The organism is Nocardia sp. NPDC004860 (assembly GCF_040609015.1).
Taxonomy (GTDB): domain Bacteria; phylum Actinomycetota; class Actinomycetes; order Mycobacteriales; family Mycobacteriaceae; genus Nocardia.
In genome coordinates, this window is record NZ_JBEXJI010000016.1 from 115344 (window position 1) to 172113 (window position 56770).

Genomic DNA, 56770 nt, shown 5'->3' on the forward strand with positions numbered 1-56770 from the left:
GTAGTCGATGTCCATCTGCGCGACCACATTGGCGCCGCCGAAACCCCGCGTCCAGAACAGGTCGATCCGGGATTCCTCCAGGTAGCGCAGGTGCGCCGCATTGTGCACATGCCCGTCGGCGTCCATGTCGGACCACCGCAGGGGGCACAGGAAAAGGTGTCGGGCCACCCCGCATTCATATCAAGCGTGCCGAGGTGATTCAGCTCATGCCAATTCGGGGCGGCAACCTCCGGGCCAGTGCCGGATGGCCGAATCTGCCAGAGTCGTGTCATTGACGCCATTGGGGCGGAGACCGCAGGCTGAAGGCATGCGGGTGGTGCTGATCGTGGTCTTCGACGGGTTCCAGCTGACCGATCTCGCCGGGCCCGCCGACGTGTTCACCGGGGCGGCCGCGCTCGGCGCGACTCCGGGCTACCGGGTCGAACTGGCCGCCGCGCAGGCCGGTCCGGTGCGTTCCTCGTGCGGCATCGAGGTGACCGCGGCGCACGGGCTCGGCACCTGGGACGGACCGCTCGACACGCTGCTCGTGGTGGGCGGGCTGACCGTATGGGCCGCGGCCGGGGACGCCGAGCTGGTGACCGGCATCCGGCGGCTGGCCGCCGGCTCGGATCGGGTGGGCTCGGTGTGCTCGGGCACCTTCCTGCTGGCCCGGGCCGGACTGCTGGACGGTCGCCGCGCCACCACGCACTGGGCGGGCGGCGAGCTGCTGGCCGAGCAGTTCCCGGCCATCACCACCGAACCCGACCGCATCTATGTGCGCGATGGGCCGATGTGGACCTCGGCCGGGGTGACCGCGGGCATCGACCTGGCGCTGGCCATCGTGGCCGCCGACCACGGGCCGGACCTGGCGCGCGAGGTGGCGCGCTGGATGGTGGTGTACCTGCACCGGCCGGGCGGGCAGAGCCAGTTCAGCGCGCCGCTCGCGGCCAACCCGCCCAAGCGGAATTCGCTGCGGGCGCTCCAGGTCTGGATGGAGGAGAATCCGGAGGCGGATCTCTCGCTGCCCGCGCTGGCCGGGCGGGTCGGCATGAGCATCCGGCATTTCTCCCGAGTCTTCGCGGGCGAGACCGGGACCACCCCCGCCCGCTATGTCGAGCAGGTCCGCGTGGCCGCGGCCCGGCGCCTGCTGGAGACCACCGACCAGCCCATGGACCGGATCGCCGCCGCCGTCGGGCTCGGGAGCCCCGAGACCCTGTACCGAATCTTCCACCGCCAGCTGGGCATACCGCCGGGCGAGTACCGCGCCCGGTTCACCACATTCTGAAAGGGGGAGTGTCCCATGACATTCCAGATCGCCATTGTGCTCTACCCGGGTATGACCGTGCTGGACGCGATCGGGCCGTACGAGGTGCTGCGGATGATTCCGGACAGCGAATTGCGGTTCGTCTCCAACGAAGTCGGACCCATCGTCTCCGACAGCGGAGTGCTGGCGCTGGGCGCGACCCACACCTTCGCCGAGACGCCCGCACCGGATCTGGTGCTGGTCGGCGGATCCGAGGCCGCGACCACCGAGGCCATGGCCAATCGCGAGCTCATCGAGTGGCTGCGGGCCGTGCACCCGAACACACAGTGGACCACCTCGGTCTGTTCCGGTGCGCTGATCCTGGCCGCCGCGGACATCCTGCGTGGTCATCCCGCCACCACGCACTGGGCCGCCCAGCCCGCGCTGGCCGCGTTCGGGGCCGAGTCGCGCCCGCACGACCGGATCGTGCACAGCGGCAAGATCGTCACCGCCGCCGGGGTTTCCGCCGGAATCGACCTCGGGCTGTGGCTGGTCGGCCGGATCGCGGGGGAGCAGGTCGCGCAGATGACTCAGCTCTGCATCGAATACGACCCGCACCCGCCGTTCGACACCGGTCACCCGGACAAGGCGCCCGCCGAGATCATGCGCAAGGCGCGCCTGGAGATGACCAAACGCGCCGCCACGCCCCGCCTTCCGGTCGATCTGGCCACCACCTTCTGGCGACTGACCCTCAACCGCATGCGGGAACGCGCCGCCGCCAAGCGCTGACTTCCCCTACCGCCGGAAGGGTGACCGAAATGCTCGGCGACCACTGCGCGACGACCGGACTCGAAATTCCCCGGCGACGAGCGATGACTTTTCGTCGGCGCGGCAGTCTATATACGTGAACTGACGTTCGAATTATCCGTCGAGTCAAAAGAGTTGATCTTTCATGACCGTATTCGCCATCTATGGGGCCACCGGTCACACCGGTCGCCTGGTCGCCGCTGATCTCACCGCACGGGGAAAAGAGGTGGTGGTGTCCGGGCGGGATCCGGATGCTCTGGCTGCCCTTGGTTATTCGCGGGTGATGCCCGCCGCGCTGGATGATCCGGCGGCACTGCGGGCGCTGGCCGAGGCCGCCGACGTGATCATCCACTGCGCGGGGCCCTTCGCCACCACCGGACTGCCGGTCGCCACCGCCGCCGTCGAGGGCGGTTGCCACTATGTCGATCACGCGGTGGAGGTACACCACGTCGAGCGGCTGTTCGACAGCTTCACCGAACCCGCGCAGCGCGCCGGTATCACCATGCTGCCGAGCGTGAGTTTCTATGGGGGACTGGGTGATCTACTGGCCGGTGCGGTCGCACGCGGGATCCCCGACATCGACCGGATCACGGTGGCCTACCACGTCACCAACTGGATGATGACCCACGGCGCGGTGGAGACCGCGCGGCTGCTGTTCGCCGACACCGATCGCATCGGCTACGAGGACGGCGAGCAGCGGTACGGATTCGTGGAACCGCGACAGGCGATCTTCGCGTTCCCGCCGCCGGTCGGGCCGCGGCCCATGATCGCGCCGGTGCCGTTCCCGGAAGCGGTCACGGTGCCCCGGCACACCCGCACCAGAGCGGTGGAGGCGCAGCTGACCTCGCGCACCTTCGAGGAGGAGCAGGCCTTCGCCAGTGAGCAGGTGGACGCGGCCGCTCGCGCGGCGAGCGAATTCATGATCGCCGCACAGGTTCTCGCGCCCGGCGGCTCCGCGGCCGGGACGCTGACCGGCCGGGACCTGTGGTCGGCGGCCGCGCTGGCTTCGGTGGAAGCCGCGGTGCGGCTCACCGACGGCGGCGCCAAGAGCGGAGTCGCCAGTCCCGGTGAGGCTTTCGACGCCGTGGACTTCCTGACCGGCCTCGCCGCGCGCGGGGCCTTCGAACTGCGGTTGCCGGCGACGGCGTGAGGAGCAGAGCAATGGAACCGATTCTCGTCACCGGCGCGGCCGGCGGAAGCCAGGGCGGTACCGGGAGGCTGGTCGCCGAAACCCTGATGCGCGCGGGCCTGCCGGTGCGTGCCTTCGTGCACAGCGATGACGGCCGGGCGGCCGAGCTGAAGGATCTCGGCGCGGAGGTCGTCGTCGGCGATCTGCGCGAGATCACCGCCGTGACACCCGCCCTGCAGGGTGTGCGCCGGGCTTATTTCACCTATCCGGTGACCGCCGGAATGCTCGACGCCACCGCGGTTCTCGCGGCCGTCGGCCGTCAGGCTGGGCTGCAGCGCGTGGTCGCGACGTCACAGCTCGGCTCCGATCCGCAGGCGGGCACCCCGCACATGCGGCGGCACTGGGTGGCGGAACAGGTGCTCGACACCGCCGGCATCGGCGCGGTGCACCTGCGCGCGGCGGTGTTCTACGAGAACCTGCGGGTGGCCATCGGCGACCGGGGGGAGTTGGCGCTGCCGCTCGGCTCGCCCGACACCGTGCTGCCGCTCATCGCGGGCGCGGATGTGGCCGGGGTCGGTGCGGGCGTGCTGCGCACCGAGGGCCCGGTGGATCCGGTGCTGTGGCTGGCGGGCGAGATCATGACCGTCGGCGAGGCCGCCGAATTGTTCGGCGTCCCCTACCGGAACGTCGATCCGGCGGAGTGGTCGGAGTGGGCCATGACCGTCTACCGCGACGCGGTGGCCGTCGAGCACCTGACCCACCTGTGGACCATGTTCGCCGCCATCGGATCCGGTCACGAGCTCTTCCGCGTGACCGAATCCATCGAGCGGTTCACCGGCCACCCGCCGATCACCCTGCGCGAGTTCGTCACTTCGGCGTGAGGAAGTCCTCCAGGAAGTTGCCCAGGCGCTCGGCGCGCGTGGCGATGCTGCGGTTGGACTGCACATAGTCGTCGATGCCCTGCTCCTGGGCGTCCTTCAGGTACCCGGGCAGCGGCTGCTGGATCTCGGTGTCGATGGCCTGCGCCAGCAGCTGTGCCATGGTGTCCCGCAGCGGATTTCCGCTCGCCGCCTGATTGTCGAGCTCCAGGCGGCCGTTCTCGGTGGAGTAGTCGTAGAGCTCGAACTCCTGCTCGGACGACGTGTCGATCTGGATGCGGCCGTCCAGCCATTTCGAGTAGGAGGCGAACTTGGCGTCGGCCGTGCGCACCATGGCCACGTGGCCGGGCGCGTTGTGGTCGAACAGGATCGCCGCCTCCTCGATGGTGGACTCGTCGGTGGTGTGCGCGATCCACGGGCGTCCGGCGGCGGAGGCATTGCGGCACAGAGCGGCCAGGTCCAGGCGGCCGCGCAGATGCTCGTAGCGATCCCCGGCCCGCCAGTCAGCGCCGCCGGTGGCGATGGTCAGCAGCAGGGGCGCGAGGTCCACGCTGGAGGTGAGTTGCGTACGGGCGCTGGTGGAATCGGTGGGGCTGAGGTATCCGCGCGGGTCGTGTACGTACAGCGGCACCCGGACCGCCTCGTCGTAGGCGCCGCCGCCCTTGCCGTGCAACCCGTGCGATCCGGCGTAATCGCCGTGATCGGAGGTGAACACGATGACCGTATTGGCGGCGACGTCCGGTCGCGAGTACAGCGTGTCGAGCACCCGGCCGATCTGCCCGTCGACCTGCTGCTGCAGCCATAGGTACAGGTTGCGCATATCGATCCAGGCCTGGGTGGCCTCGGGCGTGCCGTAGGGCGCGAGCCCGAACGCCACCACCGACGCCTGCACGAGTGCCATCTGCAGCCGCGGTTTGGCCGAAAGCTGTTCCAGCGATTCGAAATTCCCGGGCAGCTGGTCCATCCAGCGCGGCAGGTCGAGGTTGGCCTGGTCCCGGCGGGTCCAGCGCGGCCAGTACTGGATGTCGTGCGGATTCACCAGCGACACCGTGGTGCACCACGGCGACCCGCCGGAATCGTGCTCGAACCAGTCCACGAAGTCGTCGACGATCTTCGGATCGGCCTGCAACCCTTGCCCCGGCGCGCCGTTCGGCGACGGGTAGGTGCCGCCGCCGAACCCGTAGGCGTCCAGCGCGCCCGGCGTGCGGTCCGGGTAGTGGCCCAGATGCCACTTGCCCCACCAGGTCGTCTCGTAGCCTTGCTCGCGCAGCATGGAGCCCCAGGTCGGGAAGCGCGGGGACAGCGTGGATTCCGAGACCACCATGCAGCCGGTCTGGTGGCTGTAGAGCCCGGTCACCAGCGCGCCGCGGGAGGCGGTGCAGTCGTTGGCGGCGGTGTAGTGCTGCTCGAACGAGACACTGCCGTGCCGGATGCGAGCCAGATTGGGCAGCAGCTGATCCAGGGTCTGCTGATCGGGGAACCAGGCGGGTGCCCGCATCTCGTCGACGATGACGACGAGGATGTTCGGTTTGCCCGGGTCCATATCGGCCCGGGCCCGGGCTGCCGGACCGGTCGCCGTGGCGGCCACCGCCGCGGTCACCGATGCCGCTGCTCCCGTCAGGAATCCGCGTCTGCCGAACAAGGGGCCTCCTACTGCCGAAGTGGCGATTCCCGGGCAGCGTAGGACAGTTCCGCGAGCCGATCGTCACGCCTGCGCGGGACCCGCCATCCCCCGTCCGGGGGACAGGACGCGCAGGTACTGCTCGACCTCGTGCTGAATCGCGGTCCGGCCGGGGCCCAGATATCGCCGCGGGTCGGAGAGGTCCGGGTGTGTCGCGAGGGTCGACCGGACCGATTCGGCCAGTGCGATATTCAGGCGGGTCGCGATGTTGATCTTCGCCATGCCGTGCCGGACGGCCGCGCCCAGGCCGGCGTCGGAGACGCCCGACGATCCGTGCAGTACCAGGGGGACCGGGAGTTTCGCGGCCAGGGCGGCGATCAGCTCGGTGTCCAGCACGGCATCGCGGGTGCGCATGGCGTGGGCGGAGCCGACCGCCACCGCCAGGGCGTCCACCCCGGTCGACGAGACGAAGGCGACGGCCTCGTCGGGATCGGTGCGCACACCGGGGGTGTGGGCACCGTCCTTGCCGCCGATCGCGCCCAGCTCGGCCTCCACGTGCACGCCGCGGTCGTGGCACCAGTGGGTGATGGCAGCGGTCGCCTCGACATTGGCGGCGTAGTCGAGGGCGGAGCCGTCGTACATGACCGAGGTGATGCCGAGTTCCACCGCCTGCGTGATCAATTCGCGGGAGGTGGCGTGGTCCAGGTGGACCGTGAGGGCGGCGGTGCTGTCGGCGGCCAGGTGCAGGCAGGCGTGCGCGAGCGGCTTCAGCCCCCGGTGGTAGTGGACGGTGTTCTCCGAAATCTGAAGCACTGCAGGACGATTCGTGGACTCGGCCGCGGCGGCGATGGCCTGCGCGTGCTCCAGGGTGATGACATTGAACGCGCCCAGTCCGCCGGGACGGGCGGCGGCGAGCAGTTCGGGGAGCGGGACCAGCGTCACGGGTGGGACTCCGGGATAGCGGTGACCTGGACGGCGGGGGCGAGGCGGTCGCGGAGCGTCAGGTCGATCTCGCCCGCCACCGGCATCACCACGGCCGCGGCGGAGGTCGCGACGGCATCGGTGAGCAGGGCGGGCCAGTCCGGCTCGCCCGGGGCCGCCAGCGCGCGGATCACCGCGGCCGCGGCGGCATCGCCCGCGCCGGTCGGATTGCCCGCCAACGGTTCCGGCAGTGTCGCGGACCAGGCCCCGGACACCGTCACGGCGACCACGCCGGCCGGGCCGCGGGTGGCGACCACGGCGCGGACACCGGCCGCCAGCAGTGGACCGGCGGCGGCCGCCACGGCCCGCGGGGTCTCGGCGACCACGCCGGTGAGACGTTCCAGCTCATCCTGATTGGGGGTGAGCACGACGCCGGGGACGGTGGCCGCGAGCTTCAGTGCCGGACCGTCGACATCGCACACGGCCGGCACGCCCGCCGCGACGGCCGTGCGCACCAGCTCGGCGGGCACCGCGTCGTCGACCCCGCCGGGCAGCGATCCGGAGATCACCAGCCCGCGCAGCTCGGGCAGCAGGAACGCGACGCGATCCAGCAGCCGGTCCACGGCGTGCGGCTCGTGCACGTACGCGCCCGGCTCCCACAGGCCGGTGGCGGTGCCGTCGCGGGATTCGCTGACCACCAGGGTGCGCCGGACCCACGGCAGGGCGGGCACGAAGTCGGCGGGGAATTCGGCGGCGGCCACCGCGGCGAAGGTGTGGTCGGCGAATCCCGTTGCCCGCACGCAGCTGCCGAGCTGGTACAGGATGCGGGTGACATTGACGCCCTTGCCGCCCAGGCGCTGCTCGACCGACAGCACCCGCTGGGCGCGCCCGCGTTCCAGGCGTTCGAGCCGGTAGGTCAGGTCGTAGGCGGGATTCATGGTGACGGTGAGGATCACGCCAGCCACCGTCCCCGCCGCAGCACTCGCCGCAGGTTCAGGTCGTCGTCGAGCACCACGGCGTCGGCGTACAGGCCCGGCCGCAGGTCGCCGACCTGATCCAGCCCGGTGGCATCGGCGGGGGTGGAGGTGACGGCCGCGACGGCGTCGTACAGCGGGACGCCGCACTCGCGCACCGCCCAGCGCAGGCAGTGCAGCAGGGTCGCGGTGCCGCCCGCCAGCGAGCCGCCCGGGACCCGGGCCACACCGTCGGTCACGGTGACGGGCCGCGGTCCCAGCCGGTACTGTCCGTCCGGCATGCCCGCGGCCTGCATGGCGTCGGTGACCAGCACCACGCGGTCGGGGGCGGCAGCGAAAACCAGTGCGCCGAAACCGGAATCGACGTGCACGCCGTCCCCGATGACCTCCACGAAGGCCTGCCGCTGGGCCGCCGCGACCAGGCCCGCCGCCACCGGCCCGGCCGCCCGATGATGCAGCGGCGGCATGCCATTGGCGAGATGGGTGACCAGGGTGGCGGACCCCTCCGGGCTCAGCGCCGCCCGGAAGCGGGCAAAGGTCGAATCGCTGTGGCCGACGGCGACCACCACGCCGCTGTCGGCCAATTGTTTGGCGGCGGTGTCGAATCCGGCACGTTCCGGGGCCAGGGTCATGACCCGCAGGCTGCCCTCGGCGGCCCGCAGCAGACGGTCGATCAGCGCGGGATCCGGATCGATGAGACAGCCGAGATCGTGTGCCCCGCAGCGGGTCCGGGACAGGAACGGACCCTCGACGTGGATGCCGGCGATGGCTCCGTCGGCGGCCAGCGTCCGCAGCACGGCGGCCTGGGCCACCATGGTGTCGGGCGCCGCGGTCACCAGGCTGGCGAGCACGCTGGTCGAGCCGTGCCGGTGATGGAAGGCCGCGGCCGCGCGCGCCTCCGCCGGGTCCTCGGTGTCGAAACGATGGCCGAAACCGCCGTGGGTGTGGATGTCCACCAGGCCGGGGACGATCGTGCCCGCGTATTCGGGCGGTAGTTCGCGGTGGGTCGTGGCCCATTCGGTGGCCGGTCGCACCGTGGCCACCCGCTCGCCCCGGATCGAGACGACACCGTCCTCCAGCACCCCCGCCCGGGTCACCACCCGGCCGCGCAATTCGAGTCCGCGCCGGGCGCTCATCGCAGTTCGCCCGTCCGCGCCAGGTGGGCAGCGCCGATCAGGCCGGCCCGAATACCGAACTCGCCCAGTGTGACCCGGGGGACGGGCGCCACCCGCAGCAGGGCGGTGAGCCGGGCGTGCAGGCCGTCGGTGAGGACCGCGCCCGCGCGGGCCAGGCCGCCACCGAGCACGATCAGCTCGGGGCAGCTCGCGTGCACGACACCCAGCAGGCCCGCGGCCAGCGCGTCGATGGCATCGTCGATTACCGCCCGGGCCGCCGGATCGGTATCGACAGCGGCGAAAACGGTTTCCGCGCCGGTGATTTCGCGGCCCGTGCGCGCGGCGTAGGCGCGGGCGATGGCCGGTCCCGACGCGACGGTCTCGACGCAGCCGGTATTGCCGCACGGGCAGGGCAGCCCGTCGCGGTAGCGCACGGGGATGTGGCCGTATTCCCCGGTCTGTGCGAGGCCGAGCTGCCCGGCGGGGGCGCGCACCAGGCGGCCGCCCACCGACAGCGTGCCGCTGATGCCGGTGCCGAGGATCAGCACGCAGACATCGTCGAGGCCGCGGCCCGCGCCGAAGCGCCATTCGGCCCAGCCCGCCACGGTCACGTCGTGGTCGATGAACACCGGCAGGCCCCAGCTGTCGGCGAAACGATGGCCCACCTTCACATTCCGCCAGCCGAGATTGCTACTGAACACCGCGATGCCGCGATCGGAGTCGACCAGCCCGGGCAGGACCACCGCCGCCCGCGCCACCCGCTGCCGGTCGCCCGGCGGCAGGGCCGCCAGCAGCTCGCGGCCGAGCCGTTCGATGCCGTCGAAGGCGGCCTCGCCGTGCGGTGTCCCGACGGTTGCCGCGCATCGGACGGCGCCGCCCGCATCGGTGATCTCGGCCTTGGTGGTGCCGCCCCCGACGTCCACGGCGAGCACCAGATCCGTTGCTGCGTCAGCCATCACGGCACACCCATCAGCTCAGGATGACCGATCGCGTCAGGTTGCGCGGGTGATCGGCGTCCAAACCCAGGTCGGCGGCCCGCAGCAGGCACAGCCGGTGCACTCGCACCAGCTCGGCCATGGGGTCGATGTCGTGCTGCTCGACATGCGCTCCGGTGGCGCGGACGTCGTCCGTGAGCCCGGGCGGCTGCGGGCCCAGCGCCCACACCGCGCGGCCGGGTCCGGCGATGCTGATGGGGCCGTGCCGGTATTCGGTGGACAGATAGGACTCGGTCCAGGAGCGGCAGGATTCGCGCAGCTTCAGCGCGGCCTCGTCGGCGAGCGCGGCGGCGAAATCCATTCCCACGAAAGTGATCTGCTCGGCATGGCGGATAACGTTCAGCGCATCGGGGTCGTGGTCGGCCAGCACGGCCCGGGCCTGCTCGATCACTGGGCGCAGATCCTCGCCGAGGTGCCAGCGCAGCAGCGCCAGCGTCGTTGTGGCGAACCGGGTTTGGACCACCGACCGCTCGTCCACCTCGTCGATGAGGATGGGGTCGGCCAACTCCAGCACCGGCGTGGCGGGGCTGGAGCTGATGACCGTGCGCGGAATTTCCTCGGGCAGTACGGAGATGGCGTCCAGCACCTCCGTGGTGGTGCCGGACCGGCAGATCACCAGATAGCGGTCGTAGCCGCGGCCGATCCCCGCGAGATCGCGCAGCCGCGGATCGCCCGCCGCCCAGGCGTCGGTGAGCCCCTGCCCGGCGGATTCGCGCAGTGCCGCGAAGGCGCGGGCCATGAACAGCGAGGTGCCGCAGCCGAGTACGGCCACCCGTTCGCCCGAAACGGGCAGCAGGTGGCGGTGCGCGGCGGCGGTGGCCGCGGCGCGGGCCCAGTCGTCGGGCTGGGTGGCCACTTCGCGGGCGAGATGGGATCCGGCGGCCAGATGGCTTGCGGGGATGGAGATTCGATTTGCCTCGGGCAGCACGTACCCAGGATCAGCCCAGTGATCGTTCCTGTCAATTTTCCCGGTCAAACGATCACATTCGAGCAGACTTCGCGTTAGATTCGGACATACCGAATCGTTCGCTTCATTCATCATCCGCGATTCGAGTCGCAGGGTGTGCAGATTGAGGAGCCCTTGTCGTGAAACGTCCACTGCGCGGCGCACTTTCCTCGGTGGCGCTGCTGACCGGCCTGGTGCTGACGGTGTCCTCCTGCGGTTTCGGCGGGAGCAAATCCGACGACTCGGACCCCAATACGCTCACCTTCCTCGCGCCGACCTACAGCGACGGGACCAAGGCCGAGTGGGACGCCATCATCGCGGATTTCCAGCAGGCCAATCCGGACGTCAAGGTCAAACTCTCGATGGAGTCCTGGGATTCGATCAATGACGTGGTGCGCACCAAACTGCAGTCCAAGGGCACCACGCCCGACATCCTGAACATCGACGCCTACTCGACCTTTGCCACCGACGGCCAGCTGTACCCGGCCACCGATATCGCCGACCCGGCGGTGATCGCCGACATCCAGCCCGGCTTCGCGAAGAACGCGTCCATCGACGGAACCCAGTGGGCGCTACCGCTTTTCGCCTCCACCCGCACGCTGTTCTACAACACCGAGCTGTTCGCCAAGGCGGGCATCGGCGTACCGCCCCGGACGTGGACGGAGCTCACCGACGACGCCAAGAAGATCCAGGCGCTCGGCGGCGTCTCCGGGTACGGGCTGCCGCTGGGCAGCGAGGAAGCCCAGGGCGAGACCTCGATCTGGACCTTCGGCGCGGGCGGCACCTGGTCCGACGGTGACAAGGTCACCGTCGACACCCCGCAGAACCTCGAGGGCGTGCGGGCCATGAAGGCCATCGCGGACGCCGGTGCGACCGAACCGAATCCGGGCGCCACCAACCGGCTCGACGTCATCAACGCGTTCATCCAGGGCAAGATCGGCATGATCGAGGGGCTGCCGCCGACCATCAGCCAGATCGCCGCCAAGAATCCGAGCCTGAAGTACGCCACCGCGCCCTCGCCGACCAAGACCGGCGACCCGTCCACCCTCGGTGTGGCCGACCACCTGATGGCCTTCAAGAAGGACGGCACCAAGGCCGCGGCCATCAAGAAGTTCCTCAGCTACTTCTACTCCGCGGCCGTCTACGCCAAGTTCGTCAGCGGCGAGCACTTCATCCCCATCACCACCAGCGGTGCGGCCGCGCTCACCGACGATCCCGTCACCAAGGCGTTCGCCGCCACCCTCCCGGTCGCCAAGTTCTATCCGAGCAACAACCCGAAATGGGGTGCCGCACAGGGCGCCATCCGGCAGCAGATGGGCACGATCGCGCAGGGCAGCGACCCGGCCTCGGTGCTGCAGAAGATTCAGCAGGCGGCGAGTTGAGGGGCGTCGCCTCCCATCGATCCACGGCCACGCTGCGCGCGTTGCCGTGGATCGGCCCTGTGCTGGTCCTGATCGCGGCGGTGGTGGCGTACCCGGCCGGGTACATGATCTGGACTTCGACCCGCGACCTGAGCGCCTACGGGACCGACCGCGGCCCGGCCGGATTCGCCAACTTCCGCAGGCTGTTCGCCATCGACGAGCTGCCCGCGATCCTGGCGCACACCGTGGTGTGGGTGGTAGCGGTCGTGGTGATCACACTGGTGCTCTCGGCCGGGCTGGCACAGTTCCTGAACAAGGACTTCCCGGGGCGGACGGCGGTGCGGCTGGCCATCCTGGTGCCGTGGGCGGCGTCGGTGGTCATGACGACCACCATCTTCGACTACCTGCTGGATCCGGATGTGGGGATCGCCAACCGGTTCCTGGTCGATATCGGGGTGCTGGACCGGGGTTTCGGATTCACCAAGGAGCCGGGGCCGGCGTTCCTGGTGGCCATCGGGGTGGCGGTGTTCGTGTCCGTGCCGTTCACTAGCTACACGATTCTGGCTGGGCTGCAATCGATTCCGGCCGATATCGATGAGGCGGGGCGGGTCGATGGGGCGAGCTCCTGGCAGCGATACCTGTATCTGACACTGCCGCAACTGCGTCCGGCCATGGCGGTGGCGACGGTCATCAACATCATCAACTCGTTCAACTCGCTGCCGATCCTGCAGGTGCTGACCGGCAGCATCGCGGGCTTCTCGGCGGACACCACGACCACGTTGACCTTCAAACTGATTCGGCAGAATCAGCAGGTCGCGACGGCGGCCGCGATGAGCGTGCTGAATTTCGTGCTGATCCTGGCGATCATCGCGATCTATGTGAAGCTGATCCGGCCCGCCGGCGAGGAGGCGCGATGACCCGGCGGCGGTGGGGTCTCACGGCTGTCGGCGCGGTGCTGGCGGCGGTGTTCCTGCTGCCGTATCTGGTGATGGTGCTCGGGTCGCTGAAGCCGCGTTCGGAGATCCTGCGGATCCCGCCGACCTACCTGCCGCGGCAGTGGCGGCCGGACAACTACGCCACCATGTGGCACACGCCGGAGACGCCGCTGCCGTTCAATCTGGTGAGCACCCTGGTGATCTCGGTGTTCGGGACGCTGCTGGTGCTGGTGGTGGCCATTCCGGCCGCGTATTACACCGCGCGGCGGCGGTTTCCGGGCAAGACGCTGTTCCTGGGTCTGGTCCTGGTCACCCAGATGCTGCAGCCGACCGTGCTGGTGACCGGCCTGCTCCGCGAGTTCTTCACCCTCGGCATCAACGACACCTGGCTGGCCATGATCCTGGTGAACGGGGCGTTCAATCTGTCGTTCGCGGTGTGGATCCTGCACAGCTTCTTCGCCGGGGTACCGGTCGAGGTGGAGGAGGCCGCCCAGCTGGACGGGCTGAACCGCTGGCAGATCCTGACCCGGGTGAGTCTGCCGCTGGTGTGGCCCGGCATCGTCACCGCCACCGTGTTCGCCTTCGTCTCGTGCTGGAACGAATTCGCAGCCAGCCTGGTCATTCTCACCACGCCGGAGAATCAGCCGCTATCGGTGGCGCTCACCAAGTTCGTCGGGCAGTACGACGTGGCTTGGCAATACGTGTTCGCCATCTCTACCGTCGGCATCGTGCCCGTCGTGATTCTGTTCGCGCTCATCGAGAAGCGCCTGGTCGCCGGCCTCACCGCCGGCAGCGTCAAATGACCGCTCCCGCAGACCGTTCCCGGCGCTGGAATCGCCTGCTGGAACTGCTCGCCGACGCCGGCCGCCTCTCGGTCGAAGAGGCCGCCGCCCGCCTCGGCGCTTCCCCCGCCACCATCCGGCGCGACTTCACCGCCCTCGCAGACCAGGGCCTGGCCACCCGCACCCACGGCGGCATCGTCGCCACCGCCGTCGCCTACGACCTCCCAGCCCGCTACCGCGGCAGCGCCGACGAGCCCAAACAGCGCGTCGCCGAACACGCTGCGGCCCTGATCGATCCGGCCGAAGTGGTCGCCCTCAACGGCGGCACCACCACCACGGCCGTGGCCCGCGCCCTGGCCGGCCGCCCCGACCTCCCCACCTCCACCGACCACGAACTCACCATCGTCACCAACGCCCTCAATATCGCCGCCGAACTGGTCCTGCGCCCCCACCTGCGCACCATCTGCCTCGGCGGCCTGGCCCGCCGCGAGTCCTACGAACTCCACGGCCCCCTGGCCGCCCTGGCGCTGGCCGAATTACGCCTGGACACCGTGATTCTCGGCGTCGGCGCGATCTCCGCCGAGGGCGGCGCCCAATGCCGCCACCTCGACGAGGCCGGCATCAATGCCGAAATGGTCCGCCGCGCCCACCGCGTCATCGCGGTCGCCACCGCCGACAAACTGAACCGCACCGCCCTCGCCCGCATCTGCCCCATCGACGCCATCCACGTCCTGGTCATCGACCGCGACGCCGACCCCGCCGCCCTCACCCCCATCCGCGACGCGGGCGTCGAGGTCCACCTGGTCTGAGCGCGGCCGAATCAGTTCGGGCGCAGCACGATCAGGCCCGGGACCGTGGTGAGGTACTGGGTCAGGGGGGTGTCGACGACCTGGTTGTTGGCGGTCAGGGAGGACGCGTTGCGGAACATCGGGCCGTTCGGGGTGCTGATGAAGACGCCCACGTGGGAGACGTCGAGGCCGGCGTCGGGGGTGTAGGCGCCGAGATAGTCGCCGGTGTGGAGGGCGGTGATGACGGCGTTGTCGAAGGAGCGGCTGGGGATGTAGGTGATGTCGCGGTCCACCACGGGGATGCCCGGAAGATAGTTGCCGCCATCGGCTTTCGCGTTGAGGTGTTTGGTGACGGTGATCGCGGCGGGGGTGAGGATGGGGGTGATGTCGGTGGCGGCGATGCCGTTGACGGTGGCCCAGTCGGTGAAGAAGTGCTTGCGGCGGGTGAATTCGACCTGGCCGTCGGCGTAGCGGGTGGCCACCAGGTTCTGGATGAAGTCGGCGCGGGTGGTGGAGCGGCTCAGGGCCTCCACGTAGTCGAGGTAGGTGAAGCAGTCGACGCGGCGGAAGTCGATGACCAGCTGCTCGGGCTGGGTGGCGGAGCCGATGAGCATGTTCGCGCCGTAGGGGTGCCGAGGAAGTGGCTGGAGAGCTGGGCGATGGCGTCGGTCCGGGTGCCCGTGGTCGAGTTGCGCACGGCGAGCAGCTCGTCCAGCTGCTGCGAGGTGGCCTCGTCGAGCGCCGGGTCGGCAGGGATGGCCATGGCCTGGGAAGGCAGCAGGGCCAGCGCGGAGACCAGCGTGGCCAGCATCAGCAGGATTCGGGTGACTGTGCGCAATACCCCTCCATCGGAACGAGACGTGCAGATCGAACCTAACAGCCGCCGTCGAGCGCTGAGCCACAGTCTGACCCACGAACGGCGAGGTCAGCCGAGCAGCCCGCCGAACATGCCGCCCGACTGCCCGGCCTCCTGACCACCGCCGGTGCCGCCGATGAAACCGCCCGGCGGCAGCTCGGAGGGCTGCACGATGACGAAGCCGCGGCCCGAGAACGACAGGGTCAGGCCCTCGCCGGTGCTGCGGCCGATCAGGCGGCTGAAACCGAACGAGTCATTGCGCTTGATGCCGGTCTGCAGGCTCGACGACCAGGCCACCGCGGCCTGCGGATCGGCGTAGGTCGGCTGGTCGACATTCAGCACCACGGGGGAGCCGTGGGTGGTGATGGCGATCCGGCCACGACCGGTGAAGACGCAGTTGAAGAAGCCCGCATTGCTGGCGTACCCTGCCGCGCCCTGGACCCTTTGGATGTTGTAGGACAGCGTGGAGTCGAAGGCCAGCACGTTCGCGCCATTGATGGTCAGGCCGTCGGTGCCGTCCAGGTCCACGATGTGCACATCGGAGGCGGCATTGGCCAGGAACAGATCCCCGCGCCCCGACACCTGCATGAGCGGCACGCCCTCACCGGTGAGCCGCTGCTGGATCGCCCGCCCGATCCCACCCGACCCGAGCGCCTTGAAGTGCAGCTCGCCCTGATAGGCGACCATCGATCCGGCCCGTGCCAGGGTCTCCCCGTCGACGGCCACCCGGATCATCTTGCCGCCCTGCTTCTGAATGCCGTAACCGCTGACCTCGGCATGATTCGGATGGAACAGCTCGCTCTGCACGGACGGAACTCCTTGTGGCGCGGAATGATTCGGGACGGGGGCCGCGGGCGGATAGGGCGGCGGCGCGAAAGACTGCGGGGCCATGGGCATCTGCTGCGGCGCGGCCGGCGGCTGGAATTGCTGGGCCGGCAGGGTGGGCGGCGGCAACGGCATCGGCTGCGCTGCGGGATTGGGTTGTGTCGGCAGGTATTGCGCGGGTTGCGGCTGCTGGGGTGGCGCGGCCGATTGCGGCGGGAGGGCCTGCGCCGGAAGCGCAGGGGCGGGCGGGGCCTGCACCGGCGGCTCGGGGTCGTCGTCGATGGTCACGCCGAAGGCTTCGGCCAGTCCGGCCAGGCCGTTGTCGTAGCCCTGGCCGACCGCGCGCACCTTCCAGGCGTCGCCGCGGCGGTAGATCTCCACGCAGACGACGGCTGCCTCGCTGGTCAGGCCGTTCATCGGGAAAGTCAGTGTGCCCGCGGGGGATCCGATGGCGGCGGTGAGCGTCCCGGCGGCGGCGAAGGTGGCGGGCCCGCTGCCGTCGAGGCTGGCGGTGATGGCGACTCGATCCACGTCGGCGGGCAGGGCGGAGGTCTGGACGTCCACCATGTCCCCGGCCCCGCGGCCGTGCCGGTAGACCACGCCGGGACCGACCGGTTGGTTGAAGAAGATGAAGTCCCCGTCCGACCGCACCCGCCCATTCGCGCCCAGGAGCAGCGCGGACACATCGACTGCGGCGGAGCAGGTCACGGTGACCGTCATCCGGTCGGCGGGCGCTGGTCGATTCTCCCCGCGCGCGAGCGCCGTCACCACTGCACCTCACTGCAGGCGCGGACCGGTGCGGGCAATAGGCGATTCACAGCATCCAGTTTCTCGAATGCCCGAACCAATGGCCATCCGGGTATTCCCCCAGATGCCGCAGCTCTCACTCGCCTGAGCCCCGGAACGCGGGCAGCGCCGGGATCAGCGTTGCCGCGAAATCACGAATACGCTGTGGCGGAAAGGCTTCGGGATCGGCCAGCACCAGCCGCCCCGCCTCCCAGAACAACGCATACATGGTGCGAGCGGTGAGCTGGACATCCACCGCTGCCTCGCGCTCCGCCGGGACCGCCTCGCGCACGAAGGTTTCCAGCGCCGCGATGAATGCCTGCCGCCCGCGATCCAGCCGTCGCCGGAAGGTCGGGGTGCTGGAATCGACCAGCTGGAACACCGCCCGCCATCGATCCGGAGCGGCCTGCACCGCGGACAGGAAATGCTCGACGCTGTCGGTCATGGCCCGCACCGGATCCCCGATGGAGGCCAGCGGCACGGCGGAAGCCAGCTGCGCCAATGCCGCGGCCTCCTCGCGGTCCAACGAGGCGCGCAGCAGGGCGTCGGAATCCTCGAACAGCCCGTAGATCACCGGCCGGCTGACACCCGCCTCCCGCGCCACCGTGTCGATGGACACCTTGTGAATGCCCTGCTCGACGATCACGCGCAGGACCGCGTCCAGCAGCTGTTCCCGTCGCTGTTCGGGAGCCATGCGCGGCGCGTACGCCCGGTTTCGACGCTCGGCCATGCTCGCTGTCCGCCTCTCTGATCAGGGCCTGTCTTGACAACCGGCACCGCTGCGCAAATACTACACTCACTGTAGCTACACAGACTGTAGCTTTTCTGGGAGGTCGCAATGGCGCGTCGTTACTGCATCATCGGAGCCGGGTACACCGGGCTGGCCGTGGCGAAGGCCTTCACCGATCTCGGCCTGGACTACGACCATGTCGAGGCCACCGATGCCATCGGCGGCAACTGGTCGCACGGGGTGTACGACTCGACGTACCTGATCAGCTCGAAGGACGTCACCGAGTACCCGGACTACCCGATGCCGGACCATTACCCGGACTTCCCGAGTGCCGCGCAGATGCGCGACTATCTGCGCGCCTTCGCCGCGGAGTTCGGGCTGGACCACCGAATCGAATTCGGCGCACTGGTGACCGACGTCGCGCCGCTGGACGAGTCCGGCACGGCCGGGTGGCGAGTCGAATTCGGGGGCGGCGGGGTACGCGAATACACCGGCGTGGTGGTCGCCAACGGCCACTACTGGGACATCAACATTCCCTCGTACCAGGGTGAATTCACCGGCAAGCAGATCCATTCCAAGCACTACAGGCGCCCCGCTGACCTGGACGGCCCGCGCGTGCTGGTGGTCGGGGCCGGGAACTCCAGCTGCGACCTGGCCGTGGAAGCCGCCGTCACGTTCGGGAATTCCGAGATCTCGCTGCGCCGCAGCTACTGGTTCATCCCCAAGTACGTCTTCGGCATCCCGAGCGGCAGATTCGACATCGGTTCGGTGCCGATTCCGAAACCGGCGCAGGAGGCCGTGTTCCGCTCGATCGTCGCGCTGGGGATGGGCAGCTTCGGCAGCTTCGGGCTGGAGAAGCCCGCCCACCGGATCTTCGACCAGGATCTGGTGGTCAACCAGCAACTGCCGTATTTCCTCAAGCACGGCCGCATCGCGGTCCGGCCGGAGATCGCCCGATTCGACGGCCGCGCGGTGCATTTCACCGATGGCACCAGCGGTGAATACGACACCATCGTCTGGGCGACGGGATTCCGGACGACCTTCCCATTCCTGCGCGAGGGCCTGCTCGAGTGGGACCGCGGCCAGCCCCGGCTGGTCGCGCACAGCTTCGCACCCGGCCTGGCCAACCTGTACTTCGCCGGTCTGGTCGCACCCCGATCGGGCGCGGGCATGCTGCTCATGAACGCCTCCCGCCTGCTCGCCGAATGCGCGCTGCTGCAACAGCGCCTGCGCACTCCGCTCGGCGACCTCTACGCCCGCATCGCCGAGCCGTCCGGCGAGATCCTCGCGGGCGGACCGGAATTGCGATGGGAGGTGCTGCGGGGCCGGTTCCTGGTGCGCGCCATGACCCAACTGTCAACCTTGCTCACCCTGCTGCCCGGAGCGACCGCCGCCGACGTGTCACCACCGCCGAGCCCGGTGCGCGACCTGCCGCGCGCCGTCCTGCGCCCGATCCTCGCCGCCGCCCGGCGCATCGCCTGACCTCCGATTCCCTTCCGCGACACCAGGAGTCATTCATGCCACCCAAGACCCGCGCCCCCCGCATCGTCGCCGTGGGCAGTCCGCTCACGCTGCCCTGCGGCGTGACACTGCCCAACCGGCTGGCCAAGGCCGCCATGAGCGAGCAGCTCGGCGATATCGACGGCGGGCCCGGCCAGACCCTGACCCGCCTCTACAGCGCGTGGGGCCGCGGCGGCGCCGGACTGCTGATCACCGGCAATGTCATGATCGATCGCCGCGCCTATGTCGAACCCCGCAATGTGACCCTCGAGGACGACCGGCGCTTGGAGTCCGTGAGCAATTGGGCACGGGCGGGTTCCCGTGCGGGCGCGGTGATGCTCATGCAGATCAATCACCCGGGCCGGGTGGCGGTCGGTCCGCTGCACCGCCGCCCGGTCGGCCCGTCGGCGCTGCGTCCCCAGGTGATCGGGTACAACCTGCGCAAACCGCGCGCCCTGTCGGTCGCGGACATCGCGGATCTGCGCCGCCGTTTCGCCCGTACCGCGGAACTGGCTGTGGCGGCGGGCTTCTCGGGTGTGCAGGTGCACGCCGCGCACGGCTATCTGCTGTCGCAGTTCCTGTCTCCGCTGGCCAATCAACGCGCCGACGGGTACGGCGGCAACCCGGAGAATCGCCGCCGCTTCCTGCTCGAGGTGATCGCCGATGTACGAGAGGCCATCGGTCCGACGGCGATTCTCTCGGTGAAGCTGAACTCGGCCGATTTCCAGCGTAGGGGGCTGGAAGAAGACGAATCGCTGGACGTGGCGCTCGCGCTCGAGCAGGCGGGAATCGATCTGCTGGAGATCTCCGGCGGCAATTACGAGGCCCCGGCCATGACCGGTGTGGTGCAGGACAGCACCCGCGAGCGTGAGGCGTACTTCCTGCGCTACGCCGAGCAACTGCGCGCCCGCTCGAGGATGCCGCTCATGCTGACCGGCGGCATCCGCACCCAGGACTTCATGAACGAGGTGCTGGCCCGGGGCGCGGTCGACGTGATCGGGCTGGGCCGCCCGTTCGCCGTGCGCCCGGATATCGCCGCCGACCTGCTGGAGGGCACCGCGGAACCGGTGGTGCTCCCGACTGCGCCCCGTATCCCGCTACCCCTCGCGCCCGTCAACTCCTACCTCCAACTCGCCTGGCACGCGGCGAATTTCCGCCGCATCGCCGCCGGTGAGAAGCAGGTGAGCGGTCCGGGCGCGCTGCGCACCCTGGTCGCTGCCGGGATGACCGTGACCGCCCGCGCACTGACCCAGTTCTGATCGAGGAGCCAACGATGAGCCTGCCCACTCCAACACCCACCTCCCGGGCCGTCGTCACCGGAGCGTCCTCCGGTATCGGCGTCGCCCTGGCCGAAGAGCTCGCCCGCCTGGGGCATTCGCTGCTCCTGGTGGCCCGTCGCGAAGACCGGCTGCGCGAGCTGGCCGACCGGCTCGGCGCCCGCCACGGCATCGAGGCCGAGATCCGTGCCGTCGACCTGTCCGAGCGCGGCGAGCGTTCGAAACTGTGCGATGAACTGGCCTGCCGCGACATCGCCGTGCTCTGCAACAACGCCGGCTTCGCCACCTACGGCGACCTGGCGAGCGCGAGCCCGGCCCGCGAGCATCAGCAGGTCGAGCTGAATTCCGTTGCCGTGCACGACCTCACGCTGGCGGTGCTGCCCGCCATGGTGGAACGCGGCGCCGGCGCGATCCTGATCACCGGATCCACCGCGGGCAACCAGCCCGGCCCGGGCAATGCCACCTACGCCGCCACCAAGGCGTTCGCCAATACCCTCGCCGAATCACTCCACTCCGAGCTGGCAGGCACCGGTGTGACCTGCACCCTGCTCGCGCCCGGCCCGGTACGCACCGAGTACACCGAGGTCGCCGAGGTCCCGAACCTGGACAAGCTGGTCCCGGGCCCGCTCTGGGTGAGTGCGGAACAGGCGGCGCGCGAAGCGATTTCGGGCCTGGCCGCGGGACGCCGCCGCGTAGTGCCGGGTGCTTTCGCCAAGGTCCAGACGGTCGGCGGCCAGTACGCCCCGCGTGCGCTGATCGGTCCGATCCTGCGCACCGTCTATCGAAAGGCGAAGTGACATGGTCTGGGAACCCGCCATCCGGACCCTGGGCCGATCCCTCGGCGGCGACCTGCGCCGCGTGCTGGCCATGGGCGATCCGCGCCGCAGCCTGTACCGGGACGCCCACTACTTCAGCGCGACGGTCGAAGTCGATCCCGACCGCATGCGGCAATGGCTGCCCGCCGGGGTCCGGCTCGCCGAGCCGGCCCGCGCCGATCTGTTCACCGCCTGCTTCCCGGACAACAATTTCGAGTCGCCCGGGTACCACGAAGCCGGTGTGTTCGTCCACGTGAAGACAATGCAGGGCACCGGAATCCACTGCCCGTGGATGATTCTCGACGACGACGTGGCCTTGATCATCGGCCGCGAACTGCTCGGCTATCCGAAGAAGCTGGGCGAGGTCGACTGGTCGGTCACCGACACCGAGATCCGTGCGGAGGCCACCCGTCGCGGGCACAAACTGCTCAGCATGAACGGGCGACTCGGCGAGGTCATCACCGATCCGCCGCCCATCCTGGCCCGCCCGCACCGCAATGTCGTGGGGCTCGCCGGGCTGTTCCCGTCCTGGCTGGTGGCCTTCACCCCGCGCGAGAGCGTCGTCGAGGTCCGCCGCATCGAGGACTTCCGGCTGGAAGTGCACGGATCCGAACGCGATCCCCTCGACCAGATGGGTATCGGCCGGGTCATCGAAGCCCGCCTGCACCGGGTCGACCTGCTGGGCGTGTGGGTACCTCCGATTCCGCTGCGTCCCCTCACCCCGCTGTTCGGCCTCACTCGCATGCGGCCCCGGATCCTGTGACCGCCGTACCATCGACCGTGCCCCCCAGGAGGCTCGCATGAGCATCGCCGAACGTCTCGTCACCGAGCCGCTCGCCATTCCGCGCCCGGCCACCACCGCGCCGTTCGCCCGGATCGACACCTTCGACAAGGCCCTGTCCGCACGCGGCGGTTTCGGTCCCCGGCTGCGCGTCGCTCGCACGGCCGCACCGGACTTCCGCTGCGGCGTGAGACATTCCGTGGGGATGGCGTTTTCGCTGATCGCCCAGATCTTCCCCTCCAGCGAACTGACCGGTGCACTACTCAATCCCGGCACCTCGCCCACGTTCACCCACCGCGCCATCCGGCACGGCTGACTCCAGGCGGTACCCATGACCACCGCGTCCTCCCCGGCCACACCCGGCTTCTTCGCCGGGTTGCTCGATCCGGCCAATCGGGCCGACCCGTATCCGCTCTACGACAGCATGCGCGAGCACGGACCGGTGCGGCTCGGGGCCGGGCCGGTGATCGTGCTGACCTCCTACCGGGATTGCGCGACAGTGCTGCGGCATTCGGCGGCGGTGGTGGACCGTCGGCATGCGACCCTGACGCTGGGGCCCACACCCACCCACGATCTCGCGGGCGACCGGGCGGGGGAGCTGGCGGGAACCCACTCGTTCCTCTTCCGGGACGCCCCCGATCACACGCGATTGCGGCGGCTGGTCGCCAAGGCGTTCACCCCCGCGGTCGTGCACGCGATGGCGCCGCGTATCACCGCCATCGCCGATGCCGCGCTGGACCGGGCCGCCGAGCGCGGGCGCCTCGACATGGTGGCAGATCTGGCGTACCCGCTGCCGATCACGGTGATCTGCGAACTGCTGGGTGTGCCGCTCACCGATGAGCCGCGTCTGCGGGCGTGGTCGACCGTGCTCGCCCGCACCCTCGATCCCGTGTCCGGCACAGCGACGGCCGGCCGGCCCGATCCAGGCGAGCTGGTACTCGCGAACAACGAATTGCACGACTACTTCGAACAATTGGCGCGCGAACGGCGTCGGCGGCCCGGTGCGGACCTGCTCTCGGCGCTCATCGCGGCTGAGGAATCCGGCGACGCGCTGTCCCACGAGGAGCTCATCGCGACCTGCGGCCTACTGCTGATCGCCGGTCACGAGACCACCGTCAACCTCATCTCCAATGCCACCCTGGCGCTGCTGCACCACCGTCACCATCTGGCCATCCTGCGCACCGCCGCACCCTTCGCCGGGCCGGTGATCGAGGAGACCCTGCGCTACGACCCGCCGGTGCAACTGGTTCCGCGCATCGCCCGCGACCCGATTACCTTGCCGGGCATCGAGATCGCGGCGGGCGACATGATCATCATGCTGCTCGCCGCCGCCAACCGCGATCCGGAGGTCTTCGCGGAGCCCGGTCGTTTCGATCCGGCCCGCGAGAACCGGCACCTGGCCTTCGGTCTCGGCCAGCACTTCTGCCTGGGCGCACCGCTGGCCCGGCTGGAGGCCGATATCGCCGTGACCCGATTCGCGCGGCGGGTGCGCGAACCCCGGCTCGACTGCGACAGTCCGCCGTATCGGGAACATGTCACGCTGCGCGGACCGGCCGCGATCCCGTTGTCCTACACCGAGATTCTGCCCGCTAGCGGCGATTCATGAGCGCGCCGAGGGCATCGGTGCCGGTGGTGCGGGAACCGCCCGCGAAGGCCAGTCCGGCCAGCGAGCGTTCGGCCGCCTCGGCGTGGCCCGCACCGCAGGCGTCGGTCACCACGATGGGCAGGTAGCCGAGGTCGGTGGCGTGCCGCACCGTGGGTTCGATGCCGACCTCCAGGGCGATGCCCGCCACCGCGAACGCGCCGATTCCCAAGTCCCGCAGGGCGATATCGAGCGGCGTCGCGGCGAAGGCGGACATGGTGATCTTGTCGAAGACGACCTCGTCGGGACCCGGGGACAGCTCGGGCACCAACTGGTACTGCGGCGAGCCCTGCGCGAAAGCGGCCCGCACTTCGGCCGGATCGTCCACGTGCTGCCACTCCATGGCGGTGCGCAGCTGTGAAATCCCCGCCGCCGCCGGAGGGATCGACATGTGGCGGGTGTAGAAGACGCGGAAACCGTTCGCCCGCGCCGCATCCCGCAACCGCACGCAGGATTTCACGATGCTCTCGCCGTCGGGCAGCTGCCCCACGATGCCGACCTGCATGTCGTAGATCAGCAGCGCCATGCGTTCCGGGTGGCAGACGTCCTCGACGGTCTGCGGAATGGTCAGGCCGTAGGCTTGTCGCATGACGGCCTCACCGGGTGCGGTCGTAGGGTTCCGCGACATCCACCGAGGCGTCCATCAGCGCCTCGATCGGCAGCGGCGCCGTGACCGGCACATACGTCCACTCCAGGAACCCCTTCTTGGTGAGCGGGAAGTCGTTCACGTAGCGCTGCGCCTCCTCGACACTGTCGACCTCGAACACGATGACCACCCCCGGCTCGTCGGCGCGGGCATAGTTCTCCCGCACGATGCCCGCTTTCCACAGCCGCCACACATTGGCGACCTCCTCGGGCAGATACGGGGTGATGGTCTCCAGCGTGACGCCGGGCTTGAATCGATCGAATGTAATGACCTTCATGGGAATTCATGAAAGTCCCATGATTACAGTCTTACAAGAACGCACTTTTCGGTAAGTACCGGAGGCGAGATGCCGGCGAAGCGCTACCACTGCCCGGTCGAGGTGACCGTCGATCTGATCGGGGGCAAATGGAAGGCGGTCATTCTGGCGCACCTCAAGGAGGGGGTGCGGCGGTATGGGGAGTTGCGGCGGCTCATGCCGGACACCAGCGAGAAGATGCTGGTTCAGCAGTTGCGGGAGCTGGAGTCCGATGGGCTGGTGCGGCGCACGGTATTTCCCGCCGTCCCGCCGCAGGTGGAGTACGACCTCACCGACGAGGGGTGGAGTCTGGTCCCGGTGTTGACCGCGCTCTACGAGTGGGGTGAGAAGCGGAGCGCGCGAACGGGTCTCGTCATCGAGACGCCGTGACGCGCCCCGCGTCCGGGTTCGTCAGGCGGCGCGGTCGGTGCGCTCCGTGTGGTCCGGTCCGATGCCGTCCGCCTCGCACTGCGCCCGGTGCATGGCGCACCGGTACTTCGGCCCCGGCTTGATGAAGGCGGGGTCCAGCCGCTGGGCGAAGGTGAGGTTGTCACGCCGCCAGCAATCGATGCACACCGGCTCCTTCATGGCGTCCTCCTCGGTCATCGCTCGCGAAAGGTATGCGCGAGAGGGATTCCCATCCCCGGCCTGATTCGGATATACCCTCGGCAACTCTTCCATAACGGATGCGGTCAAATAGCCGACCGGTCGGTTTCCTATCTGTGGTCGGGGGAGCGCCGGAGGCAGGCGATCAGGCCGCCCAGGATGACCATGTAGACGATGACATAGCAGTTCAGGAGGATCTGCGAGATCGGCCAGGACGGCGGGAACAGGAACCAGCCGACCACCACCCAGCGATCGGTCCAGTGGTAGGCCCAGGCGCCGGTGGACAGGTAGAGGAAACCGGCCGCCGACCACCAACGCGGTTCCGACGCGGCACGGTTGATCAGGTAGACGAACAGCGGCAGGAACCAGACCCAGTGGTGGTTCCAGGAGAACGGGGAGACCGCGCACGAGGTCAGGCCCGCGGTGGTGACGGTGAGCAGTCTCTCGCCGCGGCTGTAGAGCGCCGCCGCGAGCAGCAGGCCGCCGACCGCGACCGGGACGGCGATCAGCAGCCACAGCCACTGCGGCACCTGATGGCCCGTGAGATGGGCGATCGCGCCCCGCAGCGACTGATTGGCCGGCTGGGTATCGGGGGCGATGCGATCCGACTGGAAGAACGTCCTGGTCCAGTACTGCTTCGAATCGGACGGGAGGACGGCGCCGGCGACCAGGATCGTCATGACGAAGCTGGTCGCGGCCACCACGGCCGCCCGCCACTGCCGCAGCACCAGGAATTGCGCCACGAAATACAGCGGCACCAGTTTGATGCCCGCGGCCAGCCCGGTGCCCACGCCGCGCAACCGGCTGCCCTCCGGGCGCGAGAAGTCCCAGAGGATCAGCGCCATCAGGACGAGATTGATCTGGCCGTAGTACAGCGTGGTGCGCACCGGCTCCAGGAACATGGCCGTCGCCGCCAGCAGGGCGCTGATCCCGGCGAGCCGCCAGGTGAGTCGGTGGCCGAGTACGCGCCAGCACAACAGGACACAGCCGTAGAGCACGCAAATGTTCAGTGCCAGCCAGGAATTCGTGACGTAGCCCCACGGCACCATCAGGATCGGCAGGAACATCAGCGTGGAGAACGGCGTGTAGGTGTAGGACAGGCCGCGATGCGTCGTCTCGGTGTAGAGCGGATGGTCGTGGTAGATCTTCCACGCGCCGTCCCGGTACACGTGGACGTCGAAGCCGCCGGCCAGAAAACCCACCTGGTCCAGCCACGGATCCACGGTCGTGAAGATCAGCACCAGCGACAGCACCGCACCGAAGGCCAGCACGATCAGCGTCGTCCTGCGCCACGCCGGTGGTGGCCCACCGGAATCCGCAATGACAGCACCGTCGTTCGTCCTTGCACCGATCAACACCAAACCCACCTCGGATGTGCGATACACACTGCCGGGCTCGAGAAATGCTGAACACGAACGCTTCAGCCCACCCGCCTTGACGCTCCCGGCCAGCGGCCGGCCGATCCGCGCTCTGCGTAGCGCGAATTCGGATTCTCAGCACCCTACCGTCCACAGCGGACGGTGCGGTCACATGCCCGACCGCGTGGTCTGGAGTGATAGGCGGCGCGCATTGGCGATGATGGCGTCGGCCAGCGCCTGCTCCGGATCCGCCAGCCGGGTGCGGCGGTGCATGAGAACGAAATCCAGCTCCCCCAATTCGGGGAGCCGGGGGTCGGTGAGCGGGACCAGCCCGTCGGGCAGCACACCCGCCGCGTGCGCGATCACCCCGAGCCCGGCCAGGGCCGCCGCCCGCAGTCCGAGCAGGCTGTCGCTGACACACACGACCCGGCAGGTGCGGCCCGCGTGCTCGAGCGCGCGCAACGCCTGCTGCCGGGTCAGGCTCGGCTCCGGATAGGTGATCAAGGGCACAGGATCCTCGAATTCCGTTGTGGCCGAACGCCCCGCCCACACCAGCCGGTCCCGCCACAGCAGCGTGCCGTGCCGCTCGCCCGGCAGCCGCTTGCCGAAGACCAGGTCGAGTTCGCCTGCGGCCATGCGGGATTTGAGGGTCTCGCTCAGGCCGACGGTGAGCTCGAGATCCACGCCCGGATGGGTGCGCTGGAACTCCACCAGGATGTCGGAAAGCGCCCGGGCCATCACATCGTCGGACGCGCCCAGCCGGACCAGGCCGGTGAGGGCGGAACCGGAGAAGTAGGCCTGGGCCTGGGCCTGCGCGTCGAGGATGGCGCGGGCGAAGCCGATCATGGCCGCGCCGTCGGCGGTGAGCGCCAGATTGCGGGTGTCGCGGCGGAACAGCTCCCGCCCGGCGGCCTGTTCCAGCCGGGCGATATGGCCGCTCACGGTGGACTGGCGCAGGCCCAGCTGACGGCCCGCGGCGGTGAAGCCGCCGGCCCGCTCCACGGCCAGGAAGGTGCGTAGCAGCTCGGGTTCGAACATGCCGGTAATTATCACGTATCCCGATGAGAGATATCGGATCGAACGACTATCGCGATCAGCATGCGCGCTCCTACCGTCGAAACGTGCAGTTCCTCGCCAAACTCCGCATCGATTCCTTCATGCTGGGCATCCTCGCCACCGTGGCGCTGGCCGCCCTGCTGCCCGCCCGCGGCGACGTGGCCGAGGTGCTGGACTGGGCCACCAAGATCGCCATCGCGGTGCTGTTCCTGCTCTACGGCGCCCGCCTGGAACCCCGGGAGGCCCTGGCCGGACTGCGGCACTGGCGACTCCACTCCGGAGTGCTGGCAGCCACTTTCGTGATCTTCCCGCTGCTCGGCCTGGCCCTGCGAGTGCTGGTGCCGAGCGTGCTCACCCCGGACCTGTACACCGGTGTGCTGTTCCTGTGCCTGGTGCCCTCGACGGTGCAGTCCTCCATCGCCTTCACCTCGATGGCCCGCGGCAATGTGGCGGGCGCGGTGGTGAGCGCCTCGCTGTCGAATCTGATCGGCGTCTTCGCGACCCCGCTGCTCGTGATGGCCTGCATGAAAACCACGGCGGGCGTGCATGTTTCACCGTCGGCAGTGCTCGCCATCGTGGTCCAGCTGCTGCTGCCGTTCCTGGCCGGGCAGTTGCTGCGCCCCCGCCTGGGCTGGGTGCTCGGCCATCCGGCCGCCACCAAGACGGTGGATCGCGGCTCGGTCTACCTGGTCGTCTACGCGGCGTTCAGTGCCGGTGTGACAGCGGGCATCTGGCACGATCTGTCGGCCCGGGTGCTGGTGTCCACGGTGCTGGTCTGCGCGGCCCTGCTGGCCACGGTGCTGGCCCTCACCACGCTGGGTGGCCGCCTGCTCGGTTTCTCCCGCGCGGACCGCATCGTGCTGACCTTCTGCGGCTCCAAGAAGAGCCTCGCCACCGGCCTGCCCATGGCCTCGGTGCTCTTCGCCGGGCATCCGGTCGGCCTGATCGTGTTGCCGCTCATGATCTTCCACCAGATCCAGCTCTTCACCTGCGCGGCTCTGGCCCAGCGCTATGCCCGCCGGGCGGACCCGGTGGAAGCCGAGTTGCCCAGCGGTGCAGTGGAACCGGTGTGATGGGTCAGTGCGCCTCGTTCACCGGTGTGCCGGTTTTGCTCGCGCCCCAGTGGTTGAAGACCAGATTGAGCACGAAGACCACGATCACGGCCGAGGTGATCGGGCTGCCCGCGATCATCTGGAAGTCGGCCGGGAACTTGGTGTAGATGTTCGGGGCCACCGCCGGCAGCAGTGCCACCGACAACGTGACCGCGATGATCAGCATATTGCTGGTGCCCTCGAACTGGACCTTGTGCAGCACCCGCAGCCCGACCGCGGTGACCATGGCGAACATGACCGTGGCCGCCCCGCCGATCACCGGACCCGGCAGTGCCGCGACCACACTGCCGACCTTGGGCACCAGCCCCAGCGCCACCAGCATGCCGCCGCAGGCCGCGACCACCCAGCGACTGCGCACGCCGGTCAGCCCGACCAGGCCGACATTCTCGGCGAAGGCGGTGTCGGGGAAGGAGTTCATGAATCCGGCCAGCACCGCGGAGAGTCCGTCGGCGGCCAGGCCGCGTCCCAGGTCCGCGGGCTCGAGCTGCTTGTCGACCATTTCGGCGACGGCGACCATATCGGCGGTGGACTCGGTGAAGGTCACCAGCATGACCACGCACATGGAGATGATCGCGCCGAGATGGAACTCGGGGGCGCCGAAGACGAACGGCCGCGAGATCGCGAACCAGCCCGAGGACCCGACCGCCGACATGTCGACCAGATGCATGGGCACCGCCACCAGCGTGCCGATCACGACACTGATCAGCACGGCCAGCTGGGCGATCAGCCCGCGGGCGAACCGGTGGATCACCACGATCAGCGCGATCACCAGCCCGGCCAGCGCGATATGTGAAATCTGGCCGTAGTCGGCCGCTTTCGGGTCGTCGCCGGCGATCAGCCCGGCGTCGGCGCCGATCAGCGACAGCCCGATCACACAGATCACGCAGCCCGACACCAGCGGCGGGAAGAACCGCACCACCTTGGCGAAGAAGCGGGCGATGATCAGACCGAACACGCCCGACACCAGGATCGCGCCGTAGACGGTGGGCAGCCCGGCCTCGCCGCCACCGAACTGCTGCGCGATCAGGATCATGGGCGAGACCACGGTGAAGGTCGCGCCCGCGACCACCGGCAGCCGCACACCGAGAATCCGGCCGATGCCGACCGACTGGATGATGGTGACGATGCCGGAGACCAGCAGATCGGCATTGACCAGCAGGCCGATGGTGTGGGCCGGCAGTTTCAGCGCCCCGCCGACGAGCAGCGGTACCGCGACCGCGCCCGCGTACATGATCGCCAGGTGCTGCAGGCCCAGCAGCGCCAATCGTGGGGGCGGCGGGATTTCGTCGACCGGATGCCGGGGCCGGGCGACGCCGATATCGGGTTTACGGGAGGGGCGCGAAAAGCGCATTTGCATGATGCCTCCTGGAACGCGTGAACAACGGCCCGAACAGGCCGCGACCACGACCCGAATGATGGCGCAGGAAATACCTGTCCCGCAGCAGATTGTTCGATTGTCCAGCCGGCTCGGCGCGCCTCCCGGCCACCTTCGTATTTTCCTACAGAATCCCGCGGCGCGCGGCCCCTCGTGTTGACCGAATATCGTGCCGCGACGTAGGTTCGGGGCCTCGTAACCCGTGGTCACAGGCAGGAGGCGACCGGATGTCCACCAATTCCGACCTGCGTCGCCTCGCCCACCGGACGGTGTGGGTGCCAGGCCGGGTGGCGCACGGCTGCTGAGGCACGGCTTTCTCGACGAGCGGAATTAATCCGCGAACACTGGATAGTGCACTCGATGTAGAAGGCAGCCTGCAATGGCAATTTTCATGACGGTGAACGGGAAGACCACGACGATTTCTCCCACCGCGCCGCATACTTCTCTGCTGGACTTTCTCCGGGAGCTCGGTCTCACGGGGTGCAAGGAGGGTTGCGCGGAAGGCGAATGCGGCGCGTGTTCGGTGCTGGTGGCCCGGCCGGGAGTGGCCGAGCCGACCGAATGGGTGGCGATCAATGCCTGCCTGGTGCCCGCCGTCGCGCTGGACGGACAGGAGATCGTCACCGCCGAGGGCCTGGGCGGCCCCGCGCGGCTGCATCCGGTGCAGCGTGAGATGGCGGTGCGCGGCGGATCGCAATGCGGTTACTGCACACCGGGATTCGTGTGCAGCATGGCCGCGGAGTACTACCGGCCGGATCGGCGGGCGCTGGACGAGATCGCACCCGACTGCGCGCATGCCGAGACCGGGCCCAATGGCTTCGATCTGCACGCGCTCAGCGGCAATCTGTGCCGGTGCACCGGCTACCGGCCCATCCGCGATGCCGCCTTCGCGGTGGGCGAGCCCGAGGCCGATGACGAACTGGCCCGGCGGCTGGCCTCCGACCCGCCGCAACCGGTGGCGACCGACTTCAGTTCCGGTGGGCAGCGTTTCGTCCGGCCCGCGACCCTCGCCGACGCACTCCGGCTGCTGCGCGAGCACCCGGACGCCACGGTGGTGGCGGGCAGCACCGACGTGGGCGTCGAGGTGAACCTCCGCGGCCGGCGGGCGGAATACACGCTGGCCGTCGATCAGCTGCCCGAACTGCGTGAGCTGACCATCGGCGCGGACCGGATCGAGCTGGGCGCCGCGCTCACCCTCACCGAGATCGAACGCCGCCTGGCCGGGCGGGTGCCACTGCTGTCGGAGTTGTTCCCGCAGTTCGCCTCCCGGCTCATCCGCAATGCGGCCACCCTGGGCGGCAACCTCGGCACCGGCTCGCCCATCGGCGACGCGCCGCCGGTGCTGCTGGCGCTGGCGGCGTCGGTCGTGCTGGCCGATGCCGACGGTGAGCGCGAGGTCGCGCTGGCCGACTACTTCACCGGCTATCGGCGCTCGGTGCGGCGGCCGGACGAGCTCATCAAGTCCGTCCGGATTCCACTGCCGCTGGCGCCGGTGACCGCCTTCCACAAGATCGCCAAACGCCGCTTCGACGACATCTCCAGCGTCGCAGTGGCTTTCGCGCTCGACATCGAAGACGGTCTGGTCCGCACCGCGCACATCGGGCTGGGCGGTGTGGCCGCCACCCCGATGCGCGCCTACGACACCGAGGCGGCCCTCGTGGGCCGGCCCTGGACCGAATCGACCGTGATCGCCGCCGCACAGGTGTTGCGGGACGGGGGCACTCCGCTCGACGATCACCGCGCCAGCGCGCGGTATCGCAGCGCCATGCTCGGGGAGAGCCTGCGCAAGCTGTTCGCCGAGACCACCGAACTCGCGGGGGTGCTGTGATGAGCCACCTGTCGCAACGACCCGAGAATCCCGCGGTGGGTGTGGCGTTGCCGCACGAGAGCGCCGCCCTGCACGTCACCGGGGCTGCGCTCTACACCGACGACCTGGTGTACCGCACCAAGGATGTGCTGCACGCGTACCCGGTGCAGGTGCCGCACGCACACGCGCGCATCACGGCCCTGCACACCGCGCCCGCGCTGCGCGTGCCGGGCGTGGTGCGGGTGCTCACCGCGGCGGACGTGCCCGGCATCAACGATGCCGGCGTCAAGCACGACGAGCCGCTGTTCCCCGACGAGGTCTGCTTCCACGGCCACGCCGTCTGCTGGGTGCTGGCCGAGACCCTGGAGGCCGCGCGGCTGGGCGCGGCGGAGGTCGAGGTGCAGCTGGAGCCGCTGCCCTCGCTGATCACGATCGAGGAAGCCGTGGCGGCCGGCAGCTTCCAGGGCGCACATCCTCAGGTGCAGCGCGGCGACCTCGAATCGGGGTTCGCGGCCTCGGCGCACGTGTTCACCGGTGAAATCCACTTCTCCGATCAAGAACACTTCTACCTCGAAACCCATGCCGCCCTGGCGCATGTCGACGAGGGCGGGCAGGTGTTCGTGCAGTCCAGCACGCAGCATCCGTCGGAGACCCAGGAGATCGTGGCCCACGTACTCGGGCTGCACAGTCACGAGGTGACCGTGCAATGCCTGCGCATGGGCGGCGGATTCGGCGGCAAGGAGATGCAGCCGCATGGCTTCGCGGCCATCGCGGCGCTCGGCGCGACCCTCACCGGGCGTCCGGTCCGGTTGCGGCTCAACCGAACCCAGGACCTGACCATGTCCGGCAAGCGGCACGGATTCCACGCGCAGTGGCGGGTCGGATTCGACGACCACGGGCACATTCAGGCCCTGGACACCACCCTGACCTCGGACGGCGGCTGGAGCCTGGACCTTTCGGAACCGGTGCTGGCCCGCGCGCTCTGCCATGTCGACAACCTGTACTGGATTCCCAACGCGCGCTTCACCGGTCGCATCGCCAAGACCAACAAGCCGTCCAATACCGCCTTCCGGGGCTTCGGCGGTCCGCAGGGCATGCTCGTCATGGAGGACCTGCTGGGCCGGTGCGCACCGCTGCTCGGCCTGGATCCGATGGAACTGCGCCGCCGCAACTTCTACCGTGCCGGGCAGACCACGCCCTACGGGCAGCAGGTGCGCCACCCCGAACGTATCACCGCCACCTGGGACCAGGTGCTCGAACGCGGTGAGATCGCCACGCGCACAAGGGAGATCGCGGCCTTCAACGCGACGCATCCGCACGTGAAGCGCGGGCTGGCCGTCACCGGCGTCAAGTTCGGCATCTCGTTCAATATGACGGCCTTCAACCAGGCCGGGGCGCTGGTGCTGATCTACAAGGACGGGTCGGTGCTGATCAATCACGGCGGCACCGAGATGGGGCAGGGCCTGCACACCAAGATGCTGCAGGTGGCGGCCACCACGCTGGGCATCCCGCTGGACAAGGTGCGGCTGGCGCCGACGCGAACGGACAAGGTGCCCAACACCTCCGCGACCGCGGCGAGTTCGGGGGCCGACCTGAACGGCGCGGCCATCAAGAACGCCTGCGAGCAGCTGCGCGAGCGCCTTCTGCAGGTGGCGGCGGCCCGGCTGGGAGTCCATGCCTCCGACGTCCGCATCGCCGACGGCGTCGCCCGCGCCCTGGGCCCCGGTGACGAGGCCGTCGAGTGGAACGAGCTGTGCCGGACGGCCTATCTGCAGCGAGTTCAGTTGTCCGCGGCCGGTTTCTACCGCACCGAGGGCCTGCACTGGGACGCGAAGACCATGCACGGCTCGCCGTTCAAGTACTTCGCCTACGGCGCCGCCGCCGCCGAGGTGGAGGTGGACGGCTTCACCGGCGCGTACCACATCCGCCGCGTCGACATCGTCCACGATGTCGGCGACAGCCTGTCCCCGCTCATCGACATCGGCCAGATCGAGGGCGGTTTCGTGCAGGGCGCGGGCTGGCTGACGCTCGAGGACATCCGCTGGGACACCGGTGACGGACCCGGCCGCGGGCGGCTGCTCACCCAGGCGGCGAGCACCTACAAGCTGCCCAGCTTCTCGGAGATGCCCGAGGTCTTCAATGTCACCCTGCTGCAGCACGCGCACGAGGAGGGCGTGGTGTACGGGTCCAAGGCGGTGGGGGAGCCGCCGCTCATGCTGGCGTTCTCGGTGCGCGAGGCACTGCGCCAGGCAGCCGCGGCCTTCGGACCGGACGGGGTGAGCGTCGAGCTGGGCGCGCCCGCCACGCCGGAGGCGGTGTACTGGGCCCTCGACGCGGCCCGGCGGGCCCGCGAATTCGCCACCGGGGAAAGCGTTTCCGCCCGTGCGTGACCTGACCTGGGTGTCCGCGGTCGCGCGACTGCGCGACCGGCGGGAACCCGGCGTCCTGGTGACGGTGGCGTCCGTGCGCGGCCATGCGCCGCGCCGGGCGGGCGCGAAAATGGTGGTGGGACAGTCCGATATCTGGGGTTCGATCGGCGGCGGCAATGTCGAGGCCGTCGCCGTCGAACGCGCCCGCGAGCTGATCGCGAAACCGCACGCCGAACCCGAGCTGATGGAATTCGCCCTCAACGACAAGGTCGTCGGTCAGCACGGCGTCCAATGCTGCGGCGGCACGGTGACCGTGCTGCTCGAGCCGCTGCCGGTGCGCCCGGCGGTGGCCATCTTCGGGGTCGGTCATGTCGGGCTGGAACTGGCCCGCATCCTGGCCCGTCAGGATGTCGACCTGCACCTGATCGACTCCCGGCCCGAGGTGCTCACCGGGGAACGGCTCGCGCCGCTGGACGACGCCATCGCCCGGGTCCATACCCATCACACGCCGCTGCTGCCGGAGCAGGTCCTCGACCGGCTGCCGCCCGGCACCCACGTCCTGATCATGACCCACGATCACGCCGAGGACGCCGCCCTCTGCGATGCCGCCCTGCGCGCCGACGACCTCGGCACCATCGGCCTGATCGGATCCCCGGCCAAGTGGGCGCGGTTCCGGAAGCGGCTCACCACCGAGGGCGGTCACTCGCCGGAAGCCCTGGGCCGCATCAAGACTCCGATCGGGCTGGCCGATATCACCGGGAAGGAACCCGCCGTCATCGCGGTGAGCGTCGCGGCGGATCTGTTGCGCACCTTCGAACTCGGGGCGCGCACCACCGACTGACGCCGCGGCCGGCCGCCGGGCTCAGTGCGTGGCCGCCAGCTCCACGCTGTGGGTGCCGGCGCGGCGGCCCGAGAAGACGCAATCGGCCAGGGACAGGCCGCTCACGTACGAGTTCGAGCACACCCCGACCGCGGCCCGGCCCGCCGCGAACAGACCCGGGATTGCCGCGCCGGATTCGGTGCGGACCGCGCCCGTCTCCTCGTCCACCAGCAGCCCGCCCAGGGTGAGCATGGGCATCGGGTAGGTCAGCCGGGACTTGAACGAGATATCCAGCAGCGCAAAGGGTCCCGCGTGCAACGGGTGGCGGATGTCGTCGGGCTTGCCCATGGGGTCGGGCAGCTGCTGCTCGATGGCGCGATTGTGCGCGTCCACGGTCTTGCGCAGGGCCGCCGGGTCGATACCGGCCCGGGCCGCGACCTCCTCGACGGTCCGGCCGGTCACGCTGCCGAACCGCAGCAGTAGCTCGGCCTGCATGCGCTGGAACCACACCGACTGCTTCCCGATCTGGCGGCGCGCCTCGGCGGCCAGCCGCGCATCGACCAGCAGCCAGGCCCGATGCCCCGGACCGGCGGCGATGGCCGCGCCCAGCGCCGCGCCGTAGCGGGACTCGTCGATCATGCGCTGCCCGTTGGCATCCACCGCGATCGAGCCGAAGTAGGCACTCGGCGGGGCGATGAAACGCCAGGTGGACAGCGCGTCCATGCGACCGGTGGCCGCGCCCGCCGCCTGGGCCATGGCGATACCGCTGCCGTCGTCACCGGCGGTGCCCAGCGGCAGGCCCTCGGCCCACGGATAGTCGGGCGCGTGCTCGGCGACCATCGCGCCATTGGCGATGAAGCCACCGGTGGTGAGGATGACACCCGACCGCGCCTGGATGCGCACCGGCGCCCCGTAGCGCCGCTCGATGCGGGCCAGCAGCGCCTGCACCGACTTGCGCAAACCCTGGTGGTACACACCGGGTTTCGCCGATATCCGGGCCAGCGCGGCGAACCTGCGCTGCACCGCCGCGGGCGCGCCGCTGATCGTGGTCGCCTCGATGCCGACCACCCGGCCGTCCTCGACCACGAGTCGCGTTGCCCGGGTACCGGTTCGAACGCGCACTCCGTGTTTCGCCGCCGACTCGGCGAGCGGACCGAACAGCTTCTTGCCGGACACGCCGCGTCCGTGCGCGCGATGCCCGCGCTGCCGCGGTCGCGCCAATTCCCGGAAGCCGCCGGAGTTTTCGCTGCCCGAGTAGTACAGGTAGTAGTCGTCGGTGGGGTACGAGGTCTTGAAGGGGCACAGCGACGGCTGGAACGGCACCCCGTGCCCGGTCAGCCAATCGATCAGTGCGGGCGACTCCTCGCAGAACCTGCGCAGTGTCCGCTCGCTCACGGTGTCGCCGACCTCGGCGCGCAGATACGCGAGCATGTTCTCCACGTCGTCCTCGACCCCGGCCGCGCGCTGCACCCAGGTGCCGCCGCCCGCGTACACGATTCCGCCGGACAGCGCCGTCGCCCCGCCGCCCAGGTAGCGGTCCAGGGCGAGCACGTCGGCGCCCGACTCCCGCGCGGCCAGCGCCGCCGCGACACCCGCGCCGCCGTATCCGACCACCACCACATCGGCCGAATAGTCCCAGGTCCGCACCGTTGCGTCCACCTTCCCGAGTGAAGAAATCCCAGCGAGGTGAACTATAACGTGTTCTAGTTCGGTGTGTGGTTCGCGGCGAGCCGGTCGCGGATGACCGGAAGGCCGGTTACCGTCGGACGGGTGGCCAGCAAGTCAGCCGCACCGGCGATCGAGGTGCCGGTCGGCGAACACACGGTGCGCGTGTCCAATCCGGATCGGGTGTACTTCCCGGAGACCGGGGCGACCAAGCTCGACCTGGTGCAGTACTACCTGAGCGTCGGCGACGGGATCGTCAACGCCTTGCGGGACCGGCCGTGCATGCTGCACCGCTTCCCGAAGGGCCTGCCCGGCGGCAAGGTCCACCAGAAACGATTGCCCGGTGGTGCGCCGGACTGGATTCCGACTGTCCAGCTGTACTTCCCGCGCTACGGCCGCACCGCCGACGAACTCTGTGTCGAGAAGCTCGCCGACGTGATCTGGGCGGTGCAGATGTCGACGGTCGAGTTCCATCCCTGGAACTCGCGCCGTTTCGATACCGAACTACCCGACGAATGGCGTATCGACCTCGACCCCATGCCGGACTGTCCGTGGTCGCGGGTGCGGCGGGTGGCCGGGGTCGTGCACGAGGTGCTCGACGAGCTGGGTGCGGTCGGCTGGCCGAAAACCTCCGGCGGCAAGGGATTACACGTGTACGTCCGCATCGCGCCCCGCTTCGGATTCCAGGAGGTGCGCCGGGCCGCGCTGGCCTTCGCCCGCGAGGTGGAGCGGCGCGCGCCCGCGGACGTCACCACCGCCTGGTGGCGCAAGGACCGCGACCCGGCCCAGCTGTTCGTGGACTACAACCAGAACGCGCGTGACCACACCATCGCCGCGGCGTACTCGGTGCGCGGCGTGCCCGAGGCGACGGTGTCGACTCCGGTCCGCTGGAACGAGATTCCCGAGGTGCACCCCGGCGACTTCACCATGAAGACCGTGCCCGCGCGCTACGCCGAACTCGGCGACCTGCACGCCGGCATCGACGAGGCGGTGTTCGACATCGAACCGCTGCTGGAGTGGGCCGACCGCGACCGGATCGACGTCGACCTCGACGAGGACGGCGGCGACTAGAGCTCGTCGGTTCCGCCGGTCAGATGGACCACGGTGAGCAGCAGGCAGGCGGCGTGCCGGAAGCGGATGGCCGGCGACATCGCCTCCTGCGCGACCGCGGCGTGGGTCGGGTCGGCTTCGCGCAGCACCCGGTCACGTACCGAACCGGATTCGAGCCAGGCATGGCATCCCGGCGGACGCCGCGGTGTCCGCCGAACACCCGACAGACAGACCCGTCCGGCCGCGGAGCAGTGAACCGTGCAGTGGGGCGTGCGGGTCCGGCCCGTGCAGCGGCTGCGTCCGCGGCTACAGGCGGGCGGGGAGTCAACGGCCGCCCGGGTCAGCGACCCGGGCCGGTGCGCGCGAGCGGTGAGTACGCTTCCAAGTGGACGGACTGAGTGCCCGAGGTGACACGGCCGGCGCAGGAGGCGCGGGATGGAGTGGTTCATCGCACCGGAATACTGGTTCGCGCGGCAGGTGATCGAGCGCGGGATCGCGGCCATCTATCTGATCGCGTTCGTGGCGGCGGCCCGGCAGTTCCGGGCGCTGACCGGGGAACACGGCATGCTACCGGTACCGCGGTTCGTGGCGCGGCGACCGTTCCGGGTGGCGCCGAGCATCTTTCAGCTGCACTACACCGACCGGTTCTTCGCGACGGTGGCCTGGAGCGGGGCGGCGGTGTCCGCGGCCCTGGTGGCCGGGGTCGCGGATCTGCTGCCGCTGTGGGCGGCCGTGGTGGTGTGGCTGCTGGTGTGGGTGCTGTACCTGTCGATCGTCAATGTGGGGCAGGTCTGGTATTCGTTCGGGTGGGAGTCGCTGCTGCTGGAGGCCGGTTTCCTGGTCGCGTTCCTCGGCAACGACCGGGTGGCCCCGCCGGTGCTGGTGGTGTGGCTGGCCCGGTGGCTGGTGTTCCGGGTGGAGTTCGGGGCGGGACTGATCAAATTGCGCGGTGACAGTTGCTGGCGGGATCTGACCTGCCTCTACTACCACCACGAGACCCAGCCCATGCCCGGCCCGCTGAGCTGGTTCTTCCATCAGCTACCGCGGCCGCTGCACCGGATCGAGGCGGGGGCCAATCACGTTGCGCAATTGGTGGTGCCCTTCGGGCTCTTCGCGCCACAGCCGATCGCGAGCGTGGCCGCCGGAATCATCATCGCCACGCAGCTGTGGCTGGTGCTGTCGGGCAACTTCGCCTTCCTCAACTGGCTGGTCATCGTGCTCGCCTGGTCCGCCGTCTCCGATTCCGCGGTGGCAAAGGTGTTTCCGATACCCGCGGCACCGGCTCTGCCGGACTCGCCGCTCTGGTTCACGGTGCCGGTATTCGTCTTCGTGGCCTGCACCGTGGTGCTCAGCTACCTGCCGGTCCGCAATATGCTGTCGAGTCATCAGCGAATGAACCAGTCCTACAATCCTTTCCATCTGATCAACACGTTCGGCGCGTTCGGCGTCGTCGACCGCATCCGCTACGAGGTGGTCGTCGAGGGCACCGACGAAGTCGCGCTCACCGCCCACACCCACTGGCGCGAATACGAATTCAAGGGCAAGCCCGGCGACCCCCGTCGGCTGCCCCGCCAGTGGGCCCCGTACCACCTGCGCCTGGACTGGCTCATGTGGTTCGCGGCCCACTCGTCCAGCTATGCCCGGCCGTGGTTCGACGGTCTCCTCCAGCGCCTGCTGCGCAACGACCCCGCCACCCTGCGCCTGCTGCGCCGCAATCCCTTCCCGGACGTCCCGCCCCGTTACATCCGCGCCCGGCTCTACGAGTACCGCTTCACCAGTCCCCGTGAACTGCTGGAGACCCACGCCTGGTGGGTTCGCACCCTGGTCGGCGAATACGCGCCGCCGATGTTCTCGCCGCGCATCTCGCGCGTGACCCGGACATAATGCGGCATGGGTTTCTTCAGGCCGCGCTGCCCGGTGGGGGAGGTGGAACGGCTCTGGGTCGAGGAGATGCTGTCCTGGTGCGCCACCCAATTCGGTACCAGGACGTTGCGCACCCCCGTCATCCTCCCGACCTCCGACTACTTCCCGGACACCTACTCGGGCGCCGAATCGCAGGCGCTCGCGGTCGTGGAGCGGGTGGTCCGGTACATGGGGGTGGGGCGGGATCGCATTGTCGTGGAACTCGATCCGGCCGGTGCGGCGCCGCCCGACCAGCTCATGCAGCTGGAGGGCGCGGCCCGCGGCGAGGCCGGGCACTACCGGCTCGAGCACGGGCGGGCGGTGGTGACGCTCGAACTGGCGCGGCTGCGCTCACCGGTCACGCTGGTGGCGACCGTAGCCCACGAACTCGCCCATGAGCGACTGCTCGGTGAGCAGCGCATCGCACCGGACCGGCACGACGGCGAACAACTCACCGATCTGGCCACGGTCTACCTCGGCCTCGGCGTCTTCAATGCCAATGCGGCCTTCCAGTTCTCGCAGAACAGCCGTGGCTGGCGCTCCCAGCGCCTGGGCTACCTCTCCCAGCCCATGTACGGCTACGCCCTGGCCTGCTGGACGGTCATGCGCGGCGACCCGCGCCCCGCCTGGTCGGCCCACCTCGATACCAACCCCCGTGTCTACATGAAGCAGTCCCTCAAATACCTGCGAGCCAACCCCGACGCTCTCCCTGGCTGGCGCGCCGCGGCGTTCGAATCCTGAAGCCGGCCTTCGGATCCGGAAGGCCCGATCCGAAGGCCGTGCGCCGCGACTACGCGGTGCTGCTCGTGCTGCCGTTCTCCAGGTGACCGGCGAAATGCCTGCGCCAGTTGGAGTTTCCGGAGAGGCTGAGCGTCAGGTCGTACCAGCCCTGGTCGAGCGGGGCGGTGATATCGCGTTTGGATCCGGCGTCGATCGTGGCCGGGGAACCGCCGCTCACCTGGACCGTCAGTGCCGAAGTGCCGGCATTGCTCACGGTGACGATGAACGTGGGCTGATCGGTGGTGCCACCGACGGCGGCGGTGGCGGTGAGCGCCGCGGTATCGGCGTTGCCCGCGGCCTCGACGAGGAATCCGTTGGGGGCGTGGATCGCGAAGTCGTAGGAGCCGCCGAGCTGGAATCGCTCCTGGGCGCTGCCGCCCGGGGCGACCACGGTCTGCCGGATCGAATTGTCGTGGTAGGCAAAGGTTTGGAACGGCATGGCCACCGTGCCCTGATTGCCGTACCTGGCCGTCGCGGCGTTCCCGGCGACCTCCACCCAGGCGACCGGCTGATAGGGCAGCGGCCGGGCCTTGGCGCGGCCCGCGTCCTGGACCGGCATCTGCTGTCCGGCGGGGGAGGGCGGGGTCGGCTTGGGCAGGTTCTTCTGACCGGCCGCGCGGGCGCGCTCGGCATTGGCGTCGGGCAGGGTGGGAATACTGGTGTCGCGTCTGCCGAAATCGAAGCAGCTGGTGAGGTCGCCGCACACCGCGCGCCGCCAGGCCGAGATATTGGGTTCGACGACGCCGGTCCACTGCTCCAGGAAGCGCAGCACCGAAGTGTGATCGAACACTTGGGAATTCACGTAGCCGCCGCGGCTCCACGGTGAGATGACCAGCATCGGTACCCGTGGTCCCAGGCCGATCGGCGACTGCCCGCCCAGCAGCGCCCCGGCCCGGCTGATCAGGGTGTCCATGGTCGCCGAGCCCGAGGCGAGCCCGAGCGTCGCCGAGCCGGAATTCAGGTCGGTGCCGGTGATCTCCAGCGACGGCAGGATCTCGTCGGGGGTGCCGGGTGGCGCGGTCGGCGGCACTACGTGGTCGAAGAAGCCGTCGTTCTCGTCGTAATTGACGAGCAGGACCGTCGACTCCCACAGTTTCGGGTTGGCCCACAGGGCCTGCAGGACGCGCTGGATGTAGGCGGCGCCGTCGGCGGGACGGTAGGCCGGATGCTCGGAGTAGCCGGCGGGCGCGACCACCCAGGACACCTGCGGCAGGGTGCCGGCGGCGCAATCGGAAATGAACTGCTGCAGCACGTAATCGACATTGGTGCCGTCGGTGCCGGCCGGTGCGGGCGTCATGCCGGTCGTGGTCACCTTGGCGCGATCGGCCAGCTGGCGGACCGCGGGATCGGACGAGGCCGCCGCGTCGTGATACGCGCGGAACAGCCACAGCGGATTGTCGCCGAAGTCGGCGAGGAAGTCGCCGCCGCTGTGCGAGTCGGCGTACACCTGCCACGAGATTCCGGCCTGCTGCAGGCGTTCCGGATAGGTGGTCCAGGTGTAGACGGGCCGATAGTCCGGGGGATTGGACACGGCGGGTCCGCCCGCCCGGCCGGCGGCGTCGATGGTGCCGGTCCAGTGGAACAGCCGATTCGGGGTGGTGGGTCCCTGGATCGAACAGAAGTAGTGATCACAGATGGTGAACGCGGAGGCCAGCGCGCGATGGAAGGGAATGTCGGCCTCGGTGAAGTAGCCCATGGTCATCTTGGACTTGGCCGCGATCCAGGAGTGGTAGGCGCCATCGGCCCACGCCATGTGCGTGGTGTTCCAGTCATGCGCCAGATCGCCGAGATCCTGCCCGTCCACCCGGCTGGTGTCGACGTGCCAGGGCAACAGGAATCCGGTGCTGCTGAACGCATCCGGCTGATGGAACGCGTCCCGGTTGTCGCCGCCCGCCGATCCGCTGCTGCTCCCGCTGCCCGATCCGCTGGCCGATCCGCTCGCCGATCCACTGGCACTCCCGGTGCCCGCCGACCCACTGCCCAGATCGGTCCCGGGTCCGCCGGCGAGGACGGTGTCCATGGCCGCCTGCAGGATCGGGTCGTAGCCGCCGGTGGGCAGCCTGACGGCGCGCTTGTCACCGAAACCCCGGACGCCGCTCATGGTTCCGAAGTAGTGATCGAACGAGCGGTTCTCCTGCATCAGGATCACCACGTGCTGAACCTGATCCAACGAACCCGAGCGCCCCGGTTCCGCCAGTGCCTCCGCCATGCCCTCCGGCAGCCCGGTCACCCCCGCCGCGCCCGCGGCCAGCATCGACCCCAGCACCGTTCGCCGATTCGTCCTGGCGAATCCACGCCCCATCAGAAATCTCCGATCCGTCGTCTGTCCCCAGCCATCGCGGCGCCGCAGACGCTACCGGCACCCCCGCCGGTCCGCAGCGTCCAAAACGTGTCCTGGCCAGCGCTTTTCGCTATAAGCGCGGATAGTGGGGGTGCCGGTAGCGGAAAAATCGGCCCCATGAAGTTGGTCGGATGATCACCCCGGGGTCATGTAGAGGTGCCACGGTGGTCGCGTGCGGACGGAGACACAGGCGCGGCCGGCGCGCGCGGTGCGCTGGTTCCACCTGGTGTGCGACCGGGTGGTGGCGCGGCTGCCGTTCGGGCTGGGCCGGTTCGTGGCCCCGACCTTCGTCGGCTATCTGCTGGTGAGCGGGTTCACCTTCACGCTGGATCTGGTGGTGCTGACCGCCCTGCACGGGGTCGCGGGCCTGGCGCTGCCGATCGCGGTGACCGTGGCCTATTGCACGGCATTCGGCGCGAGCTATCTGCTGAATCGGACCCTCAACTTCGAGTCGCACGCCGCGGTCGGTCCGCAGGTCGCCGTCTATGTCGTGGTGGTCGCGGTGAACTACCTGCTGTTCATCCTCGGCGTGACCAGCGGTGTGGCCGCCCTCGGCATCGACTACCGGATCGCCCGCATCCTGGGCGGTCTCGGCGAGGGCTTGTTCATGTACGCGTCGATGCGGCTGCTCGTCTTCCGGACCTGGTCACCGACCAGCGGCCGCTCGCGTCGTTAGCGCGCGTGTGCGATACCCGGCCACCAGCGCTACCAGCGACGACGGGTCAGCGGGGCTGGACGGGGGCGGGCTGGACGGGCATATAGGTATGGCTTACCTTGGCACCCGTGAGTGTTGCCGAGGCTGTGCCGAATCTGCTGATCTGCCTGCGGGAGGGCCTGGAGGCGGGGCTCGTGGTGACCATCCTGCTGGCCGCCGTGCGCCGGCTGTCCACACCTGAACGCCCGGTCTCGACCACGCCGGTCTGGCTGGGTGTGCTCGGCGCGATCTCGGTGGCCGGGAGTTTCGCCGCCGTGCTGACGTATTCGACTGCCGCACTGACCAGTTCGGCCCGGGCCGCGGTCGCGGGCGTGCTGAGCGTGCTGGCCGTGGCCCTGGTCACCGCGATGATCTTCTGGATGCGGCGCACCGGGGCCTCGCTGTCGGGACAGCTGCGCGGTGAGGTCGCGCGGGCCGCGGGGCTGGGCGCGGGCGTGCTCGCGGTGACGGCGTTCCTGGCCGTCGGGCGCGAGGGCCTGGAGACCACGCTGTTCGTGTGGACGGCCATCAAGGCGGCGGGATCGACAGCCGCTCCGCTGGTCGGCGCGGCCCTCGGACTGGGTATCGCGATCGCGCTGTGCTGGTTGCTGTTCCGGCGTGCGGTACGGCTGAACCTCGGTGTCTTCTTCAACCGGACCGCCGTGCTGCTCATCATCATCGCCGCGGGCGTGCTCGCCTACGGCCTCGGTGACCTGCAGGAGGCGGGCTGGCTGCCGGGCGCGCGCTGGATCGCGTTCGACCTGACCGCGCACGTCGACCCGAACTCGTGGTGGGTCTCGATCATCACCGGCATCACCAACCTGTCGCCGAAGATGACGGTGCTGCAGGTGGTGGCGTGGATCGCCTACCTGGCCACCGTGATTCCGCTGTTCGTCCGGGCGGGCCGCACCCCCGCGACCGAGGCCGAGCCGGTGGCGAAGCCGGAAACCGAGCCCACCGACAAGAAGCCGGAAACCGAGCCCGCGCACGCGGATTGGTGGGAGCGGATCGCCGGTCCGCGTCCGGTGCTGGTCGGCGCGACCCTGGTGCTGGTCCCGGTGCTGGCGGCCGGCACCGCCATCGCCCTGCTGCCCTCGGGCGGCGCGAACACCGCGCGCACGGTCACCGTGACGGCGGATGCCTGTGCGCCGGAATGGACCTCGGCGCACACCGGCACCCAGACCATCGCGGTGCACAACACGTCCGGCAAGTCCGGCGAGATCGATCTGGTCGACGCGGACGGCGCGGTGGCCGGTGAGATCGAGAACATCGGTCCCGGCACCACCGCCGAGCTGACCGCGACCCTGAATTCGGGCAGCTACACCATTGTCTGCCTGATGTCGGGCCGCCCGTCGCTGTCCTCGCCGCGCGTTCAGGCCACCGGTCCGCAGACGGACGCGCCGCCGGCCTTCAAACCCGCGCGGGCCAGCGAACTGCACGGGCCGAACGAGGCCTACCAGGCGTACGTGCGGGGCGTGCTGACCCGTCTGACCGGTGCCGTCGGCACGGTCGGCCGGGATCTGCGGGCGCGCAATATCCCCGCTGCGCAGGCCGATTGGCTGCTCGCGCTGCAGGAGTGGGAGCGGGTCGGCGCGTCGTACAACAGCTTCGGCGAGGCGGGGACCGCGGTCGACGGGCTGCCCGGCGGTCTGCCGGACGGCGTCAACGATCCGGGATTCACCGGCCTGCACCGCCTCGAATACGGCCTCTGGCACGGCCAGGGCCCGGATCAGCTGCTGCCCGTGGTCGACAAGCTCACCGCGGATATCGCCGCGATCGGGGACAAGCTGACCAGCACCGATATCGCCGGTGATCCCGCCACCCTGCCGGTGCGCGCCCACGAGATTCTGGAAGACGCACTGCGCGACCACCTTTCGGGCCTGGACGATCAGGGTGCGGGCGCGGCCTATCCGGCGACGCTGGCCGATGTCGAGGTCACCCGCACCGTCCTGGATCAGCTCGCCGTCCCGCTGGACGAGCGTGACCCGCAGCTGCGCCCCGACCTCGGGACCAAATTGGACCGGCTGCGCGCTGCCCTGCTGGCCACCCAGGACAACGGCCGCTGGCGCACGCCCGCGCAGACGTCGCAGGCGACCCGGCAGGCGGTGCTCGCCGCGATCGGCGCCGCCCTGGAAACACTGGACCGGGTGCCGCGGCTGCTGGAAACCAAAGCGAACTGACTCTCTACGAAGGACCGAGGCCATCACCATGACTGTCAGCCGCCGCCGCTTCCTCTCCGGCGCCGCCGCGGGCGCCGCCGGAACCGCCCTGACCGCAGGCGTTCTCGTCGAGGGCGCCCGCGTGGACGCCGCCGCGGGCGGGCAGGCCACGACCACACCGGCCTACCCGTTCCACGGCGCGCATCAGGCGGGCATTCTCACCCCGGCTCCGGCCGATCGCCAGAATGCCTCCTGTTTCGCCGCATTCGACGTGACCGCCGCCAACCGCGCCGAACTCGCCGACCTGATGAAGACGCTCACCGAGCGCGCCCGCGCCCTCACCGCCGGTGGCCCGCCGCCGGATCTGGGTCCGAGCCACCCGCCCGCCGACAGCGCCGTCCTGGGGCCCGATATCCCGGCCGACGGCCTGACCGTCACCACCGGTGTCGGTGCGAGCCTGTTCGATCAGCGGTACGGGCTGGCTTCCCGGAAGCCCGCGCACCTGACACCGATGCGGGTCTTCCCCGACGACTCCCCGGAAGCGGCGTGGATGCACGGTGATCTGCTGCTGCAGCTGTGCGCCCACAACCCCGACACCATCCACCACGCCATCCGCGATCTCACCCGCCACACCCGTGGCGGGATCCAATTGCGCTGGAAGATCCAGGGTTACAACTCCCCGCCGCGGCCGTCCGGCACCGGCCGCAATCTGCTCGGCTTCAAGGACGGCACCGCCAACCCGACCGGTTCCGACGCCGCCGCTCTGATCTGGGCCGACAGCCCCGACGAGCCCGCGTGGACCCGGGGCGGCACCTACCAGGTGGTCCGCCTCATCCGCATGCTGGTGGAGTTCTGGGACCGCGTCTCGATCGCGGAGCAGGAGAACATGTTCGGCCGTCGCCGCGAATCCGGCGCACCCCTGGACGGCACCAAGGAATTCGACGTCCCCAACTACGCCGCCGATCCCGACGCCACCGTCACCCCCGCCACCGCCCACATCCGCCTGGCCAATCCCCGCACCGCCGACACCGCCGACCAGCAGCTGCTGCGCCGCTCCTACAACTACGACCTCGGCGTCGACCCGAACGGCAATCTCGCCACCGGCCACATCTTCACCTGCTTCCAGCAGGACATCCAGCGTCAGTTCGAAACCATCCAGACCCGTTTGGCCGGAGAGCCTTTGACCGACTACGTCCAGCCCTTCGGCGGCGGCTACTTCTTCGTCCTGCCGGGCGTCACCGACACCAAGGACTGGTACGCCCGCACGCTGCTGAGCTGATCCGTCACCGCCCGAGCCGGGTCAGACCGTCAGCACGGTGTGGATCCGGTTGCCGGGGTCGATGGTTCGGCGCAGCGCGGCCAGGCGCGGGTAGTTTTGGCCGTAGTAGCGGCTGAGGGGATCGCCGGGTTCGAGGTAGTTGGCATAGGCCCCCACCGAGACCGGTGCGAAGAGCCGGTGGGCGGCGGTGACCCAGGCCTGGGCGGTGTCGTGCGGGATCGGTTGGTAGGCGCCCCATTCGACGAGGGCGGCGTGGTTGCGCCAGGGGAAGGCGGTGGCGGTGGGTGCGGTATCGCGGATCGCGCCGTCGAGGGTGTTGATCTGCACCCAGCCGGTGCCGCCGGCGCGCGAGAAGATCGTCAGGGCTTCGATGATGCGGGCGATGGCGTCGGAGGTCAGCTCGGAGACGACGTCGGAACCGTTGGTGAAACTCGCGCGCGGTGAGGTGGGGCTGCCGCCCGCCAGATACATGATGGTGTCCATGTGATCGAGGGTCTGCGTGTCGGTGGTCGACGGTGGCAGACCGATCGCATCCGTCAGCGCGGCCGCGGCCTGGTCGCCGGACCCGGCCGGGCAGACCAGCTGCAGCCAGCAGTCCAGGCTGCCGTTGCCATCGGCGTCGATGCTCACGTCGGCCCACTGGGTGCGGTCCGCGGACTGCAGCCAGGTGGACCAGCCGGCGATCACCTGCGCGGCGCTGTCGCCGGGAAAGGTCAAGCGCACCAAATCTTTTGGCGTCGCGGGACAGGTGTCGAAGGTCAGCGAGGTGACCACGCCGAACAGTGGGCCGCCGCCGCGCAGCGCCCAGAGCAGGTCCGGGCGGGAGGTCTCGGAGACCTCCGCGACGGTGCCGTCGGGCAGCACGAGCGTCGCGCCGGCGAGCCGGTCACAGGTGACGCCGTAGGCGCGGGATTCGAAGCCGAGGCCGCCGCCGAGGGCGAGTCCGCTGATGCCGACATCCGGGCACATACCGGTCGGGATGGTCAGATCCGACCGGTCGAGCTCGCGGTAGACGTCGTACAGGGTGTGGCCCGGCCCCACCACCGCCTGTCCCGCATCGACAACGCTCACGCCGGTGAGCTGCCGGACGTCGATGATCATCGCGCCGGTCGTCGTCGACACCCCCGCGTAGGAGTGCCCGCCGGACCGAGCGGCCACGGGCAGCCGGTATTCGGCCGCGAAACTCATGGCGGAGACGACATCGGCGGTCGAGGCGACCTGCACCACGGCAGTGGGTGTTTCGCTGTCGAACCGGGTGTTGAAGACCTGCCTGGCCATCTCGTAGCCGGCGTCCCCGACCCGGACGACGCGGCCGCGGATGAGCCGCTCCAGCCTGCTCCAATTCGGTTTGGCCGCACCGGGTCCGGAGGCGACCGAGACGGGATCGGCATCGGAGAGGCCGGTGAATCCCCACCCGGCCAGGGCGATTCCCAGTGCGCCACACAGAAATGTGCCTCGCGAGAAGCCGGCATCCGTCGCCCGTACGGATCTCACTCTGCGCATGTGCCCTCCAGGCTCGGTGCTAGCCGGAAAACCATGGCGGGCAACGGATGCACGCCTGCCCGGGACGTCGACTATGTGTGGTTTGCCGCAATTTCCTGCGGATGTTCAACAGCCGCCAGGTAATTGTGCCGACCACCCGGGTGGCGAGGCATGAGTTCGACCTAGGCCTAAGACAACTCACAGGCAACCGTAACCGAATTTGCCCGCGTGTCGCTCTAGGTCGTGAAGTTGCGCTCTAGGTAGTGAAGTTGGAGGAGCTGTGGCCTCAGAGATAGGACCCGCAGTAGGGCCACGCCCCGGGACCCTCGTGCGCGAGGATCCGTTCCGCGATGCGGATCTGCTCCTCGCGACTGGCGTCGGCGGGATTCCCCCTGCCGCCGTACGCATTCCAGGTGCCCTGGCTGAATTGCAGGCCACCGTAGTAGCCGTTGCCGGTGTTCGCCCCCCAATCCCCGCCCGCCTCGCACTGGACGACGGCATCCCAGTCGTGCCAGCCGGCGGCGAGTGCGGTTGCGGCCGGCCCGCAGGTCAAGGCCGTGATCCCAACCGCGAGAGCAAGAAAGTGAGCAGGTCTTCGAAACGAGTGCTGTCCGATCATGGCGTATCTCCGCCCTGGTAGCCGAACTCGCGGGAAAGACAACCAGCCGATCGTAGCTGAACATTTGCTAGGATTCTATATTTTAGTATTGACCTGGCAATTAGTTGGTTTGCAGGTGGAAGTCGGCCGGGTCGGGCTCGGACAGCATGGACTCCATGGTGGCGCGGTCGAAGGGGAGCAGGTCGATGCTGCCGCCCTCGGTGAAGTACCAGGAGTTGCAGCCGGTGTTCCAGACCGTGGGGCCCATGGCCACGGAGACCTCGGTCTCGAACCGTGCGGTGGCGTCCTCGGTGACCTCGACGGTGTCGAATTCGCCTGCGCTCCAGCGCTGGATCCACCGGGTGATGTAGCGGGCGGTCACCTCGGCGGCGTGGTGCAGCGGAATGGAGCCGGTGGGGGAGTGGGGGCCCAGGACCGTGAAGAAGTTGGGGAAGCCCGGGATCGCGGTCATCCGGTAGGCGCGTGGGCCCTTCGCCCAGGCTTCGTCGATCGAGATGTCGTCGCGACCGGTCAGATTCATCGGCCGCATGTAGTCGTGGGCGCGGAAGCCGGTGGCGAGGACGATCAGATCGAGCTCGTGGTGGCGGCCGTCGGCGGTGCGGATGCCGGTCGGGGTCACCTCCTCGATGGCCGTGGTGATCAGCTCGGCATTGCGGGCGCGCAGCGCGCGATAGTAGGTGCCGGACAGCACCTGCCGCTTGCACAGCGGCTCGTAGTCGGGGGTGAGCTGTTCGCGCAGCTCCGGCTGGAGGATCTGCGCGCGCAGGCTCAGCCGGGCGTACTGCTGGACCGCCCGCCGCCGCCAGCTCGGCCGGGTCACCACGTCGGTGAACAGCCTGGCTCCCGTCATGCCTGCCCGGTAGAGCGCGCGATTCACCTGCGGCAGCCGGTTCAGCACCGCGCCGACGATCGCGGGCTGCGGGATCTGCATCGGAGCCCAGATCACCCACTGCGGGCTGCGCACGAAGTGCGTGACGCGCTCGGCTTCCGGCTGCAGCGCCGAAACCACCTGCACGCCGGTCGAACCCGTGCCGATGACCGCGATCCGCCGCCCGGCGGTCGCCACGCTGTCGTCCCAGCGCGCGGTGTGCAGCACCTCGCCGGTGAACCCGGACAGTCCGGGCAGACCCGGCACCGCCGGATGATGCAGTACTCCAGTGGCCGCGATGACGAAGTCGGCCTCGTAGCGGCTCCCGTCGCCGGTCTCGACGAGCCACCCGGACCCGGTGAACGTCGCCGCCACCACCTCGGAATTCAACCGCAGATGCGGCCGCAGCCCGTACTGTTCGGCCACATCGGCGAGATACCGCTGGATCTCCGGGCCGGGTGCGAAGATGTGCGACCAGTCCGGCTTCGGCGCGAACCCGAACTGGTACAGCTGGGAGGGCACGTCACAGGTCAGCCCGGGGTAGTGGTTCCAATGCCACACCCCGCCGACGTCGGACCCCTTCTCCAGGATCACGAAGTCGTCGAACCCATTGCGCTGCAACGTGATCGCACTCGCGATGCCGGACACCCCGGCCCCGATGATCACGATGCGAGGCTGCCGCGCCGCACCCATCCCAACCTCCTTGTTGGATACCTCAGGAACTCAAATACTGACGGTATTTGGAATCGGTGGGTATGTCAATCGGCCGGTGATGGTGGCAGCTCAGCGCGGAACTGGCGCGGTTGTGTGTGCGGGTCGGTTCCGCTGGTTCGAGGGCGGGTCCGGTCACAGTTCGGAACCGGAACCCGCGCCCCGGAACGGGTCAGTTGGTCTTGTGGAGAGTGGCCGAGCCGGTGCTCATCAGGTTCTTCAGTGCCGCGAGGATGGCGTCCAGCGAGAGATTGCTCAGGGAACCCATTGTTTTCTCCTTCGATCCGGAATTGTTTGGAGTGCTTGTGCGCTCGTTGAAAACGTTATGGCACAAGGAGTTCGAAGAGAAGTCACTGCCATGGATGCATTGACAACGACGAATTGTTTTCAGTCAGGGCAGGATTCGGCTGAATTCTATGGAGGCAAGGGGCCGGGTCGTGCGCAATACGGCAATTATCCGTTCGAGGTCGGCCACCCGTCTGCGGAGTTTCTTGTTCTCCTTGGCCATGGCGGTGAAGAGGCTCTCCTCGGTCGCGCCGATTGCGTTCCCGGCACGCCCTTCCATGTGCTCCGCGTGGCGAATCCACAATCGCAGCGCCTCGTGATGGACGCCGAGATCAGCTGCCATTCTTCGAAAAGTCGGTTTGGGATCCGATTCTCGGTACAGTTGGATCGCATGCGTCCGCAGCGCGTCCGGATACTTTCTCGGTGGTGCCACGGGCGACCCCATTTCTCGTCGATCCCGAGAAACGTTAGTTCACAACGGAACTACGGAGAAATCACCATTTTAGGATTATTGACAAGTCCGGGTTGTCAATCAGAGATGCGGCGGCACAGTGCAATCCGTGAAGTCGGGTTCCTGCAGCTGAGCGACCAGGTCCGGACAGGTGTCGCGGATGCAGCGGGCGACCTCGACGAAGGAGCGGACCAGCGCCGATTCCTGCGCGCCGCGCCAGCCGACGGCCACCTCGTTGGGCGGGACGTCGGCGATGGGGAGCAGGCGCACCCCCGGAAAAGGAATCCACCGGGCGCAGGCCACCGTGAGGACGATGCCGACGCCCGTCGCGACCTTGTGCAGCTCCTCGAGGAGTGAACTCGAACGTGACACCACCGTGGCGGGGGCCCCGTCGCGGTGGGCGCTCAACTCCCAGAACGCATTCCACACCGGATCGGTGGTCGCGGCGCCGAGCAGCGGCTCATCGAGTAGCTCGTGCGCGAAGACCTCGGTGCGCTCGGCCAGCCGATGGTTCGTCGGCAGCATCACCATCAGGGGTTCGGCGAACAACGTCTCGAACTGGACGCCGTCGTCGACGAACGGGCGGCGGGCGAAGGCCACGTCCACCGATCCGGTGACCAGACCGGCCGACGGATCCTCATAGGTGAAATGGCGCAACTCGACGGTGATGCCCGGATGGCGCTGGCGGAAGGTGGAGAGGATCGGCTCGGTCAGGGTCAGTGCCGCGCCCTCCAGTGCGCCCAGGACCAGCCGGTCCTGCTCGCCGCGATGTACCGAACGGGCGCGCTCGACCGCGACGTCCAGGCCGGTCAGCGCGCCGCGGATATCCTGCAGGAACACCGCGCCGGCGGCGGTCAGTTCGACATTGCGGGTGGTCCGGGAGAACAACACCACGTCCATCGCCTGCTCGAGCTGCTTGATCTGAGTGCTCAACCCCTGTTGCGAGACATGCAATCGCTGCGCCGCACGAGTGAAACTCAGCTCCTCCGCAACTGCGATGAAGTATTGCAACTGACGGGTGTGAACTTCCATGTCGCGCAGTCTAGGTGGACGACCGTTCCGGACAGAACTTTTCCCGAAAAGCGGACCGATTGACAAATGGGGCTTGTGAACAGTCCACGAACAATGATTTCTCTTCGCCTGTCCGGTGCTCTAGCGTTTCCAGAGCGTTCGTCGTGACCGGGACACCGGAAGTAGACCGCTCCGACAACGCGATAAACGTGCGAGCCCGCTTCCCTCCAGACTCGCACCGCCTCACTGGTGCTGAGGCAATGTCGGCGCCGTTGGCAACCGTAGCGAGGAGCCGGGGACAGCCAGCGGTGCCGACACTTTCGCGATCGAAATCGTCCCCGGCGACAGGAATCGATGACGAATTGGAACGCCCTGGTGGGCTCGCTGTACGCAACCCAATACGGGGCCGCAGAGCGCTTCGGCGAGCCGGGGCTGTCCATGCCGCCCAATCCGCCCGCCTCCGAGGCCGCGATCGCGGCGGCCGAGCGACGGCTGGGCGTGTGCTTCGATGCCGAGTTCCGTGAGTTCCTGTTGGTTTGCGACGGATGGTCACGGTTCGGGACGATCCAACTTTTCGGCGTCGGTGATCTCGCCGCGGGTGAGAAATGGCGTCGGGATTCGGCATTCGCCGAGGCGTATTTCGGCACCGACGCTTCGGGCGTGCTCGTCGTGCCCGATGGGTATCGCCGTGTGCTCGTTGGGAAAACCATGTTCTCACCGCGATTCATCGTGATGATGTTCCCGATGCGGCCGGAGTATGGCGCGAGTCCGTGTTGGGACTGCGCGGCCGGAATCGACCTCCGCTACCCCGACTTCGGCGTCTGGGCCGAGCACGAAGCGGCCGCGATCTCCTACGCGTTGAACGAGGAGATCGCGGACCGCCGATGTCTGCGCTGACCGCCATCGGTTTCGGCGGTTCGGCACTACTTGCTCGAGCCGCGACCGCCGAGCGGGGAGGTGAGGCTGCTACTGCCGGAGTCGGTGAGCTATTCCGCTCACGTGGGAAATACTGGAAGTTATCGGGATGCGGGAGAAAACACAAGTTCCGGATTGTCCGCAAACAATTCTTGTGGTTACGTCGCGAGCATCAGGCCAGGAGCTTCGCGCGCAGCGCGTCGATAGTGGACTGGTCCAGGCCGAGTCCGTCGCGCACGTACTTGTCGACGCTGCCGTAGAGCCGGTCGACCTCGCCGAAAGCCGCTTCCAGCCAGGACAATTGGACCGCCTGCGGGTTTCCGAGTTCGGCATTGCTCGCCAGATAGTCGGCGTTCACCACATCCCGGGGCACACCGAGCACGGTGAGCAGGACCGCGGTGGCCCAGCCGGTGCGGTCCTTGCCGTCCGTGCAGTGGTACACCGTCGCGCCGCTGTTTCCGGCGATGGAGCGCAGCAGGGTGCCGAAGGCGACGTCCGCGCCGTGGAAGTTGACCATGAACGGATAGTCGATCGACTGGACCAGGCTGGCGGAGCCGTTGACCACACCGTCGATCACACCGCGCCCCAGGGTGATCGGCGGGAACTCGTGGAACGAGATACCGCTGTCGAAGCTGATCACGTCGGCGACCTTGTACTGTGCGCCGGTCGGCACCCGATCGGGCGCGCTGCTGCGTTCGGAGCCGGCACGCAGGTCCACATCCAGCGTGACCCCGGCCGTGGCCAGCTTGACCAGGTCGGCGTCGGTGAGTCCGGCCAGTCGGTTGGAGCGGAAGGCGACGCCGGTGCGGACCGTGTGCCCGTCGGAGGTGCGGTAGCCGCCGATATCGCGGAAATTGGCCGCACCGTCGAGCCGGATGGTGGTCGAGGCCGGTGCGGGCAGGGTCGACACCGGGTCGTTCGCCACGCCGGATCCGGAATCGGAAGAGCCCGACGAACCGAGACTTCCCGAGCCGGAACCGGATCCGGACGCGATATCGGCGGGTTGCGCCGACGCCGGGGCGTCGGCCAAGGCCGCGCCGAGCGCGATCATTCCGGCGAGCGCCACCGCGGCGGCATCGACGCGACGGGTCTTGCGAGGGGACATGGTGACCTACTTATAGTGGGGGATAACGAGATTCGAGTCCATCAGGACTGCTTGATCGAGTAGGAGCCGACGGTGTTCCCAGTCAGCTGCCAGCCGCCCGGCACCTGGGTGAGGGTGAGGTCGGAAACATTGGTGTACTGCACATTCGGGCGTGTGGCACCGGGGTACCACGCTTCGATGCGTCCGGTGCCGCTGCCGGTGAAGCCGGTAGCGTTGACCGCGGTCAGGGACCCCGGTACCGCGCGCGGGTAGGCGCGCGACAGCGGCCGGGCGTATCCGGCGGGCCGGCCGAGCGGTGACCCCGACGGGCAGGCGAACGGGTTGAGATTGCCCTGTGGATGGTTCGGCTCGCCGCCCTTCACCGCGTGCGGGTCGCCGCACGCCTGCTTCCACGACCACCAGGCCCCGCCCATGCGATTGGCGTTCAACTGGTCCTCGAACCGATCTACCTTGGCCGCATCGGAATTCGGATCTCCGAACCAGCCCCACTCGCCGCTCCACACCGGCACCTTGTACTTGGCGGCGGCGTCCAGGGCGAACTTGAAGCCCACCTCGATGGTCGGGAAGGCGTTCACCACATTGATGGACTCGCTGTAGAGGTGCGGGGAGAACACCGCCAGCGGATCGGTGATGTAGTGCGCGGGCGGCGTGGCGTCGATGCCGAGGGCCGACCAGATGGCGCTGGGTTCGAAGATCGCCAGGTGCGGCGGGCTGCCGTGCTCGGCCTGCCGAATGGCGGCGATGACCCGCTGGTAGTACTTGCCGAGCTGGTCCGCCGCCGAAAATGGATCGCGCAGACCGGGATTGGGTTCATTGAGCAGGTCGTACCCGGCGATGGCGGGTTCGTCCTTGAACTCCGCGGCCAGCTTCGCCCAGGTGGCGACGAGATGGCCCTGGATGCCCTGGGTGTCGTCGTAGAAGTTCTGGAACGAGCGGGCGACGGCGGGCGCGGACTCGCGGACACCGCCGAAGTTGCAGGTCGTCCAACCGTCGGTGAGGGTCGCCCAGGCCGGCGCGCCGTCCCAGCCGAGACCGGGCTGCATGAAGATCGGGCAGCCCTGGCCCTTGGGCGTGCCCACCGCCTTGCCCCACGCGTCCTGGTGCATGTCCAGCACGGTGTAGATGCCGTTGGCCTTGGCGTCGTCGACCGCGGTGTGAATGCGGGCCACATAGTTCTGATCGAACGCGCCCGGCGTGGGCTCCAGCGCCGACCAGGCCAAATTGAGCCGCACCACATTGAAGCCGAGGGCCGCCATCTGCGCGAAGTCGGTGCCGTCCAGCGGCGCGACGGTCGGCAGCGCCGGATCGTTCTGCGCGTAGTCGTTGAGCTGGTTGACATTCGCGCCGCGCAGCAACACCGTCCGCCCAGTGACATCGGTGATGACGCCGTTCGACACGGTGAGCTGCGGCAGGGTCCATCCGTCCGATGCCGCCGAGGCTTCCGGAGCCTGATGAGCCGCAAGGCCGGTGAACAAGAGCGCCGCCGCGGCGGCAGGGGCCAGGACCCGGCCTCTCCATAGCATGTCAAACCTTTCCATGGGGCGAAATCGCGACGATTTTTCCGGGCAGTGCCCGGTGGGTGCACGAAAAACCTAGTGGCCCACCGGACCCGAGCGGAAACAGTAGTTCCAGGCCGATTGACAAGACGGGGTTGTCAATGTCCCGCAATTTCGGATTCAAGTTCTCTTCGGTTGTGCTCTAGCGTTTCCCGGAGTGAGGGGACACTCTAATTCCCCACCGGCTCAGCGATATCCACTTCGGTGCTCGACCGCGGAGGTGAAGGCGTCATCAACCGATTCCTGCACCTGTCGATATCCGGTCACCCCACCATCCGGTTGATCGGATTCCCGCACGCGGGCGGCGCGACTTCCGTGTATTTCGCGATGAGCCGGCGGTTTCCGCCGGAATGGGACGTGATGTTCTTCGAGCACCCCGGCCGCGGACGCCGGAGCCGGGAGTCGGTTGCCGGCCTCCTTCGGCGCGGTCGTCGAGGACGCGCTGGAGCCGATGAGCGCACCGAGCCGAATTCGCCACCTCCATAGCGAATTTCGGTGTCGTACGGTCCGGCGCGTGAGGAAACCGTACTTCTCGGCTGTCACTTCGAGAAGTCGAACGGGCGATGTGCTTCTCGATCAACAACTTTCCGTTGTCGATAATCCTGAACTGAATATTTCAGTTCCTCTACCCCCTGGCATAACGTTCCGGAGCGTGAGCGAATGCGCTCGTTCGGCTGCACCGAAAACGCCTGGAGTGCAGCGAGCTTCAATGTATGCGAAGAGAAGATGAGGAAGACCGGTATGGCACAACGACCGGCTACATCAAC

54 protein-coding genes (2 of these 54 only partly in view) are annotated in these 56770 nt (G+C 69.0%); 26 read left to right on the top strand and 28 right to left on the bottom strand.

Annotated features, from left to right (window positions below; genetic code table 11):
- Positions 1–168: the 5' end (the start) of a thioesterase family protein gene (locus ABZV44_RS26610; RefSeq protein WP_354841609.1), read on the bottom strand. It extends 216 nt beyond the left edge of the window; the window shows 168 of its 384 coding nt (coding positions 1–168); it begins with the start codon at positions 166–168; the stop codon falls past the left edge of the window.
- Positions 169–307: 139 nt separating this feature from the next.
- Between ABZV44_RS26610 and ABZV44_RS26615 the strand changes: the two genes are divergently transcribed.
- The 4 genes from ABZV44_RS26615 (at position 308) to ABZV44_RS26630 (ending at position 4039) form a co-directional block, all read left to right on the top strand.
- Positions 308–1264: a GlxA family transcriptional regulator gene (locus tag ABZV44_RS26615; protein ID WP_354841611.1), complete on the top strand. Its 957-nt coding sequence runs from the start codon at positions 308–310 to the stop codon at positions 1262–1264.
- A gap of 15 nt (positions 1265–1279) precedes the next feature.
- Positions 1280–2011 (top strand): DJ-1/PfpI family protein, encoded by a 732-nt coding sequence (locus tag ABZV44_RS26620; RefSeq protein WP_354841613.1) that lies wholly within the window; start codon positions 1280–1282, stop codon positions 2009–2011.
- Between the two features lie 163 nt (positions 2012–2174).
- Positions 2175–3179 (top strand): saccharopine dehydrogenase NADP-binding domain-containing protein, encoded by a 1005-nt coding sequence (locus ABZV44_RS26625; protein ID WP_354841616.1) that lies wholly within the window; start codon positions 2175–2177, stop codon positions 3177–3179.
- Between the two features lie 11 nt (positions 3180–3190).
- Positions 3191–4039 (top strand): NAD(P)H-binding protein, encoded by an 849-nt coding sequence (locus tag ABZV44_RS26630; RefSeq protein ID WP_354841619.1) that lies wholly within the window; start codon positions 3191–3193, stop codon positions 4037–4039.
- On the opposite strand, the gene ABZV44_RS26635 is transcribed toward ABZV44_RS26630, so the two are convergent.
- The 6 genes from ABZV44_RS26635 to ABZV44_RS26660 all read right to left on the bottom strand — a co-directional run bounded on the left by ABZV44_RS26635 (position 4026) and on the right by ABZV44_RS26660 (position 10590).
- On the bottom strand, positions 4026–5678 hold the full coding sequence (locus ABZV44_RS26635) for a sulfatase-like hydrolase/transferase (RefSeq protein WP_354841622.1): 1653 nt from the start codon (positions 5676–5678) through the stop codon (positions 4026–4028). The genes ABZV44_RS26630 and ABZV44_RS26635 overlap by 14 nt on opposite strands.
- Positions 5679–5741: 63 nt before the next feature.
- Positions 5742–6599: a class II fructose-bisphosphate aldolase gene (locus tag ABZV44_RS26640; RefSeq protein WP_354841625.1), complete on the bottom strand. Its 858-nt coding sequence runs from the start codon at positions 6597–6599 to the stop codon at positions 5742–5744.
- Positions 6596–7534: a hexose kinase gene (locus ABZV44_RS26645; protein WP_354841627.1), complete on the bottom strand. Its 939-nt coding sequence runs from the start codon at positions 7532–7534 to the stop codon at positions 6596–6598. The genes ABZV44_RS26640 and ABZV44_RS26645 overlap by 4 nt, the downstream gene beginning before the upstream one ends.
- Positions 7531–8688 carry an N-acetylglucosamine-6-phosphate deacetylase gene (locus ABZV44_RS26650; RefSeq protein WP_354841630.1) on the bottom strand — a complete coding sequence of 386 codons (1158 nt, stop codon included), beginning with the start codon at positions 8686–8688 and terminating at the stop codon, positions 7531–7533. Before ABZV44_RS26650 ends, ABZV44_RS26645 begins: the two co-directional genes overlap by 4 nt.
- Positions 8685–9623 carry an ROK family protein gene (locus ABZV44_RS26655; protein ID WP_354841633.1) on the bottom strand — a complete coding sequence of 313 codons (939 nt, stop codon included), beginning with the start codon at positions 9621–9623 and terminating at the stop codon, positions 8685–8687. The genes ABZV44_RS26650 and ABZV44_RS26655 overlap by 4 nt, the downstream gene beginning before the upstream one ends.
- A gap of 13 nt (positions 9624–9636) precedes the next feature.
- Positions 9637–10590: a sugar isomerase gene (locus tag ABZV44_RS26660; RefSeq protein ID WP_354841636.1), complete on the bottom strand. Its 954-nt coding sequence runs from the start codon at positions 10588–10590 to the stop codon at positions 9637–9639.
- Between the two features lie 158 nt (positions 10591–10748).
- On the opposite strand from ABZV44_RS26660, the gene ABZV44_RS26665 reads away from it, so the two are divergent.
- Genes ABZV44_RS26665 through ABZV44_RS26680 form a run of 4 tightly spaced genes read left to right on the top strand, consistent with a single transcriptional unit; the run spans position 10749 to position 14495 of the window.
- The gene (locus ABZV44_RS26665; RefSeq protein WP_354841639.1) at positions 10749–11990 is read left to right on the top strand and encodes an extracellular solute-binding protein; all 1242 of its coding nucleotides are present in this window, start codon (positions 10749–10751) and stop codon (positions 11988–11990) included.
- Positions 11987–12886, top strand: a complete 900-nt coding sequence (locus ABZV44_RS26670; RefSeq protein ID WP_354841642.1) for a sugar ABC transporter permease — start codon at positions 11987–11989, stop codon at positions 12884–12886. The genes ABZV44_RS26665 and ABZV44_RS26670 overlap by 4 nt, the downstream gene beginning before the upstream one ends.
- A complete protein-coding gene (locus tag ABZV44_RS26675) occupies positions 12883–13707 on the top strand; it encodes a carbohydrate ABC transporter permease (protein WP_354841645.1) in 825 nt (274 codons plus the stop codon). The genes ABZV44_RS26670 and ABZV44_RS26675 overlap by 4 nt, the downstream gene beginning before the upstream one ends.
- A complete protein-coding gene (locus tag ABZV44_RS26680) occupies positions 13704–14495 on the top strand; it encodes a DeoR/GlpR family DNA-binding transcription regulator (RefSeq protein WP_354841648.1) in 792 nt (263 codons plus the stop codon). Before ABZV44_RS26675 ends, ABZV44_RS26680 begins: the two co-directional genes overlap by 4 nt.
- Positions 14496–14506: 11 nt before the next feature.
- Here the strand turns inward: ABZV44_RS26680 and ABZV44_RS26685 are convergent, their stop codons facing one another.
- From ABZV44_RS26685 to ABZV44_RS26700, 4 genes are all read right to left on the bottom strand, one after another.
- Positions 14507–15088 (bottom strand): N-acetylmuramoyl-L-alanine amidase-like domain-containing protein, encoded by a 582-nt coding sequence (locus tag ABZV44_RS26685; RefSeq protein WP_354841651.1) that lies wholly within the window; start codon positions 15086–15088, stop codon positions 14507–14509.
- On the bottom strand, positions 14995–15312 hold the full coding sequence (locus ABZV44_RS26690; RefSeq protein WP_354841654.1) for a hypothetical protein: 318 nt from the start codon (positions 15310–15312) through the stop codon (positions 14995–14997). Before ABZV44_RS26690 ends, ABZV44_RS26685 begins: the two co-directional genes overlap by 94 nt.
- An 87-nt stretch (positions 15313–15399) precedes the next feature.
- Entirely contained in the window at positions 15400–16875 is a 1476-nt protein-coding gene (locus tag ABZV44_RS26695) for an AIM24 family protein (protein WP_354841823.1), read from the bottom strand.
- Between the two features lie 163 nt (positions 16876–17038).
- Entirely contained in the window at positions 17039–17671 is a 633-nt protein-coding gene (locus ABZV44_RS26700; protein ID WP_354841656.1) for a TetR/AcrR family transcriptional regulator, read from the bottom strand.
- A gap of 108 nt (positions 17672–17779) precedes the next feature.
- On the opposite strand from ABZV44_RS26700, the gene ABZV44_RS26705 reads away from it, so the two are divergent.
- From ABZV44_RS26705 to ABZV44_RS26730, 6 genes are read left to right on the top strand one after another with little or no spacing between them, the layout of a single operon-like run.
- The gene (locus tag ABZV44_RS26705; RefSeq protein WP_354841659.1) at positions 17780–19153 is read left to right on the top strand and encodes an NAD(P)-binding domain-containing protein; all 1374 of its coding nucleotides are present in this window, start codon (positions 17780–17782) and stop codon (positions 19151–19153) included.
- A 35-nt stretch (positions 19154–19188) separates the two neighbouring features.
- Positions 19189–20430, top strand: coding sequence for an NADH:flavin oxidoreductase/NADH oxidase family protein (locus ABZV44_RS26710; protein ID WP_354841662.1), 1242 nt, complete (start codon positions 19189–19191; stop codon positions 20428–20430).
- Between the two features lie 14 nt (positions 20431–20444).
- Positions 20445–21245, top strand: a complete 801-nt coding sequence (locus tag ABZV44_RS26715) for an SDR family oxidoreductase (protein WP_354841664.1) — start codon at positions 20445–20447, stop codon at positions 21243–21245.
- Position 21246: 1 nt separating this feature from the next.
- Complete coding sequence (locus ABZV44_RS26720; protein WP_354841667.1) at positions 21247–22026, top strand: acetoacetate decarboxylase family protein; 780 nt, start codon at positions 21247–21249, stop codon at positions 22024–22026.
- A gap of 37 nt (positions 22027–22063) precedes the next feature.
- Positions 22064–22360 (top strand): hypothetical protein, encoded by a 297-nt coding sequence (locus ABZV44_RS26725; protein WP_354841670.1) that lies wholly within the window; start codon positions 22064–22066, stop codon positions 22358–22360.
- Positions 22361–22375: 15 nt separating this feature from the next.
- A complete protein-coding gene (locus ABZV44_RS26730) occupies positions 22376–23650 on the top strand; it encodes a cytochrome P450 (RefSeq protein ID WP_354841673.1) in 1275 nt (424 codons plus the stop codon).
- On the opposite strand, the gene ABZV44_RS26735 is transcribed toward ABZV44_RS26730, so the two are convergent.
- A complete protein-coding gene (locus tag ABZV44_RS26735) occupies positions 23634–24275 on the bottom strand; it encodes a cysteine hydrolase (protein WP_354841676.1) in 642 nt (213 codons plus the stop codon). The two genes, ABZV44_RS26730 and ABZV44_RS26735, sit on opposite strands and share 17 nt — an antisense overlap.
- 7 nt (positions 24276–24282) lie before the next feature.
- Positions 24283–24609 (bottom strand): hypothetical protein, encoded by a 327-nt coding sequence (locus ABZV44_RS26740; protein ID WP_213557582.1) that lies wholly within the window; start codon positions 24607–24609, stop codon positions 24283–24285.
- A gap of 69 nt (positions 24610–24678) precedes the next feature.
- Here ABZV44_RS26740 and ABZV44_RS26745 point away from each other — a divergent pair, with 69 nt between their 5' ends.
- Positions 24679–25017, top strand: a complete 339-nt coding sequence (locus ABZV44_RS26745; protein ID WP_354841679.1) for a helix-turn-helix domain-containing protein — start codon at positions 24679–24681, stop codon at positions 25015–25017.
- 21 nt (positions 25018–25038) lie between these two features.
- Here the strand turns inward: ABZV44_RS26745 and ABZV44_RS26750 are convergent, their stop codons facing one another.
- From ABZV44_RS26750 to ABZV44_RS26760, 3 genes are all read right to left on the bottom strand, one after another.
- Positions 25039–25233, bottom strand: a complete 195-nt coding sequence (locus ABZV44_RS26750) for a hypothetical protein (RefSeq protein WP_354841682.1) — start codon at positions 25231–25233, stop codon at positions 25039–25041.
- A gap of 110 nt (positions 25234–25343) precedes the next feature.
- Complete coding sequence (locus tag ABZV44_RS26755; protein WP_354841685.1) at positions 25344–26591, bottom strand: glycosyltransferase 87 family protein; 1248 nt, start codon at positions 26589–26591, stop codon at positions 25344–25346.
- Positions 26592–26759: 168 nt separating this feature from the next.
- Positions 26760–27629 carry a LysR family transcriptional regulator gene (locus tag ABZV44_RS26760; RefSeq protein WP_354841687.1) on the bottom strand — a complete coding sequence of 290 codons (870 nt, stop codon included), beginning with the start codon at positions 27627–27629 and terminating at the stop codon, positions 26760–26762.
- 83 nt (positions 27630–27712) lie between these two features.
- Between ABZV44_RS26760 and ABZV44_RS26765 the strand changes: the two genes are divergently transcribed.
- Positions 27713–28720, top strand: a complete 1008-nt coding sequence (locus ABZV44_RS26765; RefSeq protein WP_354841826.1) for a bile acid:sodium symporter family protein — start codon at positions 27713–27715, stop codon at positions 28718–28720.
- Between the two features lie 4 nt (positions 28721–28724).
- Here the strand turns inward: ABZV44_RS26765 and ABZV44_RS26770 are convergent, their stop codons facing one another.
- On the bottom strand, positions 28725–30116 hold the full coding sequence (locus ABZV44_RS26770; RefSeq protein WP_354841690.1) for a nucleobase:cation symporter-2 family protein: 1392 nt from the start codon (positions 30114–30116) through the stop codon (positions 28725–28727).
- A 397-nt stretch (positions 30117–30513) separates the two neighbouring features.
- Between ABZV44_RS26770 and ABZV44_RS26775 the strand changes: the two genes are divergently transcribed.
- From ABZV44_RS26775 to xdhC, 3 genes are read left to right on the top strand one after another with little or no spacing between them, the layout of a single operon-like run.
- Positions 30514–31962 carry an FAD binding domain-containing protein gene (locus ABZV44_RS26775; protein ID WP_354841693.1) on the top strand — a complete coding sequence of 483 codons (1449 nt, stop codon included), beginning with the start codon at positions 30514–30516 and terminating at the stop codon, positions 31960–31962.
- A complete protein-coding gene (xdhB, locus tag ABZV44_RS26780) occupies positions 31962–34331 on the top strand; it encodes a xanthine dehydrogenase molybdopterin binding subunit (protein ID WP_354841696.1) in 2370 nt (789 codons plus the stop codon). The genes ABZV44_RS26775 and xdhB overlap by 1 nt, the downstream gene beginning before the upstream one ends.
- Positions 34324–35151: a xanthine dehydrogenase accessory protein XdhC gene (gene xdhC / locus ABZV44_RS26785; protein ID WP_354841699.1), complete on the top strand. Its 828-nt coding sequence runs from the start codon at positions 34324–34326 to the stop codon at positions 35149–35151. Before xdhB ends, xdhC begins: the two co-directional genes overlap by 8 nt.
- Before the next feature lie 21 nt (positions 35152–35172).
- On the opposite strand, the gene ABZV44_RS26790 is transcribed toward xdhC, so the two are convergent.
- Positions 35173–36789, bottom strand: a complete 1617-nt coding sequence (locus ABZV44_RS26790) for an FAD-binding protein (protein ID WP_354841701.1) — start codon at positions 36787–36789, stop codon at positions 35173–35175.
- An 81-nt stretch (positions 36790–36870) separates the two neighbouring features.
- On the opposite strand from ABZV44_RS26790, the gene ligD reads away from it, so the two are divergent.
- Positions 36871–37866 (top strand): non-homologous end-joining DNA ligase, encoded by a 996-nt coding sequence (gene ligD, locus ABZV44_RS26795; protein WP_354841703.1) that lies wholly within the window; start codon positions 36871–36873, stop codon positions 37864–37866.
- On the opposite strand, the gene ABZV44_RS26800 is transcribed toward ligD, so the two are convergent.
- Entirely contained in the window at positions 37863–37994 is a 132-nt protein-coding gene (locus ABZV44_RS26800; protein WP_354841706.1) for a hypothetical protein, read from the bottom strand. The genes ligD and ABZV44_RS26800 overlap by 4 nt on opposite strands.
- A 286-nt stretch (positions 37995–38280) precedes the next feature.
- On the opposite strand from ABZV44_RS26800, the gene ABZV44_RS26805 reads away from it, so the two are divergent.
- Both ABZV44_RS26805 and ABZV44_RS26810 read left to right on the top strand, forming a co-directional pair.
- Positions 38281–39729, top strand: coding sequence for a lipase maturation factor family protein (locus tag ABZV44_RS26805; RefSeq protein ID WP_354841709.1), 1449 nt, complete (start codon positions 38281–38283; stop codon positions 39727–39729).
- A 6-nt stretch (positions 39730–39735) separates the two neighbouring features.
- A complete protein-coding gene (locus ABZV44_RS26810; protein WP_354841711.1) occupies positions 39736–40488 on the top strand; it encodes a hypothetical protein in 753 nt (250 codons plus the stop codon).
- A 49-nt stretch (positions 40489–40537) separates the two neighbouring features.
- Here ABZV44_RS26810 and ABZV44_RS26815 read toward each other — a convergent pair whose 3' ends face one another.
- The gene (locus ABZV44_RS26815; protein WP_354841829.1) at positions 40538–42781 is read right to left on the bottom strand and encodes a phosphocholine-specific phospholipase C; all 2244 of its coding nucleotides are present in this window, start codon (positions 42779–42781) and stop codon (positions 40538–40540) included.
- Positions 42782–43040: 259 nt separating this feature from the next.
- Here ABZV44_RS26815 and ABZV44_RS26820 point away from each other — a divergent pair, with 259 nt between their 5' ends.
- From ABZV44_RS26820 to efeB, 3 genes are all read left to right on the top strand, one after another.
- Positions 43041–43544 (top strand): GtrA family protein, encoded by a 504-nt coding sequence (locus tag ABZV44_RS26820; protein ID WP_354841714.1) that lies wholly within the window; start codon positions 43041–43043, stop codon positions 43542–43544.
- 107 nt (positions 43545–43651) lie between these two features.
- The gene (gene efeU / locus ABZV44_RS26825) at positions 43652–45742 is read left to right on the top strand and encodes an iron uptake transporter permease EfeU (protein WP_354841716.1); all 2091 of its coding nucleotides are present in this window, start codon (positions 43652–43654) and stop codon (positions 45740–45742) included.
- A gap of 28 nt (positions 45743–45770) precedes the next feature.
- Complete coding sequence (gene efeB, locus ABZV44_RS26830) at positions 45771–47000, top strand: iron uptake transporter deferrochelatase/peroxidase subunit (protein ID WP_354841719.1); 1230 nt, start codon at positions 45771–45773, stop codon at positions 46998–47000.
- Positions 47001–47021: 21 nt separating this feature from the next.
- Here the strand turns inward: efeB and ABZV44_RS26835 are convergent, their stop codons facing one another.
- The 5 genes from ABZV44_RS26835 to ABZV44_RS26855 form a co-directional block, all read right to left on the bottom strand.
- Entirely contained in the window at positions 47022–48503 is a 1482-nt protein-coding gene (locus tag ABZV44_RS26835; protein WP_354841721.1) for an FAD-binding oxidoreductase, read from the bottom strand.
- A 265-nt stretch (positions 48504–48768) separates the two neighbouring features.
- A complete protein-coding gene (locus ABZV44_RS26840; RefSeq protein ID WP_354841723.1) occupies positions 48769–49035 on the bottom strand; it encodes a transglycosylase family protein in 267 nt (88 codons plus the stop codon).
- 166 nt (positions 49036–49201) lie between these two features.
- Complete coding sequence (locus tag ABZV44_RS26845; protein ID WP_354841726.1) at positions 49202–50662, bottom strand: NAD(P)/FAD-dependent oxidoreductase; 1461 nt, start codon at positions 50660–50662, stop codon at positions 49202–49204.
- 409 nt (positions 50663–51071) lie between these two features.
- Complete coding sequence (locus ABZV44_RS26850) at positions 51072–51410, bottom strand: transposase (RefSeq protein WP_354841729.1); 339 nt, start codon at positions 51408–51410, stop codon at positions 51072–51074.
- Between the two features lie 87 nt (positions 51411–51497).
- Positions 51498–52448, bottom strand: coding sequence for a LysR substrate-binding domain-containing protein (locus tag ABZV44_RS26855; RefSeq protein WP_354841732.1), 951 nt, complete (start codon positions 52446–52448; stop codon positions 51498–51500).
- Between the two features lie 333 nt (positions 52449–52781).
- Here ABZV44_RS26855 and ABZV44_RS26860 point away from each other — a divergent pair, with 333 nt between their 5' ends.
- Positions 52782–53324, top strand: a complete 543-nt coding sequence (locus tag ABZV44_RS26860) for an SMI1/KNR4 family protein (RefSeq protein ID WP_354841735.1) — start codon at positions 52782–52784, stop codon at positions 53322–53324.
- A 190-nt stretch (positions 53325–53514) separates the two neighbouring features.
- On the opposite strand, the gene ABZV44_RS26865 is transcribed toward ABZV44_RS26860, so the two are convergent.
- From ABZV44_RS26865 to ABZV44_RS26875, 3 genes are all read right to left on the bottom strand, one after another.
- Positions 53515–54447, bottom strand: coding sequence for a tyrosine-protein phosphatase (locus ABZV44_RS26865; RefSeq protein ID WP_354841738.1), 933 nt, complete (start codon positions 54445–54447; stop codon positions 53515–53517).
- Positions 54448–54488: 41 nt separating this feature from the next.
- Positions 54489–55970, bottom strand: coding sequence for a cellulase family glycosylhydrolase (locus ABZV44_RS26870; protein WP_354841740.1), 1482 nt, complete (start codon positions 55968–55970; stop codon positions 54489–54491).
- Between the two features lie 572 nt (positions 55971–56542).
- Positions 56543–56770 carry the 3' portion of a hypothetical protein gene (locus tag ABZV44_RS26875; protein ID WP_354841743.1) on the bottom strand. It continues 72 nt past the right edge of the window, so the window shows 228 of its 300 coding nt (coding positions 73–300); its start codon lies off the right edge, out of view; the stop codon is at positions 56543–56545.

Excerpts from the sequence above, each read along its gene's own strand:
- ABZV44_RS26705 (WP_354841659.1), top strand. The coding sequence starts at position 17,780 with ATGGCGCGTCGTTACTGCATCATCGGAGCCGGGTACACCGGGCTGGCC.
- ABZV44_RS26650 (WP_354841630.1), bottom strand. The coding sequence starts at position 8,688 with ATGAGCGCCCGGCGCGGACTCGAATTGCGCGGCCGGGTGGTGACCCGG.
- ABZV44_RS26870 (WP_354841740.1), bottom strand. The coding sequence starts at position 55,970 with ATGCTATGGAGAGGCCGGGTCCTGGCCCCTGCCGCCGCGGCGGCGCTC.
- ABZV44_RS26630 (WP_354841619.1), top strand. The coding sequence starts at position 3,191 with ATGGAACCGATTCTCGTCACCGGCGCGGCCGGCGGAAGCCAGGGCGGT.
- ABZV44_RS26850 (WP_354841729.1), bottom strand. The coding sequence starts at position 51,410 with ATGGGGTCGCCCGTGGCACCACCGAGAAAGTATCCGGACGCGCTGCGG.
- ABZV44_RS26730 (WP_354841673.1), top strand. The coding sequence starts at position 22,376 with ATGACCACCGCGTCCTCCCCGGCCACACCCGGCTTCTTCGCCGGGTTG.
- ligD (WP_354841703.1), top strand. The coding sequence starts at position 36,871 with ATGACCGGAAGGCCGGTTACCGTCGGACGGGTGGCCAGCAAGTCAGCC.
- ABZV44_RS26725 (WP_354841670.1), top strand. The coding sequence starts at position 22,064 with ATGAGCATCGCCGAACGTCTCGTCACCGAGCCGCTCGCCATTCCGCGC.
- efeB (WP_354841719.1), top strand. The coding sequence starts at position 45,771 with ATGACTGTCAGCCGCCGCCGCTTCCTCTCCGGCGCCGCCGCGGGCGCC.
- ABZV44_RS26715 (WP_354841664.1), top strand. The coding sequence starts at position 20,445 with ATGAGCCTGCCCACTCCAACACCCACCTCCCGGGCCGTCGTCACCGGA.
- ABZV44_RS26740 (WP_213557582.1), bottom strand. The coding sequence starts at position 24,609 with ATGAAGGTCATTACATTCGATCGATTCAAGCCCGGCGTCACGCTGGAG.
- ABZV44_RS26745 (WP_354841679.1), top strand. The coding sequence starts at position 24,679 with ATGCCGGCGAAGCGCTACCACTGCCCGGTCGAGGTGACCGTCGATCTG.
- ABZV44_RS26855 (WP_354841732.1), bottom strand. The coding sequence starts at position 52,448 with ATGGAAGTTCACACCCGTCAGTTGCAATACTTCATCGCAGTTGCGGAG.
- ABZV44_RS26775 (WP_354841693.1), top strand. The coding sequence starts at position 30,514 with ATGGCAATTTTCATGACGGTGAACGGGAAGACCACGACGATTTCTCCC.
- ABZV44_RS26805 (WP_354841709.1), top strand. The coding sequence starts at position 38,281 with ATGGAGTGGTTCATCGCACCGGAATACTGGTTCGCGCGGCAGGTGATC.
- ABZV44_RS26685 (WP_354841651.1), bottom strand. The coding sequence starts at position 15,088 with ATGCTCATCGGCTCCGCCACCCAGCCCGAGCAGCTGGTCATCGACTTC.
- ABZV44_RS26835 (WP_354841721.1), bottom strand. The coding sequence starts at position 48,503 with ATGCGCAGAGTGAGATCCGTACGGGCGACGGATGCCGGCTTCTCGCGA.
- ABZV44_RS26750 (WP_354841682.1), bottom strand. The coding sequence starts at position 25,233 with ATGACCGAGGAGGACGCCATGAAGGAGCCGGTGTGCATCGATTGCTGG.
- ABZV44_RS26680 (WP_354841648.1), top strand. The coding sequence starts at position 13,704 with ATGACCGCTCCCGCAGACCGTTCCCGGCGCTGGAATCGCCTGCTGGAA.
- xdhB (WP_354841696.1), top strand. The coding sequence starts at position 31,962 with ATGAGCCACCTGTCGCAACGACCCGAGAATCCCGCGGTGGGTGTGGCG.
- ABZV44_RS26655 (WP_354841633.1), bottom strand. The coding sequence starts at position 9,623 with ATGGCTGACGCAGCAACGGATCTGGTGCTCGCCGTGGACGTCGGGGGC.
- ABZV44_RS26760 (WP_354841687.1), bottom strand. The coding sequence starts at position 27,629 with ATGTTCGAACCCGAGCTGCTACGCACCTTCCTGGCCGTGGAGCGGGCC.
- ABZV44_RS26625 (WP_354841616.1), top strand. The coding sequence starts at position 2,175 with ATGACCGTATTCGCCATCTATGGGGCCACCGGTCACACCGGTCGCCTG.
- ABZV44_RS26615 (WP_354841611.1), top strand. The coding sequence starts at position 308 with ATGCGGGTGGTGCTGATCGTGGTCTTCGACGGGTTCCAGCTGACCGAT.
- ABZV44_RS26720 (WP_354841667.1), top strand. The coding sequence starts at position 21,247 with ATGGTCTGGGAACCCGCCATCCGGACCCTGGGCCGATCCCTCGGCGGC.
- ABZV44_RS26810 (WP_354841711.1), top strand. The coding sequence starts at position 39,736 with ATGGGTTTCTTCAGGCCGCGCTGCCCGGTGGGGGAGGTGGAACGGCTC.
- ABZV44_RS26860 (WP_354841735.1), top strand. The coding sequence starts at position 52,782 with ATGACGAATTGGAACGCCCTGGTGGGCTCGCTGTACGCAACCCAATAC.
- ABZV44_RS26695 (WP_354841823.1), bottom strand. The coding sequence starts at position 16,875 with ATGACGGTCACCGTGACCTGCTCCGCCGCAGTCGATGTGTCCGCGCTG.
- ABZV44_RS26620 (WP_354841613.1), top strand. The coding sequence starts at position 1,280 with ATGACATTCCAGATCGCCATTGTGCTCTACCCGGGTATGACCGTGCTG.
- ABZV44_RS26700 (WP_354841656.1), bottom strand. The coding sequence starts at position 17,671 with ATGGCCGAGCGTCGAAACCGGGCGTACGCGCCGCGCATGGCTCCCGAA.
- ABZV44_RS26710 (WP_354841662.1), top strand. The coding sequence starts at position 19,189 with ATGCCACCCAAGACCCGCGCCCCCCGCATCGTCGCCGTGGGCAGTCCG.
- ABZV44_RS26675 (WP_354841645.1), top strand. The coding sequence starts at position 12,883 with ATGACCCGGCGGCGGTGGGGTCTCACGGCTGTCGGCGCGGTGCTGGCG.
- ABZV44_RS26845 (WP_354841726.1), bottom strand. The coding sequence starts at position 50,662 with ATGGGTGCGGCGCGGCAGCCTCGCATCGTGATCATCGGGGCCGGGGTG.
- ABZV44_RS26770 (WP_354841690.1), bottom strand. The coding sequence starts at position 30,116 with ATGCAAATGCGCTTTTCGCGCCCCTCCCGTAAACCCGATATCGGCGTC.
- ABZV44_RS26815 (WP_354841829.1), bottom strand. The coding sequence starts at position 42,781 with ATGCTGGCCGCGGGCGCGGCGGGGGTGACCGGGCTGCCGGAGGGCATG.
- ABZV44_RS26735 (WP_354841676.1), bottom strand. The coding sequence starts at position 24,275 with ATGCGACAAGCCTACGGCCTGACCATTCCGCAGACCGTCGAGGACGTC.
- ABZV44_RS26865 (WP_354841738.1), bottom strand. The coding sequence starts at position 54,447 with ATGTCCCCTCGCAAGACCCGTCGCGTCGATGCCGCCGCGGTGGCGCTC.